The organism is Litoreibacter albidus (assembly GCF_900107015.1).
Taxonomy (GTDB): Bacteria; Pseudomonadota; Alphaproteobacteria; order Rhodobacterales; family Rhodobacteraceae; genus Litoreibacter; species Litoreibacter albidus.
The window spans coordinates 1-56,738 of the sequence record NZ_FNOI01000009.1 but is presented as its reverse complement, the minus strand read 5'-3'; the positions used below and the strand labels follow the sequence as shown (position 1 = coordinate 56,738).

Below are 56,738 nucleotides of genomic sequence, written 5' to 3'. Positions count from 1 at the left end.
TGCCATTGCCCGAATACCACGGGCTGGATCTGGATCCCTCAAACCGTTTCAAAGAGCCGCCCACCCAGTTTGACCTGAACTACCGCAGCGGCCCCGTGATGGTGATGGTCGACTATGAGATCGACCAAGCCGACGTGCCCGAGTTCCTTGCCGTCATGAGCCAGCGGCGACGGGTGCGCATCCGCGACGGGGCGCAGCAATGGGCCTTACTGCGCGACCTGCACCACCCCGAGCATTGGAGCGAAAGTTACCACGTGCCGACATGGGGCGAATATGTGCGCCACAACGAGCGGCGCACCAACGCCGATGTCGGCCTGTATGAGCAGCTTTTGCAACTGCATCGCGGCGAAGGGCCGCCCGTCGTCCACCGGATGATCGAGCGCCAGACTGTGCCGCTGCATGATGACATGTCACCAAAGGTCGACGGCAGTTAAGCTGGCGCTCTGTGCGCGCAGGTGGCGGGTTAGCGGATAAACTGATCCACGTAATCCGCGCCCAGCCCGACCTTTTCATAATGCGCGCGGCACAGGTCGATCTTGGTGAAGACGTCCTCATATCCGGTGTGCTTGCCCCACGGGTCGACATAGTACATCACGCCATTTACCTGAAATAGGGTCATCATTTCCTCAACATCGTCGGGGACGACAAGGGTGTGCGTCTCGCCGGGAGGCTCATAAACGTAGCCGCCTTCCTCTGCGGTCCAGTCATGTTCAAGATACCGCCAGCGACCCTTCAGCACGTAGCCATGCACGGGGTTCGGGTGACGGTGACGGCTTAGAACGCCCGCCTTCTTCACCTTCAAAACATTGACCCAATAGCCTTGGGAGGCGTTCAGGCATAGTGGACGGAAAAAGACGTTTTCGGTTTGCGGCACCCAGATCCGGTCATCTTCAGGAACGGCGTTTGGCACCACTATTTCCGCGCCCGCCTCTTTGGGCATGGCCAGCTGATAGGGCATTCGGGACAGGTCGGGTGTGTCAGTCATATCCGTGCCCCCTACATCACGCCAAAGGTGTCGAGCGCTTGCTGCGCGGACATGCCCTTGCGGATCGCGACTTCCACCTCGTTCTCGGTCTCTACCTTTTCCAGGGCGCGGACGATCACTTCCTCCTCGGCCTCTTTCGGGATCACCAGAACCCCCTCGCGGTCGCCGAACATAAGCGCACCCGGCGCGATGCGAACGCCGCCCATCTCAATCGTAGTGCGGTAGTCGATGACCTTGCCGCGCGGGCCTTGGTCTTGCGCATAAACCCCGCGACAGAACGTTGGAAAATTCAAACCTTCGATCCCGTCGGCATCGCGCACGTAGCCGTCCAGAACGGCGCCTGCTGCTTTCAGATACTGCGCGCGGGTCGACATCAGCTCCCCCCAGAGCGCGTAGCGCAGGGACGCGCCTGTGGCGACATATACTTCCCCCGTTTTCAAGTCATCTAATGCGTCCAGCATCAGCCCGAAGGGCTTGTGCGACAGCGGGCCACGCGCATCAGTGGGCTCATCATCGAAGACGTCGGCCTCCAGCACGGTCATGGCGCGGCCTGCCATTTTGGTGCGCTGTTGCAGCGGCGCGATACCTGCGGGCAGGAACTGGCGGCGCAGGTTCATCTGGTCCATGATGTCGCCAACCACAGCCGTGAACAGGCGGGTGCGCATCAACTCAAACAGCTCTGCGTCATTTTCATAAATCTTGGTCATGGGAAGGTCCTTCTAAAGTCATGCGGCGGAATATCCGCCATCTACGGGAAGAATTGTGCCGGTCACGAAGCCAGCATCAGGGGAGGCAAGGAAGCGTGCCGGCCCAACGACATCGTCGGGCGTGCCCCAACGGCCCATCGGCGTGCGCCCCAAGATGCCAGTGGATTTGCCGTCATCATCGGTGAGCGGTTTCGTCAATGGCGTGGCGATCCAACCGGGGGCCAGCGCGTTCACGCGGATGCCGAAAGGTGCCCACGCAATTGCAAGCGAGCGGGTCAGTTGCCCGATCCCACCCTTGGAGGCCGCATAGGCGGGGGCCACGCCACTGCCGAAAAACGTGAGCATAGACGCGGTGTTGATAATGCACCCTTGGGCCGCCTTCAGGGCAGGCAAGGCCGCGATACAGCAGCGTTGACTGCCGCCCAGATTGATATCCACAACATCCGCGAATCCATCCGCCGTAAATTCCGCACCACCGCGCTGGATCACGCCCGCGCAGTTTACCAGCACATCAAGCGTGGCGATGCCTGCGAAGAACTGCTCCACCGCCGCCGTGTCGCGCACGTCCAGAACGTGCCCCTGCATGCCGCTGGGCAGGTCGGTGCAGGGTTCGTGACCCGTCACTGACACACTGTCGCCTTGCTGCGCAAAGCCGGTTGCAATTGCGCGGCCAATGCCACTGGTGCCGCCAATGACGACGATATTTCTGCTCATTACGTGAGGCTCCTTAATTCGCGGGGGCGGGGCGGGCGTAGCGGCGGCGCAACGCCAAGCCGATCATCACGGCCCAGACCAGCAACGTCAGCCCGCCCAACGTTCCGGCAATCGGGCGCATGAAAAACTCTATCAACTGGCCATCCGCCTTGATCGTGGACTTCATGAAGTTCTCCTCGATCAAGGGGCCAAGGATCAGCGCGAGGATCATCGGGGCCAGTGGGTATTCGTTCTCTTCCAGCACAAAGGCGATGATCCCTAAGATCAGCAGCACCCAGACGTCGAACAGCGTGTTGTTGGCTGCGAAGGCCCCGACCACGCAGAACAGCAAGATGATCGGGAACAGGATATTTTGCGGGATCGAGAGTAGCCGCCGCGACATCAAGATTGCGGCAAACCCCAAGGGCAGCATCAAGACGTTGGCAAGAATGAAGACCGCGAAAATAGCGTTGACCAACCCCGCATCCATGACGAACACCATCGGCCCCGGGGTGATACCCTTCATCAGCAACACGCCGATGAGGATGGCGGTGATCGTGTCACCCGGAATCCCGAAGACGAGGCTGGGCACATAGGCCCCCGACAATGCGGCGTTATTGGCGCTAGAGGCGCTCACGATGCCTTCGGGGTGGCCTGTGCCGAATTTTTCTGGCGTGCGGGACAGCTTTTTGGACAGCGCAAAGGCAATCCACGCCGCGATGTCAGCCCCCGCACCCGGCAGCGCGCCGATGACGCTGCCTAATGTAGAGGACCGAAGAACACCGCCTTTGTATTTCCAGATCGTGCTGAAGACCTCCCGCGTGGCAGGCCCGATATGAAGCGGCGGTGTCTCGGGCGCTTTACCCGGAGACGCGCATTTGCGCAGGATTTCGGTGATCGCAAACATCCCGATCAGGACAGGTATGATCGAGATGCCGCCAATCAGTTCGCCGTCGCCGAAGGTGAACCGTTTGATCCCCATAACCACGTCAATGCCAATGGTTGAGAGCAACAGACCGATGCAAAGCGACAGCACGCCTTTTACCGCGGATCCCTTGCTCACCAAAATCGCGCTGGACAGGCCAAGAAGCGCTAGGAAGAAGTATTCGTAGCTGGAAAAGCCCAAGGAGAACCGTGCAATCTGCGGGGCGGCGATGATCAAAATGGCCACGCCCACCAAACCACCGATGGTGGAGCACACCAGATTGACGCCCAATGCCAACTCCACCTTGCCGCGCTCGCGCATTTTGTAGGCTTCATCGGTATAGGCGGCGGAGGCGGGCGTTCCGGGAATGCGCAACAGCGCGCCAGGTATATCACCGGCGAAAATGGCCGTACTGGTCGCGGCCACAATCGCGCCAATCGCTGGAATAGGGTCTAGAAAGAAGGTCAGCGGAACAAGCAGCGCGGTTCCCATCGTCGCCGACAGACCCGGGATGGAGCCGATCATCAGGCCATAGGCCGCAGCGCCAATAACGATCATCAAAACGTCGGGTTGCATAACCTGTGCAAAGGCTTGGTAAATCGGGAGCATCAGTAGATCACCTCTGTCAGCAGGCCGAGGGGCAGGGGCACGAGCAGCAACCACGCGAACAAGAACCAGATGCCTGCTGTCGCCACCACGGCGATGGGCAAGGCGACCACCGGACGCACCTTCATGATCAGGAGCAAAGCTGCCGTCAGCACAGGCGCCAATAGGGGAAAGCCTACGGTTTTGCTTAGCAAGATGTAGGTGATGACAAACGCAGGCACCGCCAGCATCCGGCCGAACGCTCCGTCAGTTTTCGCCCAATCCTGCACAACAACCAAAGGCGCGCTGGATTTCATACCGGCCCAAATCTGGCTACCACCGGCGACCAACATGATCACCGCGATAATCGTGGGGAATGTTCCCGGGCCGTAGGGTTGGCTTGGAAGGGTGGGGAAGGTCCGCGATTCCACAAGAACCGCAATCGCGAGCAGGACGAATACCCCGCCTAGAATGGCATCATTCAGTTTCACCGCGAACCTCCTTTGGTGTTATTGCTTCAGGCCAAGCTTGCCGATGATTTCGGCATTCGTAGCAGCCGCATCGGTCATAAAGGCGTTGAACTCACCCGCAGGCAGCCAGCGCACACCGAACCCACGGTTCGCCATGAATTCCTGGTAAGTGTCGCCCTCGTAAACCTTCGCGAGTGCCGCCTCCAAACGGGCAACAACGTCGGCATCCAGACCTTTAGGGCCGACGACACCGCGCCATGTGCCACCGACCGATTTGGTGCCAACGGCCTCTTCCGCCGTCGGCACGTCGGGGTAGGCGTCGAGTCTGTCGGCGGACAGCACGGCCAAGGTCTTCACCAGCCCCGCTTCGCGCATGGAGCCCGCTTCCGGCAGGGAGGATGGCACAATCGCCACGCCGCCCGACACGAGTTCCTGAAAGCCCGGCGCCGCACCTTGGCTTGGCACCACAGTGATCGCATTCGGGTCGACACCATTCGCGTTCAAAAACCCAGCGAAGGCCAAATGATATGCCGCGCCGACAGGAAAGCCGGATGCCTTGTATTTACCGGGGTTTGCCTTGATGTCGGCCAATGCTTCGGACGCATCCTGCCAGTCGCTGTTCGCGGACACGTTGAAGGCGGAGGCGTCGAAGTTCACCAAGCCGATGGGTGCCATACCGGCTGGCGAAATATCTGATGTACCGATGGCCGCATAGGTTGTGATCTCTGCCGTCGCCAAGCCGATTGTGTAGCCGTCCGCATCCGCCTCGATCATTGCAGTGTGGCCCACGATGCCGCCCGCGCCTGTGCGGTTCACGACGTTGACGGGTTGGCCAAGCTCGTTGCTCAACCCTTCCGCGATCATGCGGCCCACCGCGTCGGTGCCTCCGCCCGCGGACCAAGGCACGATCATCGTGATCGGGCGTTCGGGGTAGTCAGCCAATGCAGGCAAGCCGAACGTCAGGGCGGCCGCCAGAGTTGTCAGTGCAGTAAACTTCCGCATGGTATTCCTCCTTTTCCATGAAAGTCAGTCGTTCGTGCTCGACGGGCCCTCCGTCGAGGTAATGGGGTCTGGCTCGAACAGGCGAATGGTGTCCCCTTCGCTTTGATTGAGCAGGCGCAACATCGCGGCTTCAGCCGCCAAAGGATCTCGCGCGGCGATCTTTTCCGCGACAAGGCGGTGGTTCTCTAGGTTGCCCACGAAGTTGTAGGGCACGGTGAACAACGCCCGAAAATTCAGCCGCATGGCGTGGATGATTGAGCGGCCGATGGATTTGATGAACCGGTTGTTTGACGCTTCCGACACTGCGATGTGAAACGCCAAGTCAGCTTCCAGAGATGCGCTGGTGTCGACCGCTTCTGCTTGTGCAACCATGTTGGTGTAACTGTCCCAAAGGGTCGCTATCTGTGCGTCCGTTGCACCTCTGGCGGCCTCTTTCGCCGCTGCAGGCTCCACCATGCAGCGCGCGCGCACCAGTTCTTCCATGAAACGACGGTCGTGCATGAAGTGATCAGCCGACCATTCCAACAGGTCACGGTCAAGGACGTTCCACTGCTCACGAGACAGGACCGAGGTGCCGCGCCGCGGGGCAATTTCAACGAGGTTTTTGGCGGCCAAAAGGCGCATCGCTTCGCGCAGCGTATTGCGGGAGACTTCGTATTTCTCTGAAAGCTGCGCCTCCAGCGGGAGCTTTTCGCCCTCGCTATATACGCCCGTTATGATGTCGGAGCCGATTTGACGCGCCACTAAAGAAGAGCCGGATTCCCAGTTTTTGTCAGCCTTAACCATGGTCCGCGTCCTCCCTGACGTGTCACCTGAATTTGCGGTCCTCCTCCAAGGTCAGCGCGAATCCATTGGTAGGATGAATAGACTCATGCGGATATTCAGTCAACAATTTCCCTGTCGTGTCGCAATGAGCAGATGAACGCGGCGTTGGACACTGGCCCCAAAAACGCCCACAAGACCTTATAGAAAACCGAGGGTTCGATGCTGAATTTCACCGCCTGCAAATACTTCTTGGAAGTCGCGCGTCTGCTGTCCATCAGGGCTGCGGCGGACCGCTTGCATGTGGCGCCATCGGCAATCAGCCGCCAAATTTCGAAGCTTGAACACGAGTTCGACGTGCAGCTTCTGGTGCGCCACTCAAACGGTGTGCGACTGACCGCATCGGGGGAGCTTCTGGCCAAGCATATGACCGTTGTTTTTGACCGCATCGACATTGCCAAAGGCGAAATTTCCGATCTGAAAGGGCTGAAAACAGGGCGGGTAGAAATTGCGACGATTGAGGGGATCTCGCGCCCGTTTCTGTCCGAAAACATCGACAGGTTCAGGCAAAAATACCCGTCCATCGAATTTCGCGTTCGCATCCGTGGGCGCGAACGGGTTTTGGAGGCGTTGGAACAGCATCTGTGTCAGATCGGCTTCATCTATGACAACTTTTCTCACCCCTCGATTGAAGAGGTCGGGAAATGGCGCCAGCCACTCCTGGCTTTCGCGCGGCCGGACCATCCTTTCGCTGATGGGCGTCATCTGACGTTGGAGGATTTGCTGCCGGTGCGTTGCGTGCTGCCTGACGACAGCTTTGGCATTCACCATTTGGTAAAGCGCGCCTATGCCAAACTAGGCGCGACGCCGAATACAACGCTGGTTGCCGACCAGTTCCACTTCCTGATCGACCATGCCATTCGTACCAATGCGATCATATATCTGCCACTGCAAGCCGCCCTGACGGAAGCGCAGACAGGCCAGATCGTGCCGTTAAATCTGGAGTGTAGAGACTTCGAGCACCGCTATATCTTCGCCATCGTGCGGCGCGACCAGCAGCTCTCTCCTGCGGCGGCGGAGTTCCTCAAGTTCGTCCTTTTGCAATTCTCAAAAGGCGAAAAATCAGATGCTGAGCTGCTGGCCAAGTTACGCAAGCTTTAGGCGTGAAGTTCCAACATGATGTCGGCCTCAACCGGTGCGTTCAACCCAAGCTCGTGCTGGGTCAACGCGGCGCGGGCGTGCTTGCCGTTTTCCTCGCCCCATAGCTCCACAAACAAGTCGGAGACCCCGTTCAAAACCAGATGCGGTTCCGTAAAACCGGGCGCACAGGACACGTAGCCGATCATCTTGACCACCCGTTTCACACGGTCCAAATCACCCAAAACGGCTTTCATCATTGCCAGATGGTTAATCGCCATCAACCGCGCCGATGCGTAGCCTTCCTCAATGGTTAAATCCGACCCGACTTTGCCGACGTAGGGCAGCACGTCATTGTCGTTTTCGTCAGGTTTGGTGCCCAAGGTGCCGGAGGTGTAGAGCATGTTACCGACGACAACGCCCGGGACATAATTGCCAATTGGTTTCGGGCGGCGCGGCAGCACGATGCCCATGTCGTTCAGGCGGCGTTCTGTTTCGTGTGACATTTTATGCATTCCTTCTGTGATGATGGAAAACTAATCAAAACTTTCACCGCTGCGAGTGCATAAGGCGCAACGCGGCTTTGCCGACTTGGCAACGCTCGGCAGGGGTATCGGGCTCTGATTCCGACCATTATCCCATAAAAACAAATAGTTACGGGAACGAACTTCGCAGACGCAGCATTCAGTCGCCGCGCAGCATGGCAAAATTGCATGCTGGCGTTCTTAGAAACTGGTCATAAGAATTGCGGCATCCGGAACGAAAAGGTACCCGCCGTGAAACATCAATCCCTTGCCCAGATCGCACGAGACTTACGCGACCAAACGGTGTCCGCAACCGCCTTGGTTGAGGGCGCGACGGCCCGTTACAGCGCCACTGATGGCACGCTCAACGCTTATAAGCACTGGGCCGGCGCCGAAGCAAAACAGCAGGCTGAGGCCGTGGATGTGTTGATCAATGCGGGGCACGATCTTGGGCCATTGATGGGGCTACCTATCTCCGTGAAAGACCTTTACGGCGTGCCAAAAATGCCGGTTTTCGCGGGCACTGACACTGAATTCGGCCCCGAATTCCAAGCCGCTGGCCCAGTCGTTCAGGCCGCAAGGGCGCAGTTAGCAATTGTCATGGGCAAGACGCATACGGTTGAATTCGCCTTCGGGGGCATCGGCACAAACGCCCATTGGGGCGCGCCGGTCAACCCGTGGTCAGCGAAAGAGGCTCCTCGGGTCTCGGGGGGCTCCAGCTCTGGGGCGGGGGTATCGTTGGCGCAAGGGTCTGCGCTTGTGGCATTGGGAACCGACACCGCCGGATCAGTGCGCATCCCCGCGTCGTTCACGGGCCAAGCTGCGCTGAAAACAACCATCGGGCGGTGGTCGACCCAAGGCATCGTGCCGCTGTCGCAATCACTGGATACGCCCGGCCTGTTGACCCGCACCGTTGCGGATTTGGCCTATGCTTTTAGCGCCATCGACAGCGATACACGTAAAGTGGACGCGCAAGACGTTGCGGGAGTTCGCATTGGGGTCATCGGGAACGTCGTTTGGGACGATATCGACCCAGCAATTGCCGCCAACACCGAAGCCGCGCTAACCGCGTTGGAGCGCAAAGGCGCGACCGTAACCAAAATGACCCTCCCCGGTGTGGACGACGTTTTGGACATCTTCCGGCAAGGCGGGTTGGCCGCGTCGGAGCTTCGCAGCTTCATGGACACCAACTTCCCTGACCGTATCGCACGCCTCGATCCTGCGGTGCGCGCGCGTATTGAGACGGCTGACCAGATTTCATCGACGGAGTATCTGCGCCGCAAAGCCGTCATGGCGCAGCTGGGGCAAGATGCGCTCAGCGTGTTCGATGAATTTGACGTCCTGATCTGCCCGACCGTACCCGTCAGCGCACCGCTTGTGTCTGACTTGGCGGACGGGGATGCCTACCGAACGGCCAACATGCTGGCGCTGCGCAACACCTCGATCGTGAACTCTTTCGGCTGGTGCGCTGCGACTTTGCCCTCGGGTCTGGATGGCAACGGCGTACCGTCCGGCCTGCAACTCATCGCCCCGCCTATGCAAGAGCGTCGCCTGCTCGCGATTGCGCAAGGTGTGGAGAACACAATCGGCAACGCGCCAGAGCTATTGGGCGCCCCGCCGCTTGCCTAACCAAATAAAAACGAAACCACCAACAGGAGATACCATGTCTATCAAAGCACTTAGCCTATCACTGGCGACAGCACTTACACTTGGCCTTGGCACGGCTGCCACCGCCGCCGACTTTACGTTCACCTTTGCGCATGTGTTGACCGAGGACACGCCAAACGCCCGCGCTGCGGTGCGGTTCAAAGAGGAAGTCGAAGCCAATTCGGACGGCCGTATCGAGATCAACATCCGCCCCGCCGCGCAATTGGGCGGCGACGTGGAAATCATTGAGCAAACCCAGATGGGTCTGATCCACATCGCGATCCCGCCGACCGGCAACTTGGCGAACTTCAACGAAAAGATGTACCTGTTCGACCTGCCATTCCTGCTGGGCGACAATGACGCCATGAAACGTGTGCTCGACGGTGAAGTTGGTACGGAGTTGCTTGGCACGCTTGGTCCGAACAACCTGCACGGCATCGCGATGTGGGGCGCGGGCTTCCGTCACATGACCAACAACGTGCGTCCGATCGATGGTCCTGACGACCTGAAGGGCATCAAGATGCGTACGTTGCAGGCCCCGACGATCCTGTCGACCTACCGTGCGTATGGCGCCAACCCGACTGCCATGGCCTATGTTGAGGTCTACAACGGCTTGCAGCAAGGCGTTGTCGAAGGTCAGGAAAACCCGCTGGCAAACATCGCGTCCATGCGCTTCTACGAAGTGCAAAAATACATGACGCTGACGGGCCACGCCTACCACACCTACGCCGCCGTGATGAACAAGCAGGCATGGGAAAGCCTGCCCGAAGATCTGCAAAAGGTGGTTGAGGACGCGATGATCGTCGGCCGTGATGCGGCACGTGAATACACCAACGAAGACGAAGCCCGTATTCTGGACGAGATCAAAGGTCAGGTGGAAATCCAAGAACTTTCCGCAGAAGGTCGTGCGGCATTCATCGAGGCATCCCAGTCTATCTATGAAGAATTCCGCCCTAAAGTATCGTCTGACCTGATGGACAAAGCGCTCGCCGCGTCCAAGGGCTAAACCAATGCGGGGGACGCAACCATGATCGTAGGATTGAACCGCATCGTTGACTGGATCGAAAACATCTTCGTCACCATGCTTATTCTGACCGCCACCGTTGTCGCAATCGTGCAGGTTATCGCGCGCTATGTCTTCAACAACTCGTTGTACTGGTCGGAAGAACTCATCCTCTATTCGCTGATCACCATGAGCTTTCTGACCATGGGGATGGGGGTTCGCTACGCCTCCCATATCAGCGTCGAGGCGATCTATGCGGTTGCTGGTCCCCGCACGGCGCGCGCACTTCAGATCGGGGCAGGTTGCCTCGGTCTGATCTTCGCGAGCATGCTGATCTACTACGGCACCACGCTATCTTTGAACACAATGCGCATGGGCCAACTGTCACCTGCGATGCGCGTGCCCGTCGGCTACGTCTACCTGATCATACCCGTATCCGGCGCATTCATGGCGCTGCGCTACCTTCTCATTTTGCAATCCTATCTGATCGGACGCGACTACGACGCGCCGCAGGTCGATATAAAAACAAGCTAAGGACCTGACTTCATGGTATCTGCACTGGTTCCCACGTTCTTTGCTTTATTGCTGTTTGGCCTTCCGATCTTTGCCGCGTTGGCGTTATCCGTCGCGGCGGTGTTCTACTTCTGGGGCGGGATTGATCCTGTCGTTGTCCCGATGCGGATGTTCTCGGGCATGAACAACTTTTCCCTCATGTCGATCCCGTTCTTCATTCTCGCGGCTGAGCTGATGCGCATCGGTGGCCTGTCGGATCGCCTGATCGGCCTGGCCCGCGCGATTATCGGCTGGCTTCCCGGCGGTCTTGCGGCGGCAGCGGTCGTTGCCTGCCTGATGTTCGGCTCGATCTCAGGCTCCAGCCCCGCGACGGTGATCGCCATCGGCACCATCATGTATCCGGCAATGGTCAAAGCGGGATATGACCGCTTCTTCTCCATCGGGTTGATCACCACCGCAGGAACGTTGGGCCCAATCGTGCCTCCCTCCATCGCGTTGATTATCTACGGCTCCGTCACTGGCACATCGGTCGGGAAACTCTTTGCGGCGGGGCTGTTGCCAGCGTTGCTTATCGGGGGGATCTTGATCGCCTACGCCTGCTGGTATTCCATACGCAGAAACTACCCGCGCGACCCTTTCCCGACACTCCTGAGCATCTTTACCGCGTTCAAGCGTGCGGCGTGGGGGCTGGGCTTGCCGGTCATTCTGCTGGGCGGGATTTATACGGGCGTTTTCACGCCAACGGAATCCGCGGCGACCGCGTGCCTTTACGGCTGGTTCGTCGGCGTCGTTGTTTACCGCAGTATTTCCTTCCGCGACATGCTGATCGTGCTGCGCAACACAGGGCTTATTTCTGGCCCGCTATTGCTCATCACTGCGGGGGCGTCGGCCTTTTCCTGGCTGTTGGCCAGCACCGGCGCGCCATCGCAGCTTGCTAGCTACATCCTGTCGGGTACCGACAATCCGGTGGAGGTCGTGGCCCTGTTTAACGTGATACTGCTGGTTGCGGGCTGCTTCTTGGACAGCGCGTCCGCGATCATCATTCTCGGCCCGCTTATGCAACCCATCGCGGAGCAGGTGGGGATCGACCCGATTCACTTCGGCGTCATCATGTTGGTCAACCTGTCGGTGGGTATGTTGACGCCGCCCGTCGGCTTGAACCTGTTCGTGGCCATGGGCGTCGCCAAGATGACGTTGTTCGAGATCTTCCGCGCGGCCCTCCCAACCATCTTATTGATGGTCGTGGCCCTGATCGCGCTATCGTACATACCGGTTATCAGCATGTTGTTGCCGGACCTGCTGTTCTAACACCTCCCACGCGCTTCCGCCGTACTGGCGGGGGCGCGTTATACTTCGTCGGGTTTCTGGCTCAACAGCTCCAGAAAATCCTGCATGATGAGCGAATGCTTACGGTCGGTACGCCAGATCGCGCAGATGGGGGTGGAGTAGCCAAAGACCTCCGGCAGCAGCTCATAGAACTCGCCACTCATCAAATCCTGACAATGACGCGGGAAGTAGCCGAGGTAGACACCGCTGCGCACAAGTGCCAAAACCGCCTCTGTCTGGTACACGGTGCTTCCCACGGGAAACTTCTGCTTGCGCTGGCGCAGGCGCTCGCTCTCGAAATATGCGCGGTGAACCAGCTTGTGTTTGCGCACATCGGCTTCGGTTAGGGTCTCACCATTTTGCAGCGCCTTCACCAACGGGTGCTCCCCGCCGCAAAACAGTCCAACGTCCTCTTCAAAAAGCGTCGTATACCCAAGGCTGGGGTGGCGCTGGTAATCAGGCACAATCCCGATGTGCAGCTTGCCGTCGATGATCCCGCGCTCCACCTCGTTGGGGGAGCCGGTCATAAGGTTGATCGTCACGTCAGGCGCAATTTCCTTGAACCGTTGGATCGTCGGGACCAGCGGGTTTTTGACGTCTGACATGGTGAAATCGATCATTCCAATCTCGATTTTGCCCACCATCAAGTTACTGATGCTCGCAATTTTAGAGGTGAATTCATCCGTCGATGCCAAAAACTGATCGATGTAGTCGAACGCCTGCCGCCCTTGCTGTGTCAGATAAAAGCCACTTCTGCCCCTGTGACACAGACGCAGCCCCAGCCGCGTCTCCAGATCAGACAGCTGGCGCGAAATAGTGGAACGCCCAACGCCCAACTCGGTTTGCGCAGCTGACAGCCCGCCGCATTCGATCACCGCCTTGAACACCCGCATCAACCGCAGATCGACATCGTTCACCTTCCCTGAGAACGTCTTTTTACGGCGGGACATACGGCATTTTCCTTTGTGCGTCTTTGTTGCGTGAATATGAAACAATACTTCTCAATGTTCAAATTTATTCGCACCGAAATCTCGCGCTATTCTCCGCCAAAATTGAGGAGGATTTCGTGTGGCTTGGTCAGAGACAGCACTAAACGAATTGCGAGAAAAATTTGCCGATGCAACCGGCGGCGAGCTGCAAAACCCGAACTTTCAACGGATCGCGGATAAGATTTTCTCCGAAGGCGGCAGACGTCCTGCGCCCTATTCGGGGATGCCCACCTTGCTGGACGCACCGCACCGCGCGGTGGATGAGGGCACCGACCTGTCCGATCTGGATGTAGCGCTTTATGGCGTGCCGATGGACCTTGGCGTCACCAACCGTAATGGCTCCCGATTTGGACCGCGTGCGCTGCGCGCGATAGAGCGCGTCGGGCCGTATAACGACGCGTTGGACTGCGCTCCGGTGCATGAAATGGCGGTCGCCGACATTGGTGACGTGCCGTTCCAAAGCCGGTTCGATCTGGCCCAAAGCCATGCGGATATTGAAAAATTCGTAAACAACATCGTGGCGCAAGGTGTTATCCCGATGGCGGTCGGCGGGGATCATTCCATCAGCCACCCGATCCTGAAAGCCGTTGCGGCCAACGGCCCCGTGGGCATGGTTCATATCGACGCGCATTGCGACACTGGCGGATCTTATGAGGGCGAAAAATTCCACCATGGTGGGCCGTTCAGAAATGCCGTGCTTGATGGTCTTCTGGACCCTGAACGCGTGATCCAGATCGGCATACGGGGTGCCGCGAAATACATTTGGGAGTTCTCCGAAATCTCCGGCATGACGGTGGTGGAGGCCGCGAGCATTACTGAGACGGGGATACCGGATATCATCCGCAAGGCGCGCGACGTCATCGGCGACGGCCCCACATATTTCTCCTTCGACATCGACAGCCTTGACCCCGCGTTTGCGCCTGGCACGGGCACACCGGAAGTTGGCGGGCTGACCACCCGCGAGGCAATGGCGCTGATCCGCGGCATGAAGGGCGCGAACTTTGTCGGCGGCGACGTCGTCGAAGTGGCCCCCGCTTATGACCCCACAACCAACACCGCACAAAACGGCGCGCAAATGTTCTTTGAGATTCTAAGTCTCATGCAATTCTCCCCACATCGAACTTCAAAGTAAGGACCACCAAAATGACAATCAAACGCACTGAATTAAGCAGCCGGATGAGCCAGACCGTTGTGCACGGCGACACTATCTATCTGGCAGGTCAAGTCGGCTCCGGCGACGACGTGACCGCGCAAACCAAAGACATGTTGTCCGAAGTTGACCGTCTGCTTGCATCCGTTGGAAGCAGCAAGTCGCACATCTTGTCCGCGACAATCTGGATGGCCGACATGGCGCAGGTTGACGATATGAACACGGTCTGGGACGCATGGATCGACCCCGCAAATCCACCTGCGCGCGCATGTGTCGAATCCCGCCTTGTGACGCCGGAGTTCTTGGTCGAGGTTATGGTGATCGCCGCTAAGGCTTGAGCCAGTACCACCTATAAATGCAAAAAGGCCGATGCTGTGATGCATCGGCCTTTTTTTGTTTTAGAAGCGTACGCCCCTAACTACGCCTTGAACACCGACACCTGCGACGGATCCACTGATACGGCGACCTGCGTGCCGATGCTCAACCCCTGACAGTCAACGTTCGGGCTGCGGACGCGCAGGCTTTCGCCATCCACCGCCACAACAATTTCCGTCGATGGGCCAAGGTCACGCATAAACTCGATTGTGCCCACAGCCGCGCCGCCAGCCTGTGCCACAGGCGCGAGCGAGATATGCTCCGCGCGCACGGCGGCTTGCATCATGGTATTGTCGGCGTGGGCAGTATCTACGGCGGTGAGCTTACCCAGTAGCTGCACTTGGCCACCTTGGACGGACCCTACATTGATCAGGTTTGCCGCGCCCAAAAAGTCCGCGACAAAGCTGTCTGCGGGCTGTTGGTAAACCACCGAAGGGGCCGCAGACTGACGCACGGCGCCGTCTTTCAGCACCACCAATTCGTCGGCTAGCATCATGGCCTCGTGCTGGTCGTGGGTCACGAGGATCGTTGTTACACCAAACTTTTGTTGAAGCTGGCGCAGCTCGATCTGCATGTTGTCGCGCAGCTTGGCATCAAGCGCCGACAGCGGTTCGTCCAGCAAAAACAGCTTGGGCTGGATGGCGAGCGCGCGCGCGATTGCGACCCGTTGGCGTTGCCCACCGGACAGCGCGGAGACCGGACGGTCCGCGATAGACGGGAGCTGAATAACATTGAGCAACTCCTCTACGCGGTCGCGTTGTTCTTTGCCACTGACACCGCGCAGCTTCAGGCCGTAGGCGATGTTGCGTGCCACACTCATGTGCGGGAACAGGGCCAGCGACTGGAACACCATGCCAAAGCCGCGCTTATGCGGTGGCACTTGTGCAATGTCGCTGCCGTCCAAGAGCAATCGTCCCGATGACGCGCTCTCGAAGCCCGCGATGATACGTAGCAAAGTTGTCTTGCCGCAGCCCGACGGTCCAAGCAGGCAAACGAAAGATCCGCGTTCGATCTTCAGATCGATGTTCGACAGGGCTTTGACGTCGCCAAAGTTCTTGGAAACGCCATCGATGTGAAGGTGGGTATTTTGAGTGCTCACGAGGAGAGACCTTTCAGAAGAGACTTGCGCGGCCCGCGATCAGCTTGTCCACAAGCACGATCAGCACGACGTCTGCAACGATGATGAAAACGGAGAGCGCAAGCGTCGAAGGATCAAGCGAGGAAACCGTGCGGCTGTACATCCAGATCGGCAGCGTGCTGACGTCGATTGTGTACATGAAGAATGTGATGGTGAATTCGTTAAAGCTGATGATCAACGCGAAGATCAATCCGGCAAGGATGCCCGCCTTCATCAACGGAATAACGACATCCCAGATCGCGCGCAGCGGCGACGCGCCCAGTGAAACGGCGGCTTCCTCGATCTCGACGCTGATGCCATTCATCGCACCCAGACAGTTGCGCAACACGAAGGGGAGCACCAATGCCACATGCGGGATCACGATCCGCCAGATGCCGATATCGACCCGCAGGCTTTCCGCGATCAACAAAAAAGCGATGCCGAGGATGACCAACGGGAACACGAGGGGCAGGGTGAACAGCAACTCCATCCCGCCGCGAATACGGCGGTCACCCCGTGCCAGCGCATAGGCCAGCGGGATGCACACGAAAGTGGAGATGCCCATAACGATCACCGCGACGAGCAAGCTTGTCAGCGTGGAATCCACAACCGACTGCGCGCTGGAGGCATCATCCGCCGTGAACAGCGCGATCACATCCCAGTACCAGCGTAGCGACAGCGCCTCTGGCGGGAAGCCCGTGTTATCCGCTGCCGAGAACGACATGATGGTCACCACGATAACCGGCAAGGATGAGATCAGAATGCCGACGATTGCCAGTGCGATAATCACGAAGCGGTAGCTGCCACCGCCCTCATTGGGAAGAAGTCCGACGCGCATCTTAATGCCTCACGTTTTCTGACGTCATCCGCACCAACCAAGACGAGAAGAGCAAAACTATCAGCGTTATAAAGATCAAAATCATGCCCGCCGCCGCAGCGCCGGACCAGTTAAACAGCGGCGAGATCATATCGCGGATGGCAACGCCCATCATTTGAACGCGACGACCACCCAGCAAAAGCGGGATCGCAAACGCACTGGCGTTGAAGGCAAAAACGATAGACGCGGCGCCAAACAGGCCGGGGCGGAGCAGTGGCACAGTCACATCAAAGAACGTCCGCCATTGGGAGGCCCCGAGAGAGCTTGCGGCTTCCAGATGCTCTTGTGACAGCCCGCGCACGGAGCTCACAATCGGGAAAACCGCCAAGGGCAGGGAGGTCTGGATCAGGCCGAGAAGTACGCCCGTCTCGTTGAACAACAGGAAAATCGGGCGGTCGATGATGCCCAGGCTGCGAAGGCTGGAATTCAACACGCCGCTTGGCCCCAGCAGCAAAATCCAGCCGTATGCCTGAACCAGCAGGTTCAGGATCAGCGGCAATAAGATCGTCACCGTCAGGCACCGCCGCGCCAACGGGCTACGCAAAGACGTGAGAAGAAACGCGAGCGGGACAGCCAGCAGCATCGCTACAAGCGTTGCGACGAAGGCCAGCTTTAGCGTCAGCCAGACGGAGCGGCCGAAGAACGGCGTCATCAAATCCAGATAGGGCTGGATCGAATAGCCGTCGATTGTGCCTTTGTCCCCCGATATTGAAAACCGGAAGATGTAGAAACAGGCCCCCAGAAACGGGAGAATGGCGATGAGCGCCGGCAAAGAAAATGCCAGCGCTCTGCTGCGTGATAACGCAATACTCATGTATCTTCAGTCCTGCTTTTGGGTGACGCTTAGGAAAGCGTCTGGTTGTAGCGATTGATCCAGTCTTCGCGCACATCGGCGATGAAGGATTTATCGTGAACGACCGCTGCTTCGCCCATCTGCTCTGGCTTGATGATGAACGGGCTGGCTTTCGCAGCTTCGGACATAACCGCGTTTTGGTTGATCGGGCCGTTCAGCACGGCTTCGGCCATCACGCCCTGAACTTCTGCGTCCAGCGTGAAGTCGAGGAAGGCGTGCACCACATCGTCGTCGCCTGGCTTGGATTTGGGCACAATCGTGTACATCAGGTCGGCGAAGAAGCCCTCATCCACATCGTAGGTCGCGCCCATGTTGGAGTTGGCCGGATCCATCAGCTCTTTGGCGTAGAAGGCCGGCGCGTAGACGCCGCCGATGTCCAGCGCGTCGGAGCGGAACAGTTCGGACAATTGCGCGGGGTTCTCGCCGAACGTCAGGATGCTATCGCGCAGCTCTGCCAATTTGGCGAAAGCTTCGTCGGCGTTGGTGCCGTCCCCGCCGATCATCTTGCCAGTGGCAAAGATGGTGTCCAGCGCATCGGTCCAAGTTGACGGTGGCAAGAACAGGCGGTTCTTATGCGCGGCGTCCCACATTTGGGCATAGGAGGTTGGCGGCTCTTTGAATGTTTTGGTGTTGTAGATCAGCCCGCCGGTCCACAGCAGGTACCCGATCCCGTGACCGTCGGCACCGGTGCGAAAGCGCGGGTCAACTTGCTCTAGGTTGGGCAGCAGGTTTAGGTCTGGCTTGGCCAGCAGCCCGTCGCCCGCCAGCTCCACCGCGCCAACGCCCGCAAGTGTAATGACGTCGTATTGCGCACGGTCGCCCGCGGCCCGTAGCTTCGCGACCATCTCTGAGGTGGAGCCGGTGCGGTCCGCGATAATGCGCGCGCCGGTCTTTTCCTCAAACGGTTTTGCGATGTGGTCCAGCACAGCGAGACCCGTGTTGTCCGACCATGTGAGCAAGCGAAGCTCTTTGCCCGCAAGCGGCTGGTGACTTCCCGCGCGTAGAATTGACGGCATTGCAAGCGTTGTCGCCATGCCTGCGCCTGCGGATAAAACTGTGCGCCGTGAAAATTTGTTGACCATGATATGTCCTTCCTGAAGGGGTGGCCGCCATATTTTACTGACGGCTCATTAGCTGCCTGTATCATCGGCCCCCTGCGAAGGTTTTAAATATCTATAAATCAAAGAACTGTTTCATTTGGATGCAACTATGGGGATTTTGTTCGCCCAGCTGCGACGTAACACGTCAGGCCCAGTTAAGTGGCCAGACGTCCAAATCATAACGTACGCGCGGGTAGTCCCCGCAAGTACGTGTTTTATCACCCGCGGCCCAAGGCGCGGGGCCGCGGCGTGTTAATCCGCGTCGAATTCAACCGGATCAGGTCCGCAACGCTCCCCGGTTTCAAGCGCGGCGATGGCAGCCATTTCTTGGTCGCTCAGGGCAAAATCCATCACATCAAGATTGCTTGCAAGGTGGTCACGGCTTGTGGAGCGCGGAATGACCGAGTGACCCAGCTGCACGTGCCAGCGCAAGATAACCTGCACGGCGCTTTTGCCCGTACGGGCCGCGATATCCTTGATCACCGGCGTGTCAAAAGACCTGCCACTGCCGAGCGGCGTCCAAGCTTGCGTTACGATCCCGCGCGCCTCGTTCGCGGCACGCACGGTTTCGTTCTGAAAGCGCGGATTGATCTCAATCTGGTTCACCGCAGGCGTCACGCCGGTTTCTGCGATCAACCGGTCAAGGTGGTCAGGATTGAAGTTGGACACCCCGATAGAGCGCACCTGTCCGGCCTCACGCGCATCAATCAATGCGCGCCATGTGTCGACGTATAAATCGCGCGACGGGCAGGGCCAGTGGATCAGCACCAGATCGAGGTAATCAAGACCAATGCGTTTCAAGCTGGCATCAATCGCAGCACGCGCCTTGTCGTATCCCTGATCCGAATTCCAGACCTTCGACGTTACGAACAGCGCATCGCGCGGGCTTGGGGCCTGACGGATGCCTTCACCCATGCTTGCTTCATTGCCGTAAATGAACGCGCCGTCAACAAGCCGGTAGCCCAAGTCGACAGCGGCGCTGACGACGCCAGGCGTGGTTTCATCATCTATCTGCCAGACACCAAATCCAAGCTGTGGGATGCTGTGGCCATCGTTGAGGGTGATTTGCGGGATATCAGTCATGTGTTGTCCTTCGTTTTCAAGAACGCCTCAATGAAGGCGTCAGATGTGGCTTCGGGCGGGATGTAGTGGACCCCGTCAGGCGGTTGCAGGGCATGTGATTGAGGGTGGAAAACCACCGTCATTCCGGCGGCAACTCCGGCCTTCGCGCCAGTCGGGCTGTCTTCCACGACAATGCAGTCATGCGGCGCAATGCCCAACCGATGGGCCGCCAGCAGGTAGCATTCCGGCGCGGGTTTGCCTTGTGCAACGTTCCCACGCGTCACAACCGCACTGAAGGTAGTCACCAGTCCGGTAGCCTCCAAGCACACCGCGACCTCCGCCGCGGTTGAATTTGAAACCAAGGCCGTGGGGATGCCATCAGCCGTTAGCCGTTCAGCCGAACTGGCCGCTGGTTCGCGCCGAACGATAGCCTGTGCGTGGTGGGCAAAATGGCGCTGCTTGAGGGCGGTCCACCCGTCTTGCGTTAACGCAATATCCGTGGCCGCTTGCAACGCTCTGAACACCTTGTCGCCGCTCGAGCCGAGCAATCCGTCGTGTAGTTCGGCGGGCACCGTTACACCAAGCTCGGTAAGTGCCGCATCGAATGCTGCGGCATGTGCTGGCTCACTATCCGTGAGCGTGCCGTCCATGTCCCACAACACTGCGCGGGTCATGGCAGGGCATCCAGATCAGCGTGAAGGTCCGCAGCCTGCTGATATAGCTTCGCATAGATCGGTGCCATTCGGTCATAAATCTCCGTCCAACGGGCATCAGGCGCGACTTCGCTGCTATAGCGCACCATCCGTGCGGCAGCCGTTTTCAGGTCGGCTGCATCGCCAGTCGACGTTGCCATCAACATCGCCGCACCAACAACCCCGCATTCCAACTCCTCCGGGACGAGGTAGGGGACATCGAACATGCTTGCCTTAATTTTAAGCCACAGCTCGTTTTTCGCCCCCCCGCCAGCAGCAACGATGCGGTCAGGGCGGCCCAAGTCGCCTTGAAGCCCGTCCAGTCTTTGGCGCATGGCGAACCCCACACCTTCGAGCACCGAACGGTGCAACTCCGGCAGACCGTGCGCAGCAGTCAGGCCAAAAAACTGCGCGCGCAGCTCCGGCCTGCGGCGTTCGCCGGACAGGTAGGGAAGGAAAAACAGCTTATCCGCACCCGCCCGAGCGGAGGTCGCGCTGTGCGCAACATCGGCGTAGCTGCGCTTGTTTTCATGAAAAGCCCGTCGCGCCCAGCGGACGGCGTCACCGCCCGCGTCCAGTAGTGTCATGGCGCCCCAAGTGCCATCAGCCGCCAAAACGTTGGAAATCTCTGGCCCGATGACCGGAGCGTCGCGCATAAGCGTGATGATGCTCGACGTGCCCGTAACATCGGACCCCATGCCCGCCGCGATGACGCCTGAACCCGTCAACGCCATCGGGTAATCCCCCGCACCGACAAGCACGGGGATGTCAGCAGATAGGCCCAAATCGCCAGCGACGTTCGGCAACAAGGGGCCAAGCACGTCTTGCGGATCTTTCAAATCAGGTAAAAGCGCGTGAGGTACGCCGGTCATGTCGCATAGGCGCTTGGACCAGTCACGGCGCTCCCAATCCATCAGGAACGACAGCGAGGCCTCCGTGAAGTCCTGCGCCCGCTGCCCCGTTAGGCAATAATTGATCCAGTCCTTTGGCATCAGTACACTGGTGGCCTGTTCCAACGCTGGGGCGTCATTTTCTGCAAGCCATGCCAGCTTGAACGCGGGCCAAGCTGTGGCGGGCGAGTTGGCCGTCAGCGCCACCGCCGCGTCGTGATCGGCCTGCTTCTCGAACGCCGCCACCTGTGGGGCCGTGCGTTTGTCGTTCCACAGCGGCACCGTTTCGCGGGTCAGGCGACCGTTACCGTCGATAAGCACCGTACCGTGCATCTGCCCGCAACAGCAGATCGCGGCAACGCGCGCAGCCCCGTTGCGCACATCATCCAACACCGTGCGCACCACTGCACGTGTCCCGTTCCACCAGTCGGCGGGGCGCTGTTCTGACCAGCCAAATTGCGGGACGATCTGTTCATGCTCTTGGTGCGCCAAGCCTTGAATGCGGCCGTCGCGGTCCACCAAGGCTGCGCGTAACCCGCCGGTGCCTACGTCAATTGCAAGGTAGAGGTCGCGGATCGTCACAGCCTTCTCTCGGTGTTTATGTCAAAGAAATGCGCCTTGCTCATGTCAATATCCACCGTGCAATCCGCGCCTGGTTCAGCAGGGTAGCGCGGGGCAACTTGGGCCACGATTTTTTCGCCCCCGACGTGGCCCAGCACAAGAGTGTGCGCGCCCAACGGCTCCAATGTATCGCAACTTAGGGTCAGGGCGGCGGGCTGATCCCCGCCGTCCATGTGTTCGGGTCGGATGCCCAAGGTCACGCGCTCACGCGCGCCAATCCGCGCAAAGGTCTCAGGTGAGAGCGCCAACCGTTGGCCATCAAGCCAAGCGGCACCGTCGCGCGTCGCCACCTCGAAAAAGTTCATTGCGGGGGAGCCAATGAAATTGGCGACAAACCGGTTGGCGGGTTCTTCGTAAAGGCGGATCGGCGCGTCGACCTGCTCGATAACGCCCGCACGCATGACGACAACGCGGTCGGCCATGGTCATCGCCTCGATCTGATCGTGCGTCACGTAGACCGCCGTGGTGCCCAGACGTTTTTGCAGGAGCTTGATTTCAGTCCGCATCTCAACCCGCAGTTTTGCGTCAAGGTTTGACAGGGGTTCATCGAACAAGAAGACCTGCGGGTGACGGACCAGTGCCCGACCGATGGCAACGCGCTGACGTTGCCCGCCCGACAAGTTGCGCGGCTTGCGGTCAAGATACGGCTCCAGCCCCAACAGAGTGGCGGCCTCATCAACGCGCGCTTCGATCTCCGCTTTGGGCGTGCCGTGAACCTTCATCGCATAGCCAATATTTTCCCGCACACTCATGTGGGGGTAGAGCGCGTAATTCTGGAACACCATGGCGCAGTCGCGCTCGCCCGGGCGGACATGCGTCACGTCCTGCCCTGCGATTTGCACATTGCCGGTTGTCACTTCCTCTAACCCTGCCAGCATCCGCAAAGTCGTCGTCTTGCCGCAGCCAGACGGGCCGACAAGGACGATGAATTCGCCTCTGTTGATGGTCAGATCAAGCGGCGGCACAACCTCCACCGCCCCGTAGGATTTGGTGATCTGGTTAAAGACGATATGCGGCGTGTCCGTAGTGTCGAGCATGGTGCTCTCCTCAATTCTCGGGTCGTTGGTGCGGCCCCACCAGACAGCGGGACCGCTGGGAGCAGCGTTTACTCAAGCCCCATCGAGGAGCGGTAAGCGGCAAGTTGGTTCTCGCGGCCGAACTCGTCGGTCAATTTGTTCCACTCCGCAGCAATGGCATCAAGCGCCTCTTGTGGTTCAACCTGTCCGGCGATTGCTTTTGACAGTTCGATTTCCAGAACCTCCGTGTAGGAGAAGAAACCAGGCAAGCGCAGGTCCAATGCAACGTTCGGACTGTCGAGCGAACCACGCTGCGCAGCAAGGTAGCTTTCGGCTTCCTCAGGCGTAAAGATGGCCGACCAGTTGTCGAGGTTCTCATAGTGGCTCAAGCGGTAGGGGTTAACACCCGTATTCGCGGTGACGATGGCTTGTCCCGAGACCTCAGCGCTTGTCACTTCTTGCACGAATGACCACGCGGCGTCTTTGTTTTCGCTATCGGTCGGCACGGCCAGTTGCCAGCCCCCGAACGCTAGGAATGGGGATGCGACCGGTGCTTCAAAAGTGTCCCAGCTATCGGTGACAGAGTTCCAGATTTTGTCGGAGCCGGGCAGGATGGCCGTGCGAACGTTGCCTGCGATCGCACCTTCCGTTGCGCCCAGCACACCAGAGTCCGCCCAGTCGATGTTCATCGCAACAGACCCGCCGGAATACAGCGGACGCACGTCGCCCGAGCCGTTGTTCAAGGCGCCCGGAGGGTTGAAATCCAGCCCGCGCTTGTAGTCTTCCAAAGCCTTCAGCCAGCCCGGATTGTTGATCTGCGCATCCATAGTTTCGGGGTCGAAGAACATCGCGCCCGGGGTGTTGGGGTTATTTGTGTAGCTGGCGGCGTGGCTAAAGAAGTACCAGAACTGCTGGCCGCCGCGACGATAGGCTTCGGCGGTGCCGTAATCGACAGCTTCGGACGCCGTAAAGAATTCAGCAATGTCGTAATACTGATCCCATGTCACAGGCGCCGCCAGATCGTAGCCGTATTTCTCCTTGAATGCAGCCATGTTGTCCGCATCCTCAAAGAGGTCTGCGCGGTAGTTCAACATGTGCATATCGCCATCCATCGTGGCGGATTTGACCTCACCGCCCCATGACATCAAACGCTCGCGGTAGACGGGGTGAATATCCTCCCATGCGGGGCCTTCCTGCATCGCGGCAGGCATGGCCGACAGAAACGGCGCGAAGTCTGGCACCCACGCAGGGATGAAGCCGATCACGTCGAAGTCGCCAGTCTGCTGGCTCATCGCGGTCAGGAATTTCGGGTAGAGTTCCGAGAAGGGGAACTCGACGATATCAACTGTCCCGCAGGTCTTTTCCGACCAGCTGTCGGCCGCCGTTTTCAGCGCCGACGCAATGAACGGGCCGTTTTGCGTCGAGACCGTAAGGGTAACGCCGGTAAAATCAGGCGCGCAGGCTGCATTGGCGAGGCTCGCGATAGGCACCAGCGCGGTTGCAAGTAGTAGGTTTCTCATTGGTTCATTCCTCCCTTGGAAAGCCGTCACTTGATGGATCCGGCAAGAAACCCCGAACGCATCATGCGCCCGAGAAAGATAGCGACCGCGATCATCGGGATGATCGAAATCAGTGCGGCCACGGAGATTGCCCACCACTCGTCGCCGCGGGACGAATTCTGTCCCGCCATGAGGATTGGAAGGGTCTGCCATTTTGAGGACGTCAGCAGCAGCGCAAACAGGAACTCGTTCCAGATAAAGGCCAGCACGATCATCGAGGTGGCGATCAGCCCCGGCTTCGACATTGGCAGCACGATCTGGAAGAAAATCCGCATGCGTCCGATGTTGTCCACCATCGCGGCCTCCTCGACTTCAACCGGAACATTGGCGAAGAAGTCGCGCATCAACCACACCGCAAAGGGCAGGCCGAAGGCGGTATAAGCCGCGACGAGCCCGGGGAAGCTGTCCAGCAGCCGGACCCCCGCCTTGTTCATCTCCGCGTACAGCAAAAACAGCGCGAAGGCCGAAACGATGGGCGGGAACATCCGCTGCGAGATGAACCAGAAAGTGACATCATCGTTGCCCAACACGGGGCCAGGCAGGTTGCAGCCGTTGAGCCAGATGGCGGTGGGCAGGGCAATCACCAAGACCAAGCCAAGTGATTGCGGAACGCTAAGTCCGATGCCTTGGTTCAGGACAGCGAAGCCGCCAATGGACAGCACGCCGAACGCCAACCCAGCCAGCAGACGAATGCGGAACTCGAAGCGCACCAAGGCATAGGCGGCCATAGCTCCTAGGAACACCGCCAACCCCGTCGAGATTACAGAGATCGTGATTGAGGCAAAGATCGGCCCCGCAAAATCTCCGCGTACGCCGGAAAACGCGTCCTTGAAGGCCTGTAGTGTCGGTTTGAAGTCCACGAATGGGATGTAGGTTGCGCCGCCGCTTACCGCTGCAGGCGGCTTGAACGCGGTGACCAGCACCCACCACAGCGGGAACAAGCAAAAGACAAGCCACACAAGGGCAAGGCCAAGGCCCAGTCGGCGGAACATTACACGGTCCATCACTGGTACCTCCGGATCATGCGTTGGGCGACAGCGAGATAGATCGTGCCGAACAGGATCACTACAATCAGGAACAGGAAGCTCAGCGCCGAGGTCATGCCGATGTTGAACTTCTTAAAGCCCTCGTTGTAGGCGAAGAGGGTCAAGGTTTCCGTCGACGTGCCGGGACCGCCGCCGGTGAGCACAAACACGGTGTCGATGATCTTGAATCCCTCGATCAGGCGGATGAACACAACCGCCACAGACAGCGGCAAGAGCATTGGAAAGGTGAGGTCGCGAAATCTGCGCCACGCTGAAATGCTATCAACCCGCGCGGCCTCGAACACTTCGGTCGGCAGCCCCTGCAAGCCCGCGAGCATCAACAACACAACAAACGGGGTCCATTGCCAGATTTCCACAGTGATCAATGTGGCGATGGCAAAATTGGGGGACGTCAGGAAGGGCAGGTTTTCCAAGCCAAACATGGTGAAAAATTCATTCACCGGCCCAAGGACTGGGTGAAACAGCATACGCGCAATAAGCGCCACGCTGACTGGGGCAAGGAACATCGGCAGCAAAAAGCTGACACGGTACAGGCTGGCGCCCGGTACGTTGTGATGCAACGCCAACGCCAGAGCGAACCCCAAAACGTATTGAATAGCGACAGAGATCAAAACGATCATCGCGGTGACTTGGATTGACCCCCAGAAGCGTGCGGAGCCAAGGATTTCGACGTAGTTATCGAAGCCCACAAATTTTGCAGGGACGGGCGGCACGATGCGGATCGTCTGGAATGACACGACCAGCGCGTAGATCAGCGGGAAAAGGGTGATGGTCAGCACCAACAGGAAAGCCGGAAAGATGAAGGCGTACTTCACCCTATCAAGCTGTGGAATTTGGCTCATGTTGCGTGTCCTCCGTTACCCGGGAGCATGGCCCAGCTTAAATTTGGAATCAACAAATAAAGTAGCAAAACTACCAAAAAAGTTTGCGGGCATCCATTCGGGTGGAGGCAGTCGAAATAGCCACGCCACCCAAGCGAGTAGGTTAGAAGGTAAATTAAATCCTTTTAAACATGGTTATACTTTGCAGAAAACCGCGCCCTGAAGTCATTCACGTCCGCTCAATCCCGCCCAATACCGCGCCCGCCAAGTCAAATGTGTTGCACGCCTCGTGCCATATGTGTAGCTTTACTACCAAATATGTACGGGAGCACAGAATGCACCAAATACCGACCACCCACAGAATCGACCCATCGACTGGCTCGATGAGCAACGCCACTGGACACTATGAAAAACGGCTCAAAGATCTCGCGGGCATTTACGGCAACGCGCAAGCTTTTGAGCACGCGGCATCCGGCGCGGGGGACCGCATCGTCTATACCGTCCATGAGGCGAGACCAACGGCGACACAAGGCGACTTGATTTTTGGCACCACCTTTATGGAGCCGGGTCAAATTGGTGGCGAGTACTTCATGACGCGTGGCCACATCCACGCACGGGCAAATCGCCCCGAAACCTATTACGGGGAGAGCGGTCAGGGCGTCATGCTGCTGGAAACGCCAGAGGGCGAGACCAAGATCATGGAGATCAGCCCCAAAGTGCTGATCTATGTGCCGCCGCTCTGGATTCACCGCTCCGTCAACACGGGCGACACGCCCTTGGTGATGAGCTTCTGCTACCCCAGCGATTCCGGGCAGGACTACGGGGTCATCGCTCGCTCTGGCGGCATGGCGAAGCGGATCGTCGCGAATGGCGACGACTGGAGCGCCATCGACAACACCTCCTACCGCCCCCGCGATGCGGATGAGATCGCACGCATTTATTCCACAACTGATTAACGGATCAAACCCATGAATATTTTCGACACCCTTTCGAACCACGGCGTCGTGCCAGTCATCGCAATTGACGACGCCGCTGATGCAATCCCCCTTGCCGATGCGCTGATCGCGGGCGGCTTACCGCTGGCAGAAATCACCTTCCGCACGGACGCGGCGAGTGCCATTATCAAAGCCATTACCAACGAGCGCCCAGATATGATCGTCGGAGCGGGCACCGTACTGACCGAAGCGCAGGCGGATGCTGCGCTGGCTGCCGGTTCGCAGTTCGCCCTCTCGCCCGGAATTGATGCCGCTGTCTTGGCCCACGCGAGGAAGATTGGCCTGCCGTTCGCCCCGGGTGTGATGACGCCGTCGGAATTGCAGATTGCCCTGCGCCACGGATGTGAGATGGTAAAGTTCTTTCCAGCAATGCCCGCGGGTGGGCCAGCCATGCTGAAAAACATCTCCGCGCCTTATGCGCATACTGGCATCGGATTTAATCCGACCGGCGGCGTGACCCCTGACAATTTGGCAGACTGGCTTTCCCTGCCACAGGTACGTGCGGTTGGTGGCACGTGGATTGCCACCCGCGACGACATTGCAGCAAAGAACTGGGATAAGATTTCGCAGAACGCCCGCGCCGCTGTCGCGCGTGTGCAAGACATTCGGGGGGCGTGATGCAGCTTACACCCGCCACGCGCCCGACTTTCTACTTTATCGGCGTCACCACTGGCAGCTCCTCCATCATGAAGGTGTTCCCGAAGTGGGCCGACTACCTTGGCCTCGGGGATGTTGAAATTCGGGGGATCGACCTTGTCCCGCATGACGCGCCGGAGACGTATCGCGCTGTCGTGGATTTCTTGAAGTCCGACCCGCTGTCATTGGGTGCGCTTGTGACCACCCATAAACTCGATCTCTTCGCCGCATGTCGCGACATGTTCGATGTTATCGACTCTCATGCGGAGCTCATGGCCGAAACATCCTGCCTCTCAAAGCGGGATGGGCAGCTGATTTGCCATGCTAAAGACCCGATCTCATCGGGCCTTGCGCTTGATGGCTTTCTGCCGGTTGATCACTTTTCCAACACGGGCGCGGAAGTGCTATCTATGGGGGCAGGGGGGTCGACCATCGCGCTCACCTGGCATCTGATGCAGGCGGCGCGCGGCGCCAATAGACCCAGCCGCATCGTCGTGACCAACCGAAGCGCCCCGCGCCTTGAGCATATTCGCAAGATCCATGAGCAAATCGGCAGCGATATCCCCTGCGAGTACATTGTCGCGGAGACGCCGAAAGACAATGACCTTGCGATGGCTGGGTTGAAACCAGGGTCGCTCATCATCAATGCGACAGGTCTTGGAAAGGACGCGCCCGGATCCCCGCTGTCGTTCAAAGGCCCGTTCCCGCAAAATGGCATTGTGTGGGAGCTAAATTACCGAGGCGAGTTGATTTTCCTCGACCAAGCCAAAGCACAGGAAGCCGCCAAAACCTTGCAGATAGAGGATGGCTGGACGTATTTCATCCACGGCTGGACGCAGGTCATTGCAGAGGTCTTCAATATAGAGATCGCAACCAGCGGCCCGGAATTCGACGCCATTTCCCGCATCGCAGCGCAAGCATCGGGGCGCGCATCATGAACCGCATCATGATTACCCCTCGGTCCCTGTCGAACGGCGGACACCCCGCGTTGCGCCCGTTGCAGGACGCCGGATTTGAGCTTGTCATGCCAGCGCCTGGCGCAACGCCGAGCGAGCAACAACTGCTGGCCGCAGTGCCCAGTTGCGTAGGGTGGTTGGCAGGGGTCGAGCCGATCTCCGAGGCGGTAATTTCCGCTGCCCCGCACCTGCGCGTCATTAGTCGTAACGGCACCGGAATAGACAATCTTCCGATGCCTGCACTGGAAGCGCGCGGCATCGCTGTGCGCCGCGCCGAAGGCACCAACGCGCGTGGGGTCGCGGAGCTTGCCCTTGCCCTGACGTTTGCGGGGCTTCGCGATATCGTACCCACCCACACCGGACTGCAACAGGGCGTGTGGCCACGTCGCGCAGGGCATGAAATTCAAGGCGCGCGCATCGGTGTTGTCGGTCTTGGCGCGATAGGTGCGGCTTTCTCGGAGTTCTGTCTGGCCTTGGGCGCACGGGTGCGCGGCTTCGACCCTTTCGCACCGGAAGGCGCATGCGGTCACCCCAACTTTGAGCGGACAGACCTTGCCACAGCGCTGACTGACGCGGATGTTGTTAGCCTTCACGCGCCAATGCCGCAGGACGGAAGACCGCTGCTCGGGGCATCGCAACTGGAGAAGATGGCGCAGGGCGCAGTAGTGGTTAACACCGCGCGCGCTGGCCTGATCGACGACCGCGCGATGCTTGCGGCCCTCGATAGCGGGCGGGTGGGGGCTTACGCCACAGATGTGTTCCCGACAGAGCCGCCAGAGCTGACCGCATTGCTGCGTCATAATCGGGTTGTGACAACCTCCCATATTGGCGGCTTCACACGACAATCGGTAGAGCGCTCTACGCGCCGTGCCGTCGATAACCTGCTGGACGTGTTGGCCCGCCATGAAGCTTGAACCAACGATAGGATTTCCACCAAAAGGCGTGGCCGGTTTGTACTGGCTGGGGCAAGCGGGGTTCTGGATTGACACAGGCGTGCACCGGATTTTAATTGACCCGTATCTGTCCGACAGCCTGGCGCGTAAATACGCAGGGACGGCCTATCCGCACCTGCGCATGATGCCGCCCCCAGTGACGGTCGCAGAGCTTCCGCGCCCAGATTTGGTGCTGGTAACCCATGCGCACACGGATCACATGGATCCTGACACGTTGATGCCCTTACGAGACAGGTTTCCCGACCTCACCTTCGTCGTGCCAGCGGCCGAACTGGAAACGGCGCGGGAGCGGATCGGCGTCAGCGCAGAGCTATGGCCAGCATTGGCAGGGGATCGCTTCTCCCCTTTGGATGGGTTGGAGATTGAAGTTTTTCCCGCTGCACACGAAATCCGCGAACGCGACGCGGACGGCCGCGACCGATACCTTGGCTACGGGATAAAAGCGACGGGCCTAAAGCTCTACCATTCAGGCGATAGCGTGCCCTTTGATCTATTGGACGGGCTGGTCCAAAGCTTTGCCCCTGACGTTGCACTGTTGCCCGTGAACGGACGTGACGCAAAGCGGCGCGCCGCGAACATACCCGGCAACTTTACGCTGGAAGAGGCCGCTCATCTGGCGCGGAATTGCGCCTTTCTCGTCCCACATCATTTTGGTATGTTTGCATTCAACACTGCGGAAACCGCTGATATTGATACCTTGGCGGCCCGAACGTCTAGACCAAAGGTGTTACGCCCCGAGGCAGGGAGTTTCCTGCGGATACTGCCCTGAAGGACAAGCGCGATGGACGCCAAGACAAGCAGCTTCGACGACAACCTGCTAGAGACCATCGTGCGACTACGGGATACGCTGCGCAAATCTGACAGCAGGGTGGCGGAAGTTGTCCTCGAGAAACCCGAAGATGTGGTTTCCATGACTTTGGCCCAACTGGCCAACGCCGCCGAGGTGAGCGAACCCACAGTGATCCGGTTCTGCGCCGCCGTTGGTTGCGACGGCTTCAGGGATTTGCGCGTGAAACTGGCGCGGTCCATGGCTTTCGCGCGCAGCACATCACACACCGCTATCACCGAAGATGACGACCTTGGCGCCGTGATGACCAAGATTTTCGACTACAATCTATCCAACCTGAATTGGGCACAAAGCAAGCTGGACGAGCGGGCCGTATGCGCGGCGGTTGACGTATTAGCGGGCGCACGGCGGATCGAGTTTTTCGGGTTTGGCGCATCGGGTATCGTCGCGCGTGATGCACAACAAAAGTTCCCCCTTTTCGCGGCGCCCTGCGGTGCCCCTGCAGACGCCCACCAAATGTATATGACGGCCGAAATGCTGGGCGCGGGTGACGTGGCGGTGGGCATCTCCAACACGGGTCACACCCACGAGATCGTCACCGCGCTCGAAGTTGCGCGATCCAACGGGGCGGCAACCATCGGGATCACAGGCCAGCACGGCCCGATGCTCGATCACTGCGATGTCGCGCTTGTCGTGGAAACGCTGGAGAACACCGACCTTTATACGCCCACCGTGTCGCGCCTGTCGCATCTGGTCGTCATCGACATACTCTCAACAGCGGTGAGCCTTCGTCGCGACGAGTCGCATCACCAACGCATCACCAGAATGAAGGCCCGCCTGACCCTACTGCGCGGCACAATTTCTGGCGCAAATGTGGTAAGCGACGAGAGCAATTCCTGACGACCATAGAGCTAGGCCTTTCGGGCTTGTTGGCCGGAACCCTACTTAGGCATTGATTTTTAACAATAAAATTTGCGCCTCTACGCACCCCAAAAAGTGTAAATAATTTCTTTACAAACCGTCCGGTCGGTATACTGTGACTTAACGTCAAAGCTGGGGGAGGCTCAAAGACATGGCTGAAAAGAAGTTGGTCAGGATCAGAAATGCGGAGCGTACGATCCGGGTATTGAAAAAAGCCACGAAAGATCAGTTGATCAAACGTGGCTTCAACGGGCTATCCATACAGTCGATTCAAGACGATGCAGGCGTATCAAAAGGCGCGATGTTTCACCACTTTCCGTCTAAGGACCATCTGGTCGCGGCGGCTTTTGAGGATGTTCTGGTCGAGTTCACCCAAGCCATGCAGGAAACCGGCCGTGCACTTCAGAACGGCCACATTACCAAAACCAAATTTGTCGCCGACATCACTGCCATTATGTCGAGCGATCTGGTCATAGGGTGCCTAGAAATTTCCTTAGCCATGCGCAACGGATACAGCCTCGCGGACCTGATTGCCCCGGCTATTGAAACATGGCGCGCTGCCTTGGCTGATTTCTGGATCGATACTTTTGATTTGCCAAACCTATCCGCACAAGACGCCCGCACACATTGGGCGCTGGCCTCGAACGCAATGAGAGGGCATGCCCTGGCAACCTCCTTCGGCACCACCAAAAAAGCGACGCAACTACATTGCGAAGGGTTCGAGAGAACCTTCCTGAGTGACGCCCAAGTGCGGCCGTTGGCACCCAAAATCACGACACTGAAATGAAAAGGGGAGAAGACATGACATTGCTTAAAAACTTTTTGGTCGGGGCCGTCGCGCTTGGCGTTATGACGGGTGCTGGCGTTGCGCGTGACCGCATTCAGGCCGCGACTTGGGCGCCACCGGCGCATCAGGCATCGGTCTATTTTCACACATTCTTTGCCGAAGCCGCCAACAAGCGGGCCGCAGGAATTTTAGACGTGGAAGCCGAGGTTGGTTCCAGCATGCTCACCCCACGCGGCGCAATGGCCGAACTGGCCGATGGTATCGTCGACCTATCCACGCATATGGGCCAGTACACGCCGACAGAGCTTGCCGTGTCCAACTCGTTGGAAGAGCTCGCGATGCTATACTCCGACCCTCGCGTCATCATCGCCGCCACAACAGAGTTCGGGTTAACGGACCCTGACATGCTGGCGGAATGGAAGAAGAACCGTGTGGTCTTTGGCGGCGGCTTTGTGACCGGTCAATACCGGCTAATCTGCAATAAAAAGATTGCGACATTAGACGACCTCAAAGGTGCAAAGCTGCGTCTTCCCGGCCGTGCGCCTGCGGCTTGGGCAAACGGTGAAGGTGCCGTGACAGTCGCCCTGAGCCTGCCGGAGCAATACGGGGCCCTCGACAAAGGCGCGTTGAATTGCACGACGACGACCTTGTCCGACACGTTTTCCAACAAGGTCTATGAAGTCGCGCCGCATGTGACCGACCTGCCGATCACGCTGTTCTGGTCCGGTTTCGGTTGGGCCTACAACCCGCAAAGCTGGGCTGAACTATCGCCCGAGCAGCGCCGCGTTCTGTTCGACGCCAAAGCTGACGCGATTGCTGCGTATATCGTGCGCGGTCTTATCGTCGCGGAGGACGAAGCCCGCGAAAAACTAGTTGAGGCAGGTGTTGAGTTTCACCAGCCCGAGGCTGACTTGGTCGACTCCATTGTTGCCTATCGTGAGAAGCAGTCCGAAGTTGCTGAAACCATCGCAGCCGAAACGTTCGGGCTAAACAGTCCCGCCGACGTATTAAGGCGCTTCAAGTCAACCATCGAGAAGTGGGAAGCCCGCTTGGCTGATGTTCCCGCTGACGACGAAGCCACTTATGCGGAAATGTTGCGCACTGAGATTTTCGACAAAGTCGACGTCGAAACCTACCCCGCGCAGTAATCAGACACCTCAGTCTTTTGCATACGCGTTAACGGACCGGGCCACGGTGGCCCGGCCTTCTTCCCCACAGCGAGGCTAACATGCACAGGGCGACAAGGTTCGTCGGCCAACTGGCCGCACTCCAACTGGCGATTAGCGCAATTGCCGTTTTGGCCATTCTGGTAACGGTTTCCATGGACGTGGTTATGCGGGCGGCTTTCAATGCACCGTTCAGTTCAACGATCGAAATTGTGTCCTACTACTACATGATCCCGATGGCTTTCCTGCCGCTAGCAATGCTGGAGCTGCGGGGCGAGCATATTGACACAGAACTGCTCTACAACCTGATGCCCAGCCCCGTTCAAAAGCTATCAACACTAGTTGCGGGAATGCTGGCCTGTCTGATCTATGCCGTGCTGACCTACTACTCCTTCAAGCAGGCGATGACGTCGACCACCGCTGGCGAACTGGCCATGGGCGTGAACCTTTTGCCAATCTGGCCGGTGCGTTGGATCATGCCAGTGGCGTTTTTCATGGGCATCATCGCCGCGCTTTTGCTGACGCTCCAGCGTCTCTTCAATACTGGGGCTGACCATGAGTGAACAGCTGATCTCTATCATTTGCGCCTTCTCGGCACTGCTTGCCCTGATCGCCATTCGTGTTCCCATCGGGTTGGCGCTCATATCAGTGTCGTTCTTCGGCATCGCTTACGAGGCAAGCTTACGCGCCGCTATCGGGTCCATCGCGCGGTTGCCATATGAGCTTGCAACAAACTGGAGCTTCTCTGCTGTTCCGATGTTCTTGCTGATGGGATTTGTTGCAGCGGAGACCGGATTGACGAAGGGGCTATTTAACGCGTGCCGCTCGCTTTTGTCGAAATTACCCGGTGCGCTGGCTTGTGCCAGCGTGCTCGCGAGTGCTCTTTTCGCTGCGGCATCTGGATCGTCAGTCGCAACCGCTGCTGCGATGTCACGCATCGCCATTCCAGAAATGCTGCGCGCTAAATATGACGAAGGCCTCGCCTGTGGCACGGTTGCGGCGTCGGGCACGCTGGGGTCTCTGATCCCGCCAAGCATCCTCATGATCTTGTATGGGGTATACGCCGAAGTTTCGATTGGCGGATTATTCCTAGCCGGTGCGCTACCCGGTCTGCTGTCGGTGGCAATCTACATGGCGATGATCATGATGCGTTGTAAGGCCAACCCGATGTTGGCAGGCGGCACGCTGCCGCCGGAAGACAAGCAGCCAATCGGACCTATGCTGGTGTCACTCTTGCCGCTTCCGGTGTTGATCGGGATTGTAATGGGCAGCATTTCCTTTGGGATAGCGACACCCACCGAAGCTGGCGCGCTAGGGGCGCTCGGCGCGGTTGTCATCGCAATGGTCAACGGCACGTTTCATTGGGCCCCGTTCTGGCGCGCGGTGAAACAGACGGCGCTGTCCTTCACGGCAATATTTATAATCGTCGTCGGCGGTGCGCTTCTGACCCGTTATGTTGCTATTGCAGGCATTAGCAACATGTTGCGCGATCTGTTTGCAGACGGCGCGGGGGGGCCGTTGGTACTCATCCTGTCAGTGTCGGTCCTCTATATTGTTTTGGGGATGTTCATCGACTCAATCGGTCTGCTGCTGCTCACGGCCCCGCTCATTCTGCCAATCGCAATTTCCATGGACATTGATCTGATCTGGTTCGGGATCATTCTGATCAAACTGCTAGAAATTGGCCTCATCACACCACCCGTCGGGCTGAACATTTTCGTCATCCATAGCTCGCTGTCGGGGCGTATCGCCCTTCCCAAAATCTTGCGTGGCGTAACCTGGTTCATCGCCATGGACGTCTTAACGCTCGCCATATTGATTGCATTCCCTGCGATCACTTTGTGGCTGCCTACACTCATGAAGTAAGGACCTAAAAATGAACATCGTCGAAACTTTTGCAAAACCATCAACCGCTGAAATGCAAAGCCGGCTCGACCGATTGCAGGAACACATGCGCGAACAGGGCTTTTCCGGCTACGTCATGGCCGACCCGTCCAACGTTCTATGGCTCACCAACTTCGCCAATTACGTACACGAGCGCCCCTTCATCCTGTTCGTCCCTGCGAAGGGGCGACTGACGTTCCTGATGCCACGCCTTGAGCTGGATCACGTGACCGCCCGTAGCATCGGTGACGTCGAGTTCGTCACCTACACTGAATTTCCCGCGCCCGTCGGCAAGCGCTGGAACGACGCATTTGGCGAACTACTGCCAACAGGGTCGGAGAAGATTGCGGTGGAGCCGACTTGCCCCCTGATGATCTCAAACGAGATCGGGCCACGCGTAGAGATATCGACGCTCATCGACGACATCCGCGCCGTGAAATCCGAGTACGAGCTGGGCCGGATCGCCTACGCCTGCCGGTTGGTAAGCGAAGCCCATATTCAGTTTCTTGAAAACGCAGGCGAGGGCGTGACACAGGCACAGGTCAACGGCACCTCGGGCAAGACACTGTTTGAAAATCTGGTGAAGGACGATCCCGCACTCAACCCGTTCGCCACTTCGATCCACACGATGTTTCAAAACGCAGCGGCATCCTACGACCCGCATAATTTCTCCGATCTCGACATGACAATGCGCGACGGCGGGCCGCATATCTCGGTCTTCAACTCGCTGCTGAATGGCTACGGTGCAGAGATCGAGCGCACATTTTTCATCAACCATGTACCGGAAGAGGCGCGGCGCCCCTTCGACATCATGATGGAGGCGCGCCAGCGGGCATATGAGCTCACTAAACCGGGCGCTGTGATGAGCGACATCGACCGCGCCGTGACCGAGGTTTACGAGAAGCACGATGTGATGCACGCGTTCCGTCATCGCGCGGGGCATGGTTTGGGTGTGACAGCACATGAGGGTCCTTTTCTGGCGGAAGGTGACATGCGCGTCGTAGAGCCGGGCATGGTCTACACCATTGAACCTGGCATCTACTTTCCCGGCCTTGGCGGCTTTCGTTTCTCTGATACGGTTGTCACAATCGACGATGGCCTCGTCCAGTTGACACACAGCCCCGAAACACTTGAGGAACTGACACTATGAGCGCGCTTTTATACAATCCCGCCGACATTGACCCCAGATCCGAAAAGGCCCTAATCGGCGCGGGCAGCACCTATATCACGGTGCTGGCCTATTATGAAGGCGGGCACCTCGCACGGCGCCTATTCAGCAATCTGCGCGATGTTTTCCCGCTCGACGGCGACAAGGAGATTCCGGCGGGCTATCTCTACGATAAGTTGTACCTCAACGCGGAGGTATCCTTTTCCGCGACCCCCGAAGAGATCAAAGAGATTTTCTGGGACGAGGATGTGATTTTAGCGGCTGGCATCACAGCGATCCTGAACGTGCCGTTGAAACGGGACGGCGTCACAATCGCGAGTGTTAACTGCCTCTACACGGACACCCCGCCATTGAAATCCATTGACCACATTGCGGCAGAGATTGAACAGGCTTTGATGACAGATCAAACCTGATCCGCAACGCCGCGAAAATTCACCCAATACATTGAACGCTTTGAGATAAGGATAACTCTATGCCTATTAAAAACCGATTAGCTGAAATGCACCCAGAGATCACGGAGTGGCGCCACCACCTGCACCAGAACCCAGAGCTTGGTTTTGAGGTGCATGAAACAGCGGCCTTTGTGGCCGAAAAGCTGCGCGCATTTGGTGTCGATGACGTCACAAGCGGCGTCGGAAAAACCGGCGTCGTTGGTGTGATTAAGGGTAAAACTGATACGTCCGGCCGCGTGATCGGACTTCGTGCCGACATGGATGCCCTACCAATTCTTGAAGACACCGGCTTGGATTACGCGAGCAAAAACGCGGGAAAAATGCACGCCTGCGGTCACGACGGCCACACCGCGATGCTCCTCGGTGCAGCCAAATACCTTGCAGAGACGCGCAATTTTGATGGCACAGTCGTCGTTATTTTCCAACCAGCCGAGGAGAACGGCGGCGGCGGCAACGAGATGGTCAAAGACGGCATGATGGATCGTTGGAACATTCAAGAAGTCTACGGCATGCACAACCAGCCTGGAATGCCAGCGGGCAAGTTTCTAACCAGACCCGGCGCGTTTATGGCGGCGGCAGACCAGTTCTACGTCACTATCCGCGGGCAGGGCGGCCACGCCGCGATGCCACATGATGCAATCGATCCTAACCTGACCACCGCCCACGTCTTGCTGGCGTTGCAGTCAATCGCCAGCCGGAACGTGGACCCGCTCAAGCAGGTTGTCGTGTCGGTTTGTTCTATGCATTCGGATTCCGAAGCGACCAATGTGATCCCCGAAACTGTTAAAATATCGGGTACCGTCCGCACATTGGACGAGGACATCCGCATGGCGGTACGCGAACGGTTCCTGAAAATCGTTAATGCGACCGCCGAAGCTTACGGGTGCAGCGCAGAGATCGAGTATGAAATCGGCTACCCAGTCACAGTGAATTCTGCCGAACATGCCGTTTTCGCGGCGGATGTCGCGCGTGAGGTGACACCGGATGTGAATGATGACACCCCACCGTTGATGGGCGGGGAGGACTTCTCCTACATGCTGAACGCACGTCCGGGGGCTTACGTCTTCTTAGGCGCAGGCGAGGGGGCCACGGTTCACCACCCACAATACAATTTCAACGATGACATCATCCCGCTGGGGTGCAGTTGGCTTGTCGGGATGGCCGAAAGCCGGATGCCATCGGCCTAAGAAAATTACACTGCAGCGGCTCGGATGGCGGCTGCAGTTATCGCGCCATCCAGCCGCCGTCTACAGTCAGGATATGGCCGTGAACGTAGTCGGACGCCGCCGAGGACAAGAAAACGGCGGGTCCGGCGAAATCTTCAGGGGCACCCCAACGCGCGGCGGGGATGCGCTCCAGAATGGAGCGTGAGCGGTCAGCGTCTTCCTGAAGGGCTTGCGTGTTATCCGTCGCCACATAGCCAGGTGCGATGGCATTCACGTTGACACCGTGCGGCGCCCATTCGTTTGCCAATGCTTTGGTCAGCTGGCCGATCCCACCCTTGGACGCCGCGTAGCCCGGAACAGTAATCCCGCCCTGAAACGTCAGCAAAGACGCGGTAAAGATGATCTTCCCCGACCCACGGGCCACCATCCCGCGCCCGATTTCGCGACTTAGCACGAACTGCGCATTCAGGTTGACCTCTATAACAGTATCCCAAAGCTCGTCGTCGTGCTCGGCAGCGGGCTTGCGCAGGATCGTACCTGCGTTGTTGATCAGGATATCCGGCTCAACCCCGTCCTTGGTTAATTGGTCGGCAAAGGCATGGACCGCAGCACGGTCCTTAAAGTCGCATTGATAGGCGGTGAAGTTGCGCCCAGTGGCGGCGACATCCGCACCCACCGCGCTCCCCTCGGCCTCTAGCGACGCACTGACACCCACGATGTCGGCACCCGCATCAGCCAAGGCTTTTGCCATTGCACGACCAATGCCGCGCTTCGCCCCTGTCACAACGGCGGTTTTGCCTGAAAGGTCAAACATAGTCATTAGCGGTCTCCGGCGGGTTGCTATCTCATACTTTATGAAGCGGGCCGACAGAATGTCGACCAACAAAGATCAAGGTGAGTGCGGGGGGCGAGGACACCGCCCCCCGCACTCTTGGTGCGTCAGTCGATGGCGGCGACACCGGCGTTCATTTCGGCGATGGCGTCATCCACCGAAATGTTTTCCGTCATCAGCGCGTCATGGACACGGTTCAGCACCAATTCGTATTCGGCGGCTTTGGGATGCACTGGCATTTCCAGATAGGACGCAGTCGTTACCAGCGCACCTGCGCTCGTCTCATCCTGCGGGAAGCCGTCGCGCGAGGTGATCGTTTCCAGAACGGCATCGTCGCGCATCGCGGGGATGTTGCCAACGCTGGCCATCACGGCCGCGCCCTCTGGCCCCGACACCCAAGAGATGAAATCCTCTGCCGCGTCTGCATTGGCCGAGTTCGTGTTAATGCCAAGCGAAGTGACCTGACCGGACGTGGCACCGGCCGCAACACCATCAGGGACGGGGAAAGAGGCGATGCCCCAATTGACCGCCGTGCTTTCACCCGAAGCAACTTTGTCGATCTGGGTGCCGATGAACCATGATCCCATTGGCAACATCGCGATTTGGCTGTTGAAGAACGGCCCCGAATAATGGGTCTGCGACGTCTTCAAAGAACCGTAAGAGCGGATAATACCGTCCTCCTGCAGGGACAACGCGCGCTCATACCATGGCTTAAGAAACCCATAATCATCGGCCACGAGCGTACGTTCCCCGCTTTGGATCGCGGGCAATTGCACGGTCGAGCGCCACGTGTGCAGATGCGTGCCGTACACCTTGTTCGCGCCAAACCCCGACGTCACCGCGCGGGCCTTTTCGTCAAACTGACTCCACGTCATGTCATTGCTCGGGTAGTCAACGCCAGCGGCATCAAACAGATCCTTGTTGTAATACAGGATCCAGAAATCCGTCCGGAACGGCAAACCGTAGACCGCGCCATCTAGGGCGAGTGTCTCAATCAGGCCGCCATACGCGCTCGTATCGGCTGGGATAGCACCCATCTCCGAGAGGTTTTTCAACCGCCCAGTGCTAACCATTTTGGCGTATCCGGGAATGTCCTTAATGGTCACAACGTCGATCTCGTTAGAGCCACCAGTCAGTTGGGTCATGATCATTTGATTGTAATCAGACGAGCCCAGATCAGTGTATTCAATCTTCACATCGGGATTTGCGGCCTCGTAAGCGTCAATCAACGGTTGGTAATACGGCGTGCTGTCGTAGTCCCAGATTGCCCAGTTCAGCGTTGTGTCTTGCGCCATTGCTGCACTGGCCCCTAGGCCGAACATCATTGCCAGACCGGCAATTGTGTAGGTATGCGAATTGGTCATTTTGTCTCCTCCAAGAGTTGGGTTAAGCCGGATTTTCCGGTCGTTTATTGGTGCCGGACGGCTGCCGGTATGCAGCCAATCCGGCACGGTTCATTGTGTATTCGATGCAATCGTCAGCAGCTTTGCGGCAGGCAAAAACCAGCAGCAACGCGCCAAAAGAAAAGTTACAAAGAACGGCCAGCAGGATCGTTGCGGGGTAGCCCACAACATGCGCGATCCAGATGAGTGCGTTCGCCAGCATGGCCAATGAGAGCGGCCAGAACCGGATGACGACGGTCAGCGCAGCGCTGCGCAGCAAGACACCCACGGGAACGACATGGGTTGCCGCCAAGAACAGCGCGACACAGCCGGTCACTGCGATGAAAACCGTGCAAACCGCAGCAACCGTCAACGGCAACGCATAAAGCAACGGCTGCGCCGCTGCGGCGGCTGCATAGAAAGACACCACGAATATACCCGCAGCGATCAGCACCCCGAACCCAAGGCCCAGAGCCGTTGCGGTTGCCCACGAGCGGGCGAAACCGCGCCAGTAATCGCGCCAGACTTCGCAAGGTTCATCCGCGTCCATAGTTGCCAGCACAGCCGTCATCGCCGCGAACGCGGCCGGTAAGGTGACAAGCGGCAGTGCCGTGCCGATGAACAACAGGTTCAGCTGGATCAACCCCCACCACTCACGCGCGACGGTGGCCCACAATCGGCGCCAGCCGACTGGTTCTGGCGCATCCTTAGGAATGCCCCGCCCCTCGCCGAAGTAAAAGTTAAGCCACCAGTTCACCTGTTACGCCTCCGCGACCATCAGCGAACGTCCGGTCTCCGTGTCGAAGAGGTGCGTCATGGACACATCAACAAAGAGGGACACTTGGTCACCCGTACGAATTGCAGCTTTCGGGGGCAGGCGGACAATGATTTCGGTGCTAGGCGTGGAGACCGTCAGGTGAACCTCCGCGCCCATAGGTTCGGACAGCTCTACGGTGCCACCCATCTCCACCATCATGTCACGGTCATGATCGGGCAGTGGCGCTTCAAAGAATGCCTCTGGGCGAAGCCCAAGCGTGACCGCCTTGCCAACATAGCCAGCCAGCCGTTCGCGCGGGAACCGGTCGGGGAGGCGCAGGGATACCCCATCAACAATTGCGACATACTCATCGCCGCTCTGGCGAATTTCCGCGTCGAAGAAATTCATGCGAGGCGCGCCAATGAAGCCAGCAACGAACAGGTTCGCGGGGTTGTCATATAGCTCCTGCGGGGGGGCTACCTGCTGGATGCGACCATCGTTCATCACAACGATCCGGTCGGCCATGGTCATGGCTTCAATCTGGTCGTGGGTCACGTAGACGAATGTGGCGTCCAGTTTGCGGTGAAGTTTGGTGATTTCGGCCCGCATCACGGCCCGCAGTTTGGCGTCAAGGTTGGACAGCGGTTCATCCAGTAAGAACACTTCCGGCGAGCGCACCATTGCACGGCCTAGCGCCACCCGTTGCCGTTGACCGCCAGACAGGGCTTTCGGCTTACGGTTCAGCAGGTGCGTAATGTCCAGTACCTCTGCGGCATCGCGCACTTTACGGTCGATCTCGTCGCGATCGGCGCGACGTAGCTCTAGCCCGAAGGCCATGTTTTTATACACGGTCATATGGGGGTAGAGCGCGTAGTTCTGGAACACCATAGCAATGTCGCGGTCCTTGGAGGGGACGTCATTCACAATGGTGTCGCCGATGACCAAATCACCGCTAGAGACTTCTTCCAAGCCTGCGATCATCCGCAACGTCGTTGACTTACCGCAGCCCGACGGGCCGACCAAGATGATGAATTCCTTGTCTGCAATTGTCAGGTCAATGTCGTGAACAACCGTGAGCGCGCCGTAGGTCTTGTTCAATTTATCTAAGGTGATTGAGGCCATCTGTCCGTCTCTCTTTATTTCTTGCTATGTGCCGCGCGGGTCAGTCGCGCTTACCAATAGGGTGACCAGTCGCCAGACAGGCGCGTCAGTGCTTCCATGTAGAAGTAGTCCCCCCAGCTCACGCACTCATCCACGCCTTCGCCGCGGCAGCCGTTGTAGGGGGTCTTTTTCGAGTAGGTGCCGTGCAAAAGCAGACCGTTGGAGACAGCGGGATCACGCACGGCATAGTGGCGCGCCAACGATCCCAGCATGCGTTCCGCCAAGTCGCGCAATGGTGCTGCTTGATCGGCGGGCACACAGGTCGCCATTTCCAGCAGACCACAGCACACAATCGCCGCGGCAGAACTATCGCGAGGCTCCTCACCGTCGGTGAAAATCAGGTCCCAATAAGGCACCAAATCCGACGGAAGGCGTTCCATATAGTAGGTCAAGAGGTTGTCGAACGTGGTCTTCAACTCGGGTGTTGGATCGAGCCGGTACAAAAATGCGACGCCCGTAATCGCCCACGCTTGTCCACGCGCCCATGAGCTTGTGTCGCTATAGCCCTGCTGGGTCGCGCCCCGAACGGCCTCCCCCGTTTCGCGGTCCATAAACATGGTATGGAACGTCGAATGGTCGTCGCGGATGGAGTGGGTCAGGGATGTTTGCATGTGGCGCCTTGCCAATTCGGCATAGACAGGGTTTTCCGTTTCCTTGGTAGCCCAGAACATCAGCGGCAAGTTTAACAGGCAGTCGATGATAAAGCGGTAATTGTCAGGCGCGCCCATATCGCCCCACGCCTGAAAAAACGCGCCCTTCTCCTGAAACCGCTCCAGCATCTGATCCGCTGCCAGCAACGCCGCGCGCCGACCGTCGGCGTCGCCCGCCAACTTCCATGCCGCGACACAACTCGGAGAATACATGAACCCCATGTCGTGGTGATCAGTCGCAATGCGGTTTTCGATACGGTGCAACAAGGCCTGCACCTGCACCTGCGCCGCATATTGGAACGTCTTGTCATCGGTCGCCTCAAACGCCAGCCACAAGGACCCAGGCCAAAAACCGGATGTCCATTGATCATTCGCAACGGCCGGGTAGACGTTGTTCACACTCGAATGGTTTTGGGCCGCAAAAGTGAACATCGGCAAGCTATGCTTTAGCTGTGCGCATGCCGCCGTCATCGCGTCGCGCTGCATCACGGGGGTAAGCGGCTCAACTGCAGATATATTTGGGGATGTGATTGTCACGGATTATCCTTTCAAACCGGTCGAAGCGATGCCCTCGACGAAGAACCGCTGCAACGCGAGGAACACGATCAACACAGGGATCAGCGCCACGACGGAGGCAGCCATGATCAGCCCGTATTCAGCCGAGTACTGATTGATGAATAAGCGGATACCGACCTGAATGGTCTTAAGCTCTGTTTTCGTGAGGTAGATCAACGGCCCCAGAAAATCGTTCCAAGTGTTCACAAAGGTAAAGATCGTAAGCGTGGACAGCGCAGGCATCGACAGGGGCAGCATGATGCGCCACCAAATCCCGTATTCGCTCATCCCGTCGATCCGCGCGGCCTCGCAAAGCTCGTCAGGGATAGACATGTAGAATTGGCGCATCAGAAACACACCGAAGGCAGTAAAGGCCTGCAGGCAGATGAGCGCCATGTGCGTGTTGCTGAGCCCTAGCTCGCGCATCAGAATAAACTGCGGGACCATGTAAACCTGCCACGGCATGGCGATGGTCGCGATGTAGGCAAGGAACAGCACATTGCGGTAGGGAAACCGCAATTTCGCAAAGGCGTAGGCCGCGAAGCTTGAGGTCAGCAGTTGCAGAACAGTGACGATGATCGTCAGTTTAGCGGTGTTGTAAACAAACAGGCCAAGCGGGATTTTGGTCCAGATCTCGACGTAGTTTTGCCAGCGCGGCGCGTCGGGTATCCACTCTATCGGGAAGGCGAACACATCGCGGTCCAGCTTTAAGGACGCCGACAGCATCCAAATAAAGGGCGCCAACATTGTCAGCGTCACCAGTATGACGGCGACATATGTCGCCACCAAACCCCAGTTGATCCGGCGTTTACGCGGGCGCTTGTACCTGACAGGCGCGGGGGTGGAATTGGATTGTTCGGTAACCATAGTCATGCGCTTAATCCTTTTCCTCAGACAGCCAGAATTGTGCCAGCGTGATCACCAGAACCAGCAGGAACAACACCAAGGCGACCATGCTGGAGTAGCCAAGATCCCAAGAAATGAAGGCCTCGTTGTAGATGTGATAGACCAGCACCAGCGTCGATGTGCCTGGCCCGCCCTGCGTCAGCATGAAGATTTGATCGAAGACTTTGAAAGACTGGATCGTCAGCATGACCGACACAAAGAAGGTCGTGGGCGCCAGTTGCGGCAGCGTGATACGGGTCAGCTTTTGCCAGCTATTGGCCCCGTCAATGTCGGCCGCCTCGTACAATTCCGCTGGGATGCCCTGCAGGCCTGCAAGGTAGATCACCATGAAGTACCCCATGCTTTTCCACACCGAGAACAGGATGATCGTCACCATCGCCCAGTCTTTGTCGGCCGCCCAGCCGGGCAGGTTTTTGGGATCTACGCCAAGGCTGTACAACACCATGTTTACAGGCCCGAAGTCGGGATTGAGCAGCATGTTCCACACCACCGCAACCGCCACCAAAGAGGCCACATAGGGAAAGAAGGCGACCGTTCGGAAAAAGTCCCGCCCGAATATCTTCTGGTTCAGCAAAATCGCGAGTCCCAGAGAGCACACCAAGGTCAGCGGCACGACGAAGACAGTGTAGATGATCGTGTTCCAGAACGCGGACTGAAAGGCGCGGTCTTCAAACAGCTTCCAAAAGTTGTCCAGCCCCGCATAGGTCATCTCGGTGGAGCCGTCCCAATGCATGAACGCCAACACCAACGCGAAGAAGATCGGGCCAAGCGTAAACAGCGCGAAGCCCATAAAGTTTGGCGCGATGAATGAATAGGCCACAATCAGGTTGCGCCTTTTGCGGGCGCGCCGTGACATCGGGACTTTAGGTGCGGGGCTCAGGGTTGTTTCAGTCATTTTCGATGGGCCCTTCAGTTGAACATTTCGAAATTTTGATCGTGATTTGGCGATCGTCGAAGGGGATGCGCAGGCGGTAAATTTTGTCCGGCCAAGACTGGCGTAACCGGCTGTCTGTCACTGGTATGACTTCTATGCTGGCTCTTGCTGCCGTCGCGCAGTCTAGCGATGCATCGGCCCCTATCATGATGCGACCTTGATCAATCACGGGCCTCAGACAGGTCATTAAGTTCAGCGTGCCCGCCCGCGACCCGTCATAGCGATCCGACGCTGTAACCGTGCCGTCAGAAGCCAATTCAACAGTGCGCCTGTAGCTTCGCAAACCCGCATCCGCACCGTAAGTGCCTGCCAGCTCCGCCTCAAAAAATGCACTATCCTCGGTGATCCGGTAGCTGACATCACGCGCTGTGTACTCCAGCCCGTTTACCTGTTGCGCGCCCTCGAAATCGGCGAGGTTGTGATAGGGCGACTGCATGGTCCAGATATCGTAGCGTTCCGGCGAAAACGTCTTACGCGTGTAGTTCTCGACCCCGACGTCAATCAGCACCGGCGTGGCACCGTGGTGCACGATGAATGAGCCTGTGTCGTTGTGTGTGTGGCTGTCTTGATTGATGCCCGCCTTAACGGCCAGCGCAGTTCCACCACGGCGAGCCGTGAGCATTCCTAACGAGGGGAGGTACCCCTCTTTCGTTGTGGGGCTGGCGGGCTGCCCATGCGTGATTTCATCGGCTAATGCAAATTCGGTCAAACGATTACGTAGACAGAAATCATAGCCTGCGGTTTCAGTCGGGAACCTCGCGTGCTGGTCGGCGGCGAAGTCGCACAGCGACGCGCTTTGACACAGTTTTCCGGCAGCAAACATCTGCGCCGTGGCACCGCGCGACTTGGAATCCCCGTCCCCGAAGTTGGCAAAGCGATCGCCTGCCATATGCACGTACAAGGGAAACTCGGCCATGTTGCGCAGCTTCGGGTGCGTTAGAAGGGGGGCCAAGTGGGCGCCGCTCGCGTGGTTTAGGCAGTCGAGCGCGGCGAATAGGCAAAGCGCCGCGTGGCGGTAGTAATTTGGCCCTTCGGGACAGGCTCCATCATCGCCGTAATCGTCTAGGAACAAATCCAGACTATCTGCCGCGTGCCCAGCGATAACCCCGCGCTGCGCGGCTGTGAGACGATCCGACTGGAATGCTGCGTAAAGAATGCTGCTTGTGCACCACGTCGTCCAGTTATTGAGGCGTCCGCCCACACGGCCCGTCCACCAAAACGGGTAATCGAGGTAGGGGGACAGCACGCGACTCTCGATATTATTGGCAATCACATCGTGATCCGCCTGCGGAAGTGCGGCCCCCAACACCGCGGAGAGCGTTGCCAGTTGAGACGCAGTTTGCGCGGCAAACAGGTCCACGACGGGGCGCTTGGGGTCAGGCAACGGATGGATTGTGCCTTCTCGGACGTACCGATTGTGCGCCGGGAGTTGCCACCCAGCCTCCGCACACAGCGTGGCAATGCCTTTCCCGATATGCGCGATGAACCGACCGTTGGCTTCCGCCAATTCGGCCAAAACAAGGTCGTTTAACATCTGACGCCGCGCAAAATAGATCGTCTCAAACCTGTCGCGATTGTTGGAGCGGTCAAAGTCTCTGTAGAGTTCCTCCGGCAGGTCGGGCCAGTCTTCCTTCAGGCGAGCTTTCCCGCGTGCAATCAGGTCCTTACCCGAATGCCGCAGCACCTTTTCCCAATGCGCGCGGTCTTGCAGCATTGGGAAGGGCAGGTACCTGCCCAGGTCGCCTTTCACGCCACGCAACCTTGCAGCCACACCGACGGGGGCCGCGCACTGCTGGTCGTGGCTGGCTGCGCCCCGACTGGAATATATTTGACCATCCGTCATGTGCTTGTTCCTCCCAACAGGCATTGCGTCGGCGTTAAGGGGTGTCGATGTCGGCGACCAACCGCAGATACGCACCCGCGCCGTAAGTGCGCTCCCCCATGCGTGACAGTTTGTGCTTTTCCCAGCCGCCCAGCCCTGCGGGTGTCTGGCAACCCATCAAGCGCCCCTTGTAGTCGACCCATGTGTCGACCTCTAAGAGTGTGCGGCGCAGCAAAGCGGTTTCACCTGGGTCAATCCAACCGTTGCGAATACCCGAGAGAATGCCCGTGGCAATCATCACAGAACCGCTGGTCTCTAGGTGGCTTTCATCGTTTTCCAAAAGTATCCGCCACAGCCCGCTTGAATGCTGGTGATGCAACAAAGCTGTCACCAGATCGCGGTAGATCGCCATAAGCTCGTCCCAACCGGCGGTGTCCTGCGGGCATAGGGCCAACACGTCCGCGAAGGTCATGACCACCCAGCCGTTACCGCGAGACCACGACCACGCGGTCCGGCGCCCGTCATCATGCGCCTCATGAAAGAAGAGGCCCGTTTTGGGGTCGCGCAGGTGCTTGGCGTGTAAAAGGCATTGGCGCACGGCTTCTACCGCATGGCGGGTGTTCCGCGTAGCACGGTAGAGCCGCGCCAACGGGGCCGCGGTGTAATAAAGCGTGTCCACCCATGGCAGCTCCGACCAATGACCGTGCAAGATGGTGCCGTCGCCCCAGCGTAAGGCATTCGCGTGAAGGTGGTCCGCGATGGTTTCGGCGGCTTCAGTATAGGAGCCGTCACCCGTTGCGCGAGAGAGTTCAGCCAGCACGGATATGCCGCCCCATTCCCCACAGTATGGGCTAAGATAAAAGCCGCGTGTCGCGGCACCCGAGTGCTGCATGGTTTGGTATCCGTCGGGTAGCTCATCGCGGATGAAACCCGCAGCAAGGTGGTGATCCGCCCAACTGCGCGCCCAGTTTAATAGGGGCGCGCCGCCCTCCGCCGTACCGCCGATGACCGCCCCTAAGGCGAGCATGGTGTCCTCCCAACCAGTGTTCACAGTCGTGACATCAATCGCCAACGTATGCGCAACCACCGCTTTATGCCCGTCTAGCAGCGGGACGCAGGGCTTCAGGTCATACTTCATCAGAAACCTCATTAGGTTGAAGCGCTTCAAATCCGATCTGCTCCAAAAGCACCCTGTTCATGTGAAGCGGGTCGGGCTCTCTGAGGGTCATGCCACTTACAGGACGGCCCGACTTGCGCAGCGCGAGTAGGGTGTCGACATCGGGGAAATCGGGGATGCTCAACGCTGATTCCTCGGTCTTATCCGCATTAATACCGGCGCACACCGCCGCACTTAGCCACGTCTCGCCCACTTCTATTTTGCCCGTCAAATGCGGCACGAAACTACGCGGGTACATCAAGGAAGAGTTCGGCATCGCGCGGCGCACCACGCCTTGCCGCGGCGCGGTCGGCCCGTTGATCACGTGTGAAAACTGTCCCTCGGATTGCACCTTCGCTATGCCGTTCTTAGCTGTCTCATGCTCGGGATCATCATCCTCGCGCTTGATCGCAAAACCGCCCTCCGTGACCAAACAGCGGTGCTTACTGGTGATCCGGTGATACCGCAGGTGCCAAGGTGCGCGGGCGATCAGCCAAGTGTCCACCGTTATCCCCGGCTCTGGCGACCACTGTGAAAACACCCAGTCATCCCCGATCACGGCCTCATCAATGTCACGACGCACAGTGAAAGATCTGCCATCACGCGAGAACGCCAACATGTTGTCGAACGGGTTGGCAAAGAATGCGTCGCTGTCGTGGTCGACAGAAAAACCGAAGGCGCTTGAGTAGGCGAACTTGCCATATTTCTCTGCCCCACCTTTGTGCGACCGGCGCATTTCACAGCATCCTGTTAACATGATGCGGTCGTCGCTGTTGCCGTAGCCAATAACGCCCGTGATGGGCTGCGCATACTGATGTGTAGCCTGCTGCTTTTCGACCGGCGGGGCGGTCCAGAACGGGTGATCCTCGGCCAGCGCCAGAGGCAAGAACGATTTCATCGACCAATAGGGCGAGCAGGGAGAGGCGTAGTTTTCCGCCACCAACAGGTTCGGATAAAGATAACCGACCGACAGGACACCGTCGCGATCATAGACATCGCGTTGGCCCCACCACTGCATGTTACGCTCCCAAAGCCCGCGAATTTGGCCCCAAGGCAGAGCCTCGACATCCGCGAACCCCAATGCGCCCCAAAACGCATTCATCGCGAAGCGATAAGTCATAGAACGGCCATAGGCGATGCATGCGCCGTTCGCATCAAACCAGTGCTGATATTCTTGCGCAAAGGTCGCCGCACGGTCGCGAAACCGTTGACGGCGTGCGTCGTCCCCGTGGGCCAGCTTGCTATAGAGCAACCCGTACAGGTGCATCGCAAACGGTGTGTAGTGATCAAAACGACGCACGGCCCCGTCAGCGTACCACCCATCGTCTAGGTAGTAGCTTTCCAAAGCTTGCAAGCAATCTTCGCGGACGGTGCGGTCGTGATCGACGCCGACATGTTCAAGCGCCAGCGAGTCCAGCACGTGGAAAAACTGCCAATTGTTGTCAGGCACCTGGCACGCCAGACAGGCCTTCAACCAAGCGGCGATATTGGCTTGCGCGGCAGGGGTTTGAGCATCCCACAGCTGCTCTTTGGCGAATAACAAGCCGAAACTGATCGCGGCGGCCTCCACCAAACGCTGATCATTGGCACGCGGCGTGCCCCAGTATTCAGGGTGATCGGGGTCCGTCCCATTGGCGTAGCCTGTCCGAAACATATCCCAGTCAGCAAAGTCGCCCCCACCGGCCGCCAAGGGCGCAAGCCCGAACAAGGGGCGCGAGAAACCCTCCAGCGCCGAGGCAACAGGGCCAAAATGCGTGCCGGTCTGCGACAGCGTGACCCGTGCGCAGCCAGCACTGAAATGTGGCTTCAATGGGGACCACAGCTGTACCGCAGCGCGCGCAAAATCAGCGCGAGACCTTAGTGGGTTGGAAGCAAGCGGATTCATTGGCCGATCAACGCAGGTCTTCAGTGTTCACGAAATCCATGTCGGTGAAGTCCATGTTCTCACCGCCCATGGCCCATATGAAGGAGTAGTTGCGCGTGCCACAGCCCGAATGGATTGACCAAGGCGGCGACAGCACCCCTTCCTCGTTCGCCACAAAGATGTTGCGCGTCTGATCCGGCTCACCCATCAGGTGCACAACTCGATCCTCCGGCGCGACATCGATATAGAGGTACGCCTCCATCCGGCGATCATGCACATGCGCTGGCATCGTGTTCCAAACCGACCCGACCTCAAGCTCCGTACGCCCCATGGTGAGCTGACAGCTCTCCATAACGTCGGGGTGTATGAATTGGTAAATAGTGCGAACATTCGCCGTCGCGGCATCGCCCAGCTCAACCTTCGCGGCATCCGCCATTACAATCAAACGCGTAGGGCAAGTGCGATGCGCAGGCGTTGATGTTAGATAAAATCGCGCATCACCTGAGAAGGTCACAGCGCCAGCCCCCATACCGATATAGAGCACGTCACCACGGCTCATCTCATAGGTTTCAGCCGCTACCGTGACACGACCAGTGCCCGCCACCGCCATGACGCCCATCTCGCGCCGCTCTAGAAAAGTGGCCGTCTTAGTCTCCGGGACGACATCAAGAACAAGGTCTTTCCCGTCCGGCACAACACCACCCATCACGAACCGATCATAATGCGTATACGTCAGACGAATTTCTCCGGCCGCAAAAAGGTTATCGACCAAAAAGTGGTCGCGAACATCCTGCGTAGTGGCGCCCTGCACCTGAGTGGGGTGAACAGCATGGCGAGTCTCGACAGCTAACATAATCTGATCCCTTATCTTCAAAACCGACACGGTAAGCCGCGAACATCGCGAGATCTGCGTGGCTGGACGTCGGCAACCTCTTTCAACTTGTAATACGGGTTGCATTTTCATATGACAAGTTAAAAGTGATTACAGCCTGTAGGTGGCCGAACCGATGTTCGGGGCAGGCGTCGCCCCAAGACGAAACTTGGCAAAATGGCCGCTGCGCGCAGAAGGAAAAACGATATGCTAACACTCGAAATTAAAAACAAATCGCAGCTAACGCTTGCGGGCGCGCAAGGAACACAAGAGGTCGGACTACACTACCGCCAACCCTATAATGATGGCGATACCATTACTCTAAGCTCGTCGCGGCCAGATATTTTCCTGATCATATCGCTCGATAGCGCCCTACCGCCGACGTTTATATTTCTCAAGGATAGGCAGCTCACCTACGCGATCCCATTCGGGCAGCTGAAGGACGCACATCCGCCTACCGCATTTGATGGAAACCGACACCGCATACTGGTGCGGGAAGCCTACCCTGAAGAGGTTTTTGCGCGCAGAAATTTAGCTCTGAATCCCCATGATTTGCCATCAATATCAGGCGTTTACCCGCACTCTAGCGCAAATGTTGAGACGCGAAATGAGGCGGTATTTTTTGCGCGAAATGCAATTGACGGCGAGACGTTGAACACAGATCACGGCAAATGGCCATTCTCCAGCTGGGGGATTAACTGCGATGAAAACGCAGCGCTCACGGTAGAGTTCGGCAGGGAAGTTCTGGCCGACAAGGTGGTGGTGCACCTACGCGCCGATTTTCCGCATGATGCTTGGTGGACGTCGGGGCGGCTGGTGTTCTCCAACGGGTTCACAACTGAACTTCCTTTTGAGAAGACCGCAGCGGGGCAGAGCTTTTCGCTCCCAGAACAACGTACCGAATGGGTTCGCCTTGAGAAATTGATCAAGGCTGACGACCCATCACCATTCCCTGCATTAACCCAAATCCAAGTTTGGGGAACTCACATCTGAACACCCCACGCGCTACACCATTGCAAGAAATCATATCTTATCATATAAGTTGCTCACATCGCCAATCGCGCGTCGCGATTTGTGGCGATAGGAAGGGTTTTATTTTGGTAGATCATGCTCGGCTCCCCGGATCGAAGACGCTTGTCGTACAGGTTGGAGATGCCCTGCGCCAAAGCATTCAATCTGGCGAATTCAGTCCAGGCGACAAGCTGCCCAGCGAAGCGATGTTGACCAAAAAATATGACGTCAGCCGGACAGTTGTGCGGGAGGCGATTGCGTCACTTCGGTCCGATGGCCTTGTGGAGGCCCGACAGGGCGCGGGTGTTTTCGTCCTGAATAGCCACAGTCTTCTTCGGGCCGCAGGGCCATTGGATAAAAAGCAAATTGCTGGCGATCTGGAATACCTTGAAGTGCGCGCACCCATTGAGATCGAGGCGGCGCGCCTTGCCGCTCAACGGCGCTCTCCTGCGCAAGAAGAAGAAATTTTTCGCCTCCACGGCGTGTTTCGCAACCTGATAGAAACCGCACCATCGGCGGAGGTGCGCCGCGCCGACCTAGACCTGCATCTGGCTATCGCCGACGCAACCAACAATCCGGTATTTCGCAATTTTCTGGAAGCCTTCGGTCGCGGCGCCATTCCACAATCGAAGATCGTGGATGGTAGCGCACAGGAACAGCTTATCGCTTATCGCCGGTTCATCTTTGACGAACACGAACGCATCTTGCACGCCATTGCTATGGGTGACGCGGAAGGCGCCGAAAACGCAATGCGTGTCCACTTGAAGGGCGGACAAATGCGGTATCGGGAGCTGTTGATTGGCAAGCGTTTATCCGAAGCTGGAACGGGTAACACCTGAGCCATCAGTAAACCACTAGACGACAGGCGGCTTTGCATAGGGCAGGTGTCCGGTTTTGATCCAGAGTTTCGCGCCGTCCTTCCCCGCTTGTGCAGTTAGCATCTGACCCTCAGGAAGCCGCAACCATGCGCCTTTTTCAAGTTCCTCACCGCTTTCGGTAATCGATCCTGAGATCACCAAAAGCTCAATGCCGCCAGCGTCAGAGTTCACAAATGCCGCGCCTGCGTCGAGCTCGCTACAGGTAACCGTTTCACGCGCATCTTTGTGAAGAAGCGCGGTCGCAACGCCATCCGATTTTTCGCCAAGCTCTTCGTCCATAGCTTTGCGAAATTGCGTGCGGTCATCCATGTCGAACTGCCAAAGCTTCACGAAAATCGTGCAACCCGCATCGGAGCCAGGCGTGTGTGATGATGTAGGCGGATTGCGCACGTAAGTACCTGCGGGAAAGTCGCCATGCTCATCCTGGAACACGCCCTCCAAAACAATAAATTCCTCACCCCCAGTATGGGTGTGGGCCGAGAACTTGCTGTTGGGCGCGTAGCGTACAATTGTCGTCGCACGCGCCACCTCCCCGCCGATACGGTCAAGCATACGCCGATCAACGCCGGGCATCGGGGAGGCAACCCAATCAAGCTGATCGGAGTGCACAACGACGCGTTGTTTAAAGTCGGCGTTCAGATCCATTTTGTATTCCTTCGGACGGTGTATCTGTAGGGAGTAAAAAACTAACCTATTGTCGAGCGGCTCCAGCGACAAGGCCAAGGCCGTGGCTTACTAGCGGTAAACTCGTTTAGTCGTCGGTCGACTTAGCACAGGTTGCAAAAACCATTGGGTCAATCTTGGGTAATAGTTTTTCGAGGGTGATGGCCCCAAAACGCTCGACAAATAGCGCCTCTGCCTGCGCCATCGTGTCCTCCAATGCCTCATTGACGTTTCTCTCAACAAGGCACGCAGGGTTGTCGTCGCGCATACCAATGGCGAATAAACTCGGGCTGCCAAGTGCCGTGTAAACGTCAAGCAAGGTGAGTTCAGATAACGGCCGCGCAAGGGACCAGCCGCCGCCATGCCCACGCCCTGATTGCACGTAACCGGCGTTACGCAACCCCGCCATGGTCCGCCTGAATACAGCCGGATTGGTTCCCATGCTTTTGGCGAGAAACTCGGAGGTTCGCGGTTCCTTCACATGGTCAAGATGCAGCAACACGTGCAGCACGTCCGAAAGCCTCGTGTCGCGGTTCATACCATCTCCCTCCTATTTTGGCCACAAGATGCACTGCCCGAAAGAGGCTAATTGACGGCCCCGCCATATCATGTATCTTTTAATGATACGTGATTCTTTTCTAATTTCGCCACACTGGGCGTTATAGCAGCAAGGCGCCGATGTCCAACGCCGCCACGCCCCCCTGATACGAGTTCGGGGAAGCCTTCGCGCTGCTAGGTCGCCCCTAAAGTGTCGCTACCAAGGGAAACCTAACATGCAATTTGATACCATTATCATCGGCGGTGGCTTTGCAGGCCTTTCGGCCGCAACCTATCTTGGCCGCGCCAGACGGAAAGTGCAGGTCCTCGACACAGGCAAACCGCGCAACCGCTTTTCGTCCGCGTCCCACGGGTTTCTGGGACAAGACGGACGCGCACCGCTCGACATCTTGTCGGATGCACGTCTCCAGCTGAAAAGCTATCCGACGGTTAGCGTACGGACCACAGCAGCGCAAAGCGCGCAAAGCAAAAGCGATGGTTTCTCTGTTGGGCTAGACACCGGCGAAACCTTGTACACCCGCACGCTGATTCTGGCCTTCGGGTTGCACGACACCTTGCCAGACATCCCCGGATTAGCCGCCCGCTGGGGTATATCCGTTCTACACTGCCCCTATTGCCACGGCTTCGAATACAGTGATCGGTCACTTGGGGTACTTTACCGGAATGAAATATCCGTGCATCAAGCGCAGCTGATCACCGAGTGGGGACCTACAACCTTATTCCTGAACGGCCACGAGCTAACGACAGAGCAAAGCGGTCTCCTCATACAGCGCGGCGTCCAGATCGAACCGCGACCTTTGGCAGCACTTGAGGGTGAAGGTACGAACCTGTCCAATATCCGCCTGCAAGGTGGTCACGCGGTCGAAATTGAGGCCCTCTATGTCGTCCCGCAATCGGCGCACGCTAGCCCATTGGCCGCACTGCTTGGCGTAAAGGTCGAAGAGACCATGATGGGGCCCTTAATCGTGACAGATGAGGCCAAAATGACATCGCAGCCAGGTGTCTACGCCGCGGGAGACATTGCACGGGCACCCCATAGTGTCAGCTGGGCCGTCGGCGATGGTGTGACGGCAGGAACCGCCGTCCACCGTGCTTTGGTTTTTGGCAAGTGACGATGGACCCGTTTTCGGACCCAGCTATGGTGGCGGATTATGCTAAAGTGACGCCCCAACGGGTTCCCGGCTTGTTGGATTTGCACCGAATGGCGGTTGTGATGATATCGGAGACCGCAAGGGAGGACGCCTCCGTCCTCGTGCTCGGCGCGGGTGGGGGGCTTGAGTTGCATTCCTTTGCGACGGCCAGACCCAACTGGTCATTCGTCGGCGTCGACCCGTCGCAAGCTATGCTCGACCTCGCTGCAGACATCGTAAAGGACGCAGGATCACGGGTGGAACTGCTCCGAGGCGATATCGAAGACGCGCCGGACAGGCCCTTTGACGGGGCCACCTGCCTACTAACGCTCCACTTCTTAACCGAAGCTGAACGCCTGCACGTCTTACGCGGGCTGCGCAAACGTCTGCGCCCCGGCGCTCCCCTGATTATCGCTCACCATTGCCGACCCAAAATTGGGCACGCACATGATTGGCTAACGCGCTCAGCCACATTCGCTGCTGGGGAGAGCGCCGACGTTACAATCGCTGCTCGCTCGGCGACAGGCATGATGCAAAAACTAACGCTGCTCTCAGAGAGGGAGGAAGAGACGCTTATGCGCAAGGCGGGCTTCACCGCACCTGCCATGTTTTACGCAGGTCTCAGCTTCCGAGGCTGGGTCGCGTATGCACCTGAGCATTAACTAAAAAAGCGATGTCGCTTGTCTATGGAGCCGTAAAAAAGCCCCCCGCATCACATGCGAGGGGCCTTTTCGGGTCAGGAGACGACCTAGGAGAACTTAGTAGTTAACGCGCTCGGCTGCGGACTCGTTACCCAGTGCGAAGAACGACAGCAGGTCGGTGTTTGCGCGGGTTGCTTGGCCTGCGGTCACGGACACGTTGCGCTCTGCGGCGGCTTCGTTGGCTTGTGCGCCGGCCAATTGTGCGGCGTAAACGTCACCGGTGGAGGTGTTCGGGATCACGCGCTCAGCGGCGGAGTTGTTGTCTGCTGCGAAGAATGCGGCGGCGTCTGTCACCTGTGCTGCGAAAGCAGGAGCAGTTGCGGACAGGGCGATAATTGTTGCGATTACAGTTTTCATTTTCAGTACTCTCTTTTGTTTGTTTTCAGGCTGTTGCCTAATGTGTGTGTCGGCGTGTTGCCGTTTGATGAGACTAATATGGGGCATGGAACCCCGCGCCTCAACGCCCAGACATCGCAAAAACGCCCCACTTCTGCGCATTGATGCACAGCAAAACATCCCCTCTCGCGCACGCGATCACGCCGCCGTGAGAACCGGATCACGGACCGTGAGACCGGTGAAATACGCCCCC

Annotated in this window: 59 protein-coding genes (1 of these 59 running past the window's edge); 25 read left to right on the top strand and 34 right to left on the bottom strand. The window is 58.1% G+C overall.

Features of this window, described 5'->3' with window-relative positions; all coding sequences use genetic code 11:
- Positions 1–434 carry the end of an MFS transporter gene (locus BLW66_RS16220; protein WP_089948421.1) on the top strand. 1,189 nt of this gene lie to the left of the window's left edge, so 434 of the gene's 1,623 nt are visible here — the last part of the coding sequence; its start codon lies beyond the left edge, outside the window; its stop codon occupies positions 432–434.
- Positions 435–463: 29 nt separating this feature from the next.
- On the opposite strand, the gene BLW66_RS16215 is transcribed toward BLW66_RS16220, so the two are convergent.
- The 7 genes from BLW66_RS16215 to BLW66_RS16185 are packed head-to-tail and all read right to left on the bottom strand — an operon-like array spanning position 464 to position 6,153.
- Entirely contained in the window at positions 464–985 is a 522-nt protein-coding gene (locus tag BLW66_RS16215; protein ID WP_089948418.1) for a 2,4'-dihydroxyacetophenone dioxygenase family protein, read from the bottom strand.
- 11 nt (positions 986–996) lie between these two features.
- Complete coding sequence (locus BLW66_RS16210) at positions 997–1,692, bottom strand: RraA family protein (RefSeq protein ID WP_089948415.1); 696 nt, start codon at positions 1,690–1,692, stop codon at positions 997–999.
- 18 nt (positions 1,693–1,710) lie between these two features.
- Entirely contained in the window at positions 1,711–2,406 is a 696-nt protein-coding gene (locus tag BLW66_RS16205; RefSeq protein WP_089948413.1) for an SDR family NAD(P)-dependent oxidoreductase, read from the bottom strand.
- 13 nt (positions 2,407–2,419) lie between these two features.
- Entirely contained in the window at positions 2,420–3,919 is a 1,500-nt protein-coding gene (locus BLW66_RS16200) for a tripartite tricarboxylate transporter permease (RefSeq protein WP_089948411.1), read from the bottom strand.
- Positions 3,919–4,386: a tripartite tricarboxylate transporter TctB family protein gene (locus BLW66_RS16195; protein ID WP_089948409.1), complete on the bottom strand. Its 468-nt coding sequence runs from the start codon at positions 4,384–4,386 to the stop codon at positions 3,919–3,921. The genes BLW66_RS16200 and BLW66_RS16195 overlap by 1 nt, the downstream gene beginning before the upstream one ends.
- Positions 4,387–4,404: 18 nt before the next feature.
- Complete coding sequence (locus BLW66_RS16190) at positions 4,405–5,367, bottom strand: tripartite tricarboxylate transporter substrate binding protein (protein ID WP_089948406.1); 963 nt, start codon at positions 5,365–5,367, stop codon at positions 4,405–4,407.
- Positions 5,368–5,391: 24 nt separating this feature from the next.
- Positions 5,392–6,153, bottom strand: coding sequence for a FadR/GntR family transcriptional regulator (locus BLW66_RS16185; protein WP_089948403.1), 762 nt, complete (start codon positions 6,151–6,153; stop codon positions 5,392–5,394).
- A 198-nt stretch (positions 6,154–6,351) separates the two neighbouring features.
- Here BLW66_RS16185 and BLW66_RS16180 point away from each other — a divergent pair, with 198 nt between their 5' ends.
- Positions 6,352–7,290 carry a LysR family transcriptional regulator gene (locus tag BLW66_RS16180; RefSeq protein ID WP_089948400.1) on the top strand — a complete coding sequence of 313 codons (939 nt, stop codon included), beginning with the start codon at positions 6,352–6,354 and terminating at the stop codon, positions 7,288–7,290.
- Here BLW66_RS16180 and BLW66_RS16175 read toward each other — a convergent pair.
- On the bottom strand, positions 7,287–7,772 hold the full coding sequence (locus BLW66_RS16175) for a RidA family protein (RefSeq protein WP_089948397.1): 486 nt from the start codon (positions 7,770–7,772) through the stop codon (positions 7,287–7,289). The genes BLW66_RS16180 and BLW66_RS16175 overlap by 4 nt on opposite strands.
- A 270-nt stretch (positions 7,773–8,042) precedes the next feature.
- Here BLW66_RS16175 and BLW66_RS16170 point away from each other — a divergent pair, with 270 nt between their 5' ends.
- From BLW66_RS16170 to BLW66_RS16155, 4 genes are read left to right on the top strand one after another with little or no spacing between them, the layout of a single operon-like run.
- Positions 8,043–9,419 carry an amidase gene (locus tag BLW66_RS16170; protein ID WP_211664288.1) on the top strand — a complete coding sequence of 459 codons (1,377 nt, stop codon included), beginning with the start codon at positions 8,043–8,045 and terminating at the stop codon, positions 9,417–9,419.
- A gap of 34 nt (positions 9,420–9,453) precedes the next feature.
- Entirely contained in the window at positions 9,454–10,443 is a 990-nt protein-coding gene (locus BLW66_RS16165) for a TRAP transporter substrate-binding protein (protein ID WP_089948392.1), read from the top strand.
- Between the two features lie 21 nt (positions 10,444–10,464).
- A complete protein-coding gene (locus tag BLW66_RS16160; RefSeq protein WP_089948389.1) occupies positions 10,465–10,974 on the top strand; it encodes a TRAP transporter small permease in 510 nt (169 codons plus the stop codon).
- A 12-nt stretch (positions 10,975–10,986) separates the two neighbouring features.
- Positions 10,987–12,261, top strand: coding sequence for a TRAP transporter large permease (locus tag BLW66_RS16155; RefSeq protein ID WP_089948387.1), 1,275 nt, complete (start codon positions 10,987–10,989; stop codon positions 12,259–12,261).
- Positions 12,262–12,299: 38 nt separating this feature from the next.
- On the opposite strand, the gene BLW66_RS16150 is transcribed toward BLW66_RS16155, so the two are convergent.
- On the bottom strand, positions 12,300–13,229 hold the full coding sequence (locus BLW66_RS16150; RefSeq protein ID WP_089948384.1) for a LysR family transcriptional regulator: 930 nt from the start codon (positions 13,227–13,229) through the stop codon (positions 12,300–12,302).
- A 118-nt stretch (positions 13,230–13,347) separates the two neighbouring features.
- Between BLW66_RS16150 and speB the strand changes: the two genes are divergently transcribed.
- Together speB and BLW66_RS16140 are read left to right on the top strand one after the other, a co-directional pair.
- Positions 13,348–14,400: an agmatinase gene (gene speB / locus BLW66_RS16145; RefSeq protein WP_089948381.1), complete on the top strand. Its 1,053-nt coding sequence runs from the start codon at positions 13,348–13,350 to the stop codon at positions 14,398–14,400.
- Positions 14,401–14,411: 11 nt separating this feature from the next.
- Complete coding sequence (locus BLW66_RS16140) at positions 14,412–14,756, top strand: RidA family protein (protein ID WP_089948379.1); 345 nt, start codon at positions 14,412–14,414, stop codon at positions 14,754–14,756.
- Between the two features lie 80 nt (positions 14,757–14,836).
- On the opposite strand, the gene BLW66_RS16135 is transcribed toward BLW66_RS16140, so the two are convergent.
- From BLW66_RS16135 to BLW66_RS16085, 11 genes are all read right to left on the bottom strand, one after another.
- Positions 14,837–15,892 (bottom strand): ABC transporter ATP-binding protein, encoded by a 1,056-nt coding sequence (locus tag BLW66_RS16135; protein WP_211664287.1) that lies wholly within the window; start codon positions 15,890–15,892, stop codon positions 14,837–14,839.
- 13 nt (positions 15,893–15,905) lie between these two features.
- On the bottom strand, positions 15,906–16,748 hold the full coding sequence (locus BLW66_RS16130; RefSeq protein WP_089948377.1) for an ABC transporter permease: 843 nt from the start codon (positions 16,746–16,748) through the stop codon (positions 15,906–15,908).
- A 1-nt stretch (position 16,749) separates the two neighbouring features.
- Positions 16,750–17,601, bottom strand: a complete 852-nt coding sequence (locus BLW66_RS16125; protein ID WP_089948374.1) for an ABC transporter permease — start codon at positions 17,599–17,601, stop codon at positions 16,750–16,752.
- Positions 17,602–17,630: 29 nt separating this feature from the next.
- Positions 17,631–18,722, bottom strand: coding sequence for an ABC transporter substrate-binding protein (locus BLW66_RS16120; protein ID WP_089948371.1), 1,092 nt, complete (start codon positions 18,720–18,722; stop codon positions 17,631–17,633).
- Positions 18,723–18,992: 270 nt separating this feature from the next.
- Positions 18,993–19,823, bottom strand: a complete 831-nt coding sequence (locus tag BLW66_RS16115; protein WP_089948368.1) for an aldo/keto reductase — start codon at positions 19,821–19,823, stop codon at positions 18,993–18,995.
- Positions 19,820–20,476, bottom strand: a complete 657-nt coding sequence (locus BLW66_RS16110) for an HAD family hydrolase (protein WP_089948366.1) — start codon at positions 20,474–20,476, stop codon at positions 19,820–19,822. Before BLW66_RS16110 ends, BLW66_RS16115 begins: the two co-directional genes overlap by 4 nt.
- A complete protein-coding gene (locus BLW66_RS16105; protein ID WP_244508676.1) occupies positions 20,473–21,966 on the bottom strand; it encodes a xylulokinase in 1,494 nt (497 codons plus the stop codon). Before BLW66_RS16105 ends, BLW66_RS16110 begins: the two co-directional genes overlap by 4 nt.
- Positions 21,963–23,042 (bottom strand): ABC transporter ATP-binding protein, encoded by a 1,080-nt coding sequence (locus BLW66_RS16100; protein WP_089948364.1) that lies wholly within the window; start codon positions 23,040–23,042, stop codon positions 21,963–21,965. The genes BLW66_RS16105 and BLW66_RS16100 overlap by 4 nt, the downstream gene beginning before the upstream one ends.
- A 68-nt stretch (positions 23,043–23,110) precedes the next feature.
- Positions 23,111–24,541, bottom strand: a complete 1,431-nt coding sequence (locus BLW66_RS16095; protein ID WP_089948362.1) for an extracellular solute-binding protein — start codon at positions 24,539–24,541, stop codon at positions 23,111–23,113.
- 26 nt (positions 24,542–24,567) lie between these two features.
- Entirely contained in the window at positions 24,568–25,572 is a 1,005-nt protein-coding gene (locus BLW66_RS16090) for a carbohydrate ABC transporter permease (RefSeq protein ID WP_211664286.1), read from the bottom strand.
- A gap of 11 nt (positions 25,573–25,583) precedes the next feature.
- Positions 25,584–26,468, bottom strand: coding sequence for a carbohydrate ABC transporter permease (locus BLW66_RS16085; RefSeq protein WP_244508675.1), 885 nt, complete (start codon positions 26,466–26,468; stop codon positions 25,584–25,586).
- A gap of 314 nt (positions 26,469–26,782) precedes the next feature.
- On the opposite strand from BLW66_RS16085, the gene BLW66_RS16080 reads away from it, so the two are divergent.
- From BLW66_RS16080 to BLW66_RS16020, 13 genes are all read left to right on the top strand, one after another.
- Positions 26,783–27,403: a glucose-6-phosphate isomerase family protein gene (locus BLW66_RS16080; protein WP_089948358.1), complete on the top strand. Its 621-nt coding sequence runs from the start codon at positions 26,783–26,785 to the stop codon at positions 27,401–27,403.
- Between the two features lie 12 nt (positions 27,404–27,415).
- Positions 27,416–28,060 carry a bifunctional 4-hydroxy-2-oxoglutarate aldolase/2-dehydro-3-deoxy-phosphogluconate aldolase gene (locus BLW66_RS16075; protein WP_089948355.1) on the top strand — a complete coding sequence of 215 codons (645 nt, stop codon included), beginning with the start codon at positions 27,416–27,418 and terminating at the stop codon, positions 28,058–28,060.
- On the top strand, positions 28,060–29,016 hold the full coding sequence (locus tag BLW66_RS16070; RefSeq protein ID WP_211664285.1) for a shikimate dehydrogenase family protein: 957 nt from the start codon (positions 28,060–28,062) through the stop codon (positions 29,014–29,016). The genes BLW66_RS16075 and BLW66_RS16070 overlap by 1 nt, the downstream gene beginning before the upstream one ends.
- Entirely contained in the window at positions 29,013–29,948 is a 936-nt protein-coding gene (locus BLW66_RS16065) for a phosphoglycerate dehydrogenase (protein WP_089948351.1), read from the top strand. The genes BLW66_RS16070 and BLW66_RS16065 overlap by 4 nt, the downstream gene beginning before the upstream one ends.
- Positions 29,938–30,756: an MBL fold metallo-hydrolase gene (locus BLW66_RS16060; RefSeq protein WP_089948349.1), complete on the top strand. Its 819-nt coding sequence runs from the start codon at positions 29,938–29,940 to the stop codon at positions 30,754–30,756. The genes BLW66_RS16065 and BLW66_RS16060 overlap by 11 nt, the downstream gene beginning before the upstream one ends.
- 12 nt (positions 30,757–30,768) lie before the next feature.
- The gene (locus tag BLW66_RS16055) at positions 30,769–31,674 is read left to right on the top strand and encodes a MurR/RpiR family transcriptional regulator (RefSeq protein WP_089948347.1); all 906 of its coding nucleotides are present in this window, start codon (positions 30,769–30,771) and stop codon (positions 31,672–31,674) included.
- A 172-nt stretch (positions 31,675–31,846) separates the two neighbouring features.
- Positions 31,847–32,482 (top strand): TetR/AcrR family transcriptional regulator, encoded by a 636-nt coding sequence (locus tag BLW66_RS16050; RefSeq protein ID WP_089948344.1) that lies wholly within the window; start codon positions 31,847–31,849, stop codon positions 32,480–32,482.
- Between the two features lie 14 nt (positions 32,483–32,496).
- Positions 32,497–33,630: a C4-dicarboxylate TRAP transporter substrate-binding protein gene (locus tag BLW66_RS16045; RefSeq protein ID WP_170833510.1), complete on the top strand. Its 1,134-nt coding sequence runs from the start codon at positions 32,497–32,499 to the stop codon at positions 33,628–33,630.
- A gap of 80 nt (positions 33,631–33,710) precedes the next feature.
- Positions 33,711–34,211 (top strand): TRAP transporter small permease, encoded by a 501-nt coding sequence (locus BLW66_RS16040; protein WP_089948336.1) that lies wholly within the window; start codon positions 33,711–33,713, stop codon positions 34,209–34,211.
- The gene (locus BLW66_RS16035; RefSeq protein ID WP_089948334.1) at positions 34,204–35,514 is read left to right on the top strand and encodes a TRAP transporter large permease; all 1,311 of its coding nucleotides are present in this window, start codon (positions 34,204–34,206) and stop codon (positions 35,512–35,514) included. Before BLW66_RS16040 ends, BLW66_RS16035 begins: the two co-directional genes overlap by 8 nt.
- 10 nt (positions 35,515–35,524) lie before the next feature.
- The gene (locus BLW66_RS16030) at positions 35,525–36,682 is read left to right on the top strand and encodes a M24 family metallopeptidase (RefSeq protein WP_089948331.1); all 1,158 of its coding nucleotides are present in this window, start codon (positions 35,525–35,527) and stop codon (positions 36,680–36,682) included.
- Positions 36,679–37,113, top strand: coding sequence for a hypothetical protein (locus BLW66_RS16025; RefSeq protein ID WP_089948329.1), 435 nt, complete (start codon positions 36,679–36,681; stop codon positions 37,111–37,113). Before BLW66_RS16030 ends, BLW66_RS16025 begins: the two co-directional genes overlap by 4 nt.
- Positions 37,114–37,172: 59 nt before the next feature.
- On the top strand, positions 37,173–38,339 hold the full coding sequence (locus tag BLW66_RS16020) for a M20 aminoacylase family protein (protein ID WP_089948326.1): 1,167 nt from the start codon (positions 37,173–37,175) through the stop codon (positions 38,337–38,339).
- 37 nt (positions 38,340–38,376) lie between these two features.
- Here the strand turns inward: BLW66_RS16020 and BLW66_RS16015 are convergent, their stop codons facing one another.
- The 11 genes from BLW66_RS16015 to kduI all read right to left on the bottom strand — a co-directional run bounded on the left by BLW66_RS16015 (position 38,377) and on the right by kduI (position 51,190).
- Entirely contained in the window at positions 38,377–39,138 is a 762-nt protein-coding gene (locus BLW66_RS16015; protein ID WP_089948322.1) for an SDR family NAD(P)-dependent oxidoreductase, read from the bottom strand.
- 119 nt (positions 39,139–39,257) lie between these two features.
- Positions 39,258–40,514 carry an ABC transporter substrate-binding protein gene (locus BLW66_RS16010; RefSeq protein WP_089948319.1) on the bottom strand — a complete coding sequence of 419 codons (1,257 nt, stop codon included), beginning with the start codon at positions 40,512–40,514 and terminating at the stop codon, positions 39,258–39,260.
- A 22-nt stretch (positions 40,515–40,536) separates the two neighbouring features.
- Complete coding sequence (locus BLW66_RS16005; RefSeq protein WP_089948315.1) at positions 40,537–41,289, bottom strand: DUF624 domain-containing protein; 753 nt, start codon at positions 41,287–41,289, stop codon at positions 40,537–40,539.
- A gap of 3 nt (positions 41,290–41,292) precedes the next feature.
- The gene (locus BLW66_RS16000; RefSeq protein ID WP_089948312.1) at positions 41,293–42,411 is read right to left on the bottom strand and encodes an ABC transporter ATP-binding protein; all 1,119 of its coding nucleotides are present in this window, start codon (positions 42,409–42,411) and stop codon (positions 41,293–41,295) included.
- Positions 42,412–42,461: 50 nt separating this feature from the next.
- Positions 42,462–43,637: a glycoside hydrolase family 88 protein gene (locus BLW66_RS15995; RefSeq protein WP_211664284.1), complete on the bottom strand. Its 1,176-nt coding sequence runs from the start codon at positions 43,635–43,637 to the stop codon at positions 42,462–42,464.
- 3 nt (positions 43,638–43,640) lie between these two features.
- On the bottom strand, positions 43,641–44,528 hold the full coding sequence (locus BLW66_RS15990) for a carbohydrate ABC transporter permease (protein WP_211664283.1): 888 nt from the start codon (positions 44,526–44,528) through the stop codon (positions 43,641–43,643).
- 4 nt (positions 44,529–44,532) lie between these two features.
- Positions 44,533–45,456, bottom strand: a complete 924-nt coding sequence (locus tag BLW66_RS15985) for a carbohydrate ABC transporter permease (protein ID WP_089948308.1) — start codon at positions 45,454–45,456, stop codon at positions 44,533–44,535.
- On the bottom strand, positions 45,449–47,338 hold the full coding sequence (locus BLW66_RS15980; RefSeq protein ID WP_170833509.1) for a heparinase II/III domain-containing protein: 1,890 nt from the start codon (positions 47,336–47,338) through the stop codon (positions 45,449–45,451). Before BLW66_RS15980 ends, BLW66_RS15985 begins: the two co-directional genes overlap by 8 nt.
- 34 nt (positions 47,339–47,372) lie before the next feature.
- Positions 47,373–48,455 (bottom strand): glycoside hydrolase family 88 protein, encoded by a 1,083-nt coding sequence (locus tag BLW66_RS15975; protein WP_170833508.1) that lies wholly within the window; start codon positions 48,453–48,455, stop codon positions 47,373–47,375.
- Complete coding sequence (locus BLW66_RS15970; RefSeq protein ID WP_089948301.1) at positions 48,445–50,358, bottom strand: DUF2264 domain-containing protein; 1,914 nt, start codon at positions 50,356–50,358, stop codon at positions 48,445–48,447. The genes BLW66_RS15975 and BLW66_RS15970 overlap by 11 nt, the downstream gene beginning before the upstream one ends.
- Positions 50,359–50,365: 7 nt before the next feature.
- Positions 50,366–51,190: a 5-dehydro-4-deoxy-D-glucuronate isomerase gene (gene kduI, locus BLW66_RS15965; protein WP_089948299.1), complete on the bottom strand. Its 825-nt coding sequence runs from the start codon at positions 51,188–51,190 to the stop codon at positions 50,366–50,368.
- A 225-nt stretch (positions 51,191–51,415) separates the two neighbouring features.
- Between kduI and BLW66_RS15960 the strand changes: the two genes are divergently transcribed.
- Together BLW66_RS15960 and BLW66_RS15955 are read left to right on the top strand one after the other, a co-directional pair.
- Positions 51,416–52,201 carry a carbohydrate-binding protein gene (locus BLW66_RS15960; RefSeq protein ID WP_089948296.1) on the top strand — a complete coding sequence of 262 codons (786 nt, stop codon included), beginning with the start codon at positions 51,416–51,418 and terminating at the stop codon, positions 52,199–52,201.
- Between the two features lie 104 nt (positions 52,202–52,305).
- A complete protein-coding gene (locus BLW66_RS15955; protein WP_089948293.1) occupies positions 52,306–53,058 on the top strand; it encodes a FadR/GntR family transcriptional regulator in 753 nt (250 codons plus the stop codon).
- A 15-nt stretch (positions 53,059–53,073) separates the two neighbouring features.
- Here the strand turns inward: BLW66_RS15955 and BLW66_RS15950 are convergent, their stop codons facing one another.
- Together BLW66_RS15950 and BLW66_RS15945 are read right to left on the bottom strand one after the other, a co-directional pair.
- Complete coding sequence (locus BLW66_RS15950) at positions 53,074–53,742, bottom strand: cupin domain-containing protein (RefSeq protein WP_089948291.1); 669 nt, start codon at positions 53,740–53,742, stop codon at positions 53,074–53,076.
- Positions 53,743–53,848: 106 nt separating this feature from the next.
- Positions 53,849–54,298: an Rrf2 family transcriptional regulator gene (locus BLW66_RS15945; RefSeq protein ID WP_089948288.1), complete on the bottom strand. Its 450-nt coding sequence runs from the start codon at positions 54,296–54,298 to the stop codon at positions 53,849–53,851.
- A 235-nt stretch (positions 54,299–54,533) separates the two neighbouring features.
- Here BLW66_RS15945 and BLW66_RS15940 point away from each other — a divergent pair, with 235 nt between their 5' ends.
- Both BLW66_RS15940 and BLW66_RS15935 read left to right on the top strand, forming a co-directional pair.
- Complete coding sequence (locus BLW66_RS15940; protein WP_089948285.1) at positions 54,534–55,430, top strand: NAD(P)/FAD-dependent oxidoreductase; 897 nt, start codon at positions 54,534–54,536, stop codon at positions 55,428–55,430.
- A gap of 2 nt (positions 55,431–55,432) precedes the next feature.
- The gene (locus BLW66_RS15935) at positions 55,433–56,110 is read left to right on the top strand and encodes a class I SAM-dependent methyltransferase (RefSeq protein WP_089948282.1); all 678 of its coding nucleotides are present in this window, start codon (positions 55,433–55,435) and stop codon (positions 56,108–56,110) included.
- 96 nt (positions 56,111–56,206) lie between these two features.
- Here BLW66_RS15935 and BLW66_RS15930 read toward each other — a convergent pair whose 3' ends face one another.
- Positions 56,207–56,506 (bottom strand): hypothetical protein, encoded by a 300-nt coding sequence (locus BLW66_RS15930; protein WP_089947071.1) that lies wholly within the window; start codon positions 56,504–56,506, stop codon positions 56,207–56,209.
- Positions 56,507–56,738: the final 232 nt, after the last annotated feature.

Coding starts and splice junctions, on each gene's coding strand:
- BLW66_RS16215 (WP_089948418.1), bottom strand. CDS start 985: ATGACTGACACACCCGACCTGTCCCGAATGCCCTATCAGCTGGCCATG.
- BLW66_RS16210 (WP_089948415.1), bottom strand. CDS start 1,692: ATGACCAAGATTTATGAAAATGACGCAGAGCTGTTTGAGTTGATGCGC.
- BLW66_RS16205 (WP_089948413.1), bottom strand. CDS start 2,406: ATGAGCAGAAATATCGTCGTCATTGGCGGCACCAGTGGCATTGGCCGC.
- BLW66_RS16200 (WP_089948411.1), bottom strand. CDS start 3,919: ATGCTCCCGATTTACCAAGCCTTTGCACAGGTTATGCAACCCGACGTT.
- BLW66_RS16190 (WP_089948406.1), bottom strand. CDS start 5,367: ATGCGGAAGTTTACTGCACTGACAACTCTGGCGGCCGCCCTGACGTTC.
- BLW66_RS16185 (WP_089948403.1), bottom strand. CDS start 6,153: ATGGTTAAGGCTGACAAAAACTGGGAATCCGGCTCTTCTTTAGTGGCG.
- BLW66_RS16180 (WP_089948400.1), top strand. CDS start 6,352: ATGCTGAATTTCACCGCCTGCAAATACTTCTTGGAAGTCGCGCGTCTG.
- BLW66_RS16175 (WP_089948397.1), bottom strand. CDS start 7,772: ATGTCACACGAAACAGAACGCCGCCTGAACGACATGGGCATCGTGCTG.
- BLW66_RS16165 (WP_089948392.1), top strand. CDS start 9,454: ATGTCTATCAAAGCACTTAGCCTATCACTGGCGACAGCACTTACACTT.
- BLW66_RS16160 (WP_089948389.1), top strand. CDS start 10,465: ATGATCGTAGGATTGAACCGCATCGTTGACTGGATCGAAAACATCTTC.
- BLW66_RS16155 (WP_089948387.1), top strand. CDS start 10,987: ATGGTATCTGCACTGGTTCCCACGTTCTTTGCTTTATTGCTGTTTGGC.
- BLW66_RS16150 (WP_089948384.1), bottom strand. CDS start 13,229: ATGTCCCGCCGTAAAAAGACGTTCTCAGGGAAGGTGAACGATGTCGAT.
- BLW66_RS16140 (WP_089948379.1), top strand. CDS start 14,412: ATGACAATCAAACGCACTGAATTAAGCAGCCGGATGAGCCAGACCGTT.
- BLW66_RS16130 (WP_089948377.1), bottom strand. CDS start 16,748: ATGCGCGTCGGACTTCTTCCCAATGAGGGCGGTGGCAGCTACCGCTTC.
- BLW66_RS16125 (WP_089948374.1), bottom strand. CDS start 17,601: ATGAGTATTGCGTTATCACGCAGCAGAGCGCTGGCATTTTCTTTGCCG.
- BLW66_RS16120 (WP_089948371.1), bottom strand. CDS start 18,722: ATGGTCAACAAATTTTCACGGCGCACAGTTTTATCCGCAGGCGCAGGC.
- BLW66_RS16115 (WP_089948368.1), bottom strand. CDS start 19,823: ATGACTGATATCCCGCAAATCACCCTCAACGATGGCCACAGCATCCCA.
- BLW66_RS16110 (WP_089948366.1), bottom strand. CDS start 20,476: ATGACCCGCGCAGTGTTGTGGGACATGGACGGCACGCTCACGGATAGT.
- BLW66_RS16100 (WP_089948364.1), bottom strand. CDS start 23,042: ATGCTCGACACTACGGACACGCCGCATATCGTCTTTAACCAGATCACC.
- BLW66_RS16095 (WP_089948362.1), bottom strand. CDS start 24,541: ATGAGAAACCTACTACTTGCAACCGCGCTGGTGCCTATCGCGAGCCTC.
- BLW66_RS16090 (WP_211664286.1), bottom strand. CDS start 25,572: ATGTTCCGCCGACTGGGCCTTGGCCTTGCCCTTGTGTGGCTTGTCTTT.
- BLW66_RS16085 (WP_244508675.1), bottom strand. CDS start 26,468: ATGAGCCAAATTCCACAGCTTGATAGGGTGAAGTACGCCTTCATCTTT.
- BLW66_RS16080 (WP_089948358.1), top strand. CDS start 26,783: ATGCACCAAATACCGACCACCCACAGAATCGACCCATCGACTGGCTCG.
- BLW66_RS16075 (WP_089948355.1), top strand. CDS start 27,416: ATGAATATTTTCGACACCCTTTCGAACCACGGCGTCGTGCCAGTCATC.
- BLW66_RS16070 (WP_211664285.1), top strand. CDS start 28,060: ATGCAGCTTACACCCGCCACGCGCCCGACTTTCTACTTTATCGGCGTC.
- BLW66_RS16065 (WP_089948351.1), top strand. CDS start 29,013: ATGAACCGCATCATGATTACCCCTCGGTCCCTGTCGAACGGCGGACAC.
- BLW66_RS16060 (WP_089948349.1), top strand. CDS start 29,938: ATGAAGCTTGAACCAACGATAGGATTTCCACCAAAAGGCGTGGCCGGT.
- BLW66_RS16055 (WP_089948347.1), top strand. CDS start 30,769: ATGGACGCCAAGACAAGCAGCTTCGACGACAACCTGCTAGAGACCATC.
- BLW66_RS16050 (WP_089948344.1), top strand. CDS start 31,847: ATGGCTGAAAAGAAGTTGGTCAGGATCAGAAATGCGGAGCGTACGATC.
- BLW66_RS16045 (WP_170833510.1), top strand. CDS start 32,497: ATGACATTGCTTAAAAACTTTTTGGTCGGGGCCGTCGCGCTTGGCGTT.
- BLW66_RS16040 (WP_089948336.1), top strand. CDS start 33,711: ATGCACAGGGCGACAAGGTTCGTCGGCCAACTGGCCGCACTCCAACTG.
- BLW66_RS16035 (WP_089948334.1), top strand. CDS start 34,204: ATGAGTGAACAGCTGATCTCTATCATTTGCGCCTTCTCGGCACTGCTT.
- BLW66_RS16030 (WP_089948331.1), top strand. CDS start 35,525: ATGAACATCGTCGAAACTTTTGCAAAACCATCAACCGCTGAAATGCAA.
- BLW66_RS16025 (WP_089948329.1), top strand. CDS start 36,679: ATGAGCGCGCTTTTATACAATCCCGCCGACATTGACCCCAGATCCGAA.
- BLW66_RS16020 (WP_089948326.1), top strand. CDS start 37,173: ATGCCTATTAAAAACCGATTAGCTGAAATGCACCCAGAGATCACGGAG.
- BLW66_RS16015 (WP_089948322.1), bottom strand. CDS start 39,138: ATGACTATGTTTGACCTTTCAGGCAAAACCGCCGTTGTGACAGGGGCG.
- BLW66_RS16010 (WP_089948319.1), bottom strand. CDS start 40,514: ATGACCAATTCGCATACCTACACAATTGCCGGTCTGGCAATGATGTTC.
- BLW66_RS16000 (WP_089948312.1), bottom strand. CDS start 42,411: ATGGCCTCAATCACCTTAGATAAATTGAACAAGACCTACGGCGCGCTC.
- BLW66_RS15990 (WP_211664283.1), bottom strand. CDS start 44,528: ATGACTATGGTTACCGAACAATCCAATTCCACCCCCGCGCCTGTCAGG.
- BLW66_RS15985 (WP_089948308.1), bottom strand. CDS start 45,456: ATGACTGAAACAACCCTGAGCCCCGCACCTAAAGTCCCGATGTCACGG.
- BLW66_RS15980 (WP_170833509.1), bottom strand. CDS start 47,338: ATGACGGATGGTCAAATATATTCCAGTCGGGGCGCAGCCAGCCACGAC.
- BLW66_RS15975 (WP_170833508.1), bottom strand. CDS start 48,455: ATGAAGTATGACCTGAAGCCCTGCGTCCCGCTGCTAGACGGGCATAAA.
- BLW66_RS15970 (WP_089948301.1), bottom strand. CDS start 50,358: ATGAATCCGCTTGCTTCCAACCCACTAAGGTCTCGCGCTGATTTTGCG.
- kduI (WP_089948299.1), bottom strand. CDS start 51,190: ATGTTAGCTGTCGAGACTCGCCATGCTGTTCACCCCACTCAGGTGCAG.
- BLW66_RS15960 (WP_089948296.1), top strand. CDS start 51,416: ATGCTAACACTCGAAATTAAAAACAAATCGCAGCTAACGCTTGCGGGC.
- BLW66_RS15950 (WP_089948291.1), bottom strand. CDS start 53,742: ATGGATCTGAACGCCGACTTTAAACAACGCGTCGTTGTGCACTCCGAT.
- BLW66_RS15945 (WP_089948288.1), bottom strand. CDS start 54,298: ATGAACCGCGACACGAGGCTTTCGGACGTGCTGCACGTGTTGCTGCAT.
- BLW66_RS15940 (WP_089948285.1), top strand. CDS start 54,534: ATGCAATTTGATACCATTATCATCGGCGGTGGCTTTGCAGGCCTTTCG.
- BLW66_RS15935 (WP_089948282.1), top strand. CDS start 55,433: ATGGACCCGTTTTCGGACCCAGCTATGGTGGCGGATTATGCTAAAGTG.
- BLW66_RS15930 (WP_089947071.1), bottom strand. CDS start 56,506: ATGAAAACTGTAATCGCAACAATTATCGCCCTGTCCGCAACTGCTCCT.